This window comes from Neorhodopirellula pilleata (assembly GCF_007859915.1).
GTDB classification, from domain to species: domain Bacteria; phylum Planctomycetota; class Planctomycetia; order Pirellulales; family Pirellulaceae; genus Rhodopirellula; species Rhodopirellula pilleata.
In genome coordinates this window covers 115,343-173,013 of the sequence record NZ_SJPM01000002.1, presented here as the reverse complement: position 1 = coordinate 173,013, position 57,671 = coordinate 115,343, and the positions used below count along the sequence as shown (strand labels likewise).

Here is a 57,671-nt window from a genome sequence, read left to right as displayed (position 1 = left end):
CGTGCTACTTCAGCACAAAACGGTTCGTCGAGCGGTTCCCCGCAAACCGTTTGGTTGGTCAACGCCGCGTTCCTTCAGGAGATCAAGGATTCGAATCCTCATCTCTGGCACGAGTTCCACCGGCTGCGAACGTTAAGCCAATTGGAACAGCCCGATTGCGAAACGCCGCAACAGGCGATCAAAGGTTTGGCCCAGTGCCTTGACGGGATTCGTGATCTGCTCGCCTTGCAGTTCACGCTGGAAGAGTCCTACGGATTGATTGCCACGCCGCTCACTCCGTCGCCCTACGGTCAACCGAGTCCCGAGGCAATGAGACGGCAGGAAGTGATCGACGAACGGCAAATGATGGTCCGCCATGTGATCGACCAACATCGTTGTCTGTATTTGCAAATAGTTGACTTGGTGGAACAGGCCGAGGAATTACAATACAGAGGTTGCGATTCGAATTGTTTGCGGTTGTTTGCGGAAAAGGTCGAACGGTTTTCGTGCGATTTCACCGCCCACGAGCGACTCGAAGGGGAACTGATTCGCCTGCACGGTTCGCATTCCACGCTTCCCGCTTCCGCTGACCATTCCTAAGGAGATTGCCGCCATGCTGGGTGATTCACGAACCAAGCCGATGGAGATCCTGCTCGTCGAAGACGGGTTGGTCGACGCTCGGATCACGATCCACGCGTTGCGACGTAGCGGCGTGCATCATCGCTTGACTTTGGTGCGGACGGTTCACGAAGCGATCTTGTTCATGAAACGCACCGGGATTTTTTCTCGTGCCCCGCGATTGGATCTGCTCCTGCTGGACATGCTCTTGCCCGATGGCACGGGACTCGATGTGCTCGAAGAGATGCGAGAGATTCAACCCGAAGCCGGACGCATCACGACGGTCGTGTTGACGGCCTTGGAAGACGACACGTACCGCAAACGCTGTGACGAACTGGGTGTTTATGATTACATCCAAAAGCCGGTCAGCGAAGAAGAATTCCTGCGAGTCGTCCGCGATCACAAAAAGCTGATGATTCACTTACAACAGGCCGCCGTGGCTTCAGCCCCCGACGGGCACGAAGGGAACTCAGCGATCAACGCGCCGCACTTTAATACGGCGGCCCATCATTCCGCTCAGTCATCGACTTGACGGTTTGTAGCGGCGTTTTGATTTAATTAGCCGTACCGCGTTAGCGGGCTGTTGATTTAATCGTTTAACGGCAAGCCGCAGGCGACAGAGCTTGAGAACGCAGACGCCTGCGTCTTGCCGTTAAACGAAAACGCCCAATCGTGCACTAAATCAACAGCCCGCTACCGGCGGTTCCCGCGACCGTTAACCGGGGCTAACGCCCTTCGGCTAATCGTAGCATTGCTGAATTCGGCTAAATCAACACGCCGGTGGGGGACGGGTTGTCAGGAGACGGTTTGTCGGGCAAGTTGCGGGAAAGTTCGTTCCCGCTTCTCCCACCGTATTCACTTCCATGACGTTCGCCACTCGTCTCAATCAAGCCATCGCCCGCACCGGATCGGTCACCTGCGTCGGGCTCGATCCCCGTCAGGCGTCACTCCCCGCGCCGATCCGCGATGCGGTTTCGAGCAACCATCCTGAGGCTTGGGCTGCCGCCTACACACAATTTTGCTGTGAAATCATCGACGTCGTTCGCGACCTCGTGCCGTGCGTCAAGCCGCAAGCGGCGTTCTTTGAGCAGCTCGGTCCGGCCGGCATGGTTTCGCTCGGACAAGTTATCGCGCACGCGGCCGAGTCGGGATTAATCGTCGTGACCGACGGAAAACGCAATGACATCGGCACCACGGCGACGGCTTACGCGGACGCCTATTTGGGCAGTCCCGAGCATCCGAGTCCCTGGCGGAGCGATTCCTTGACCGTTAGCCCGTATTTGGGGCGAGACAGCATCGAGCCGTTTGTGGACGCTTGTGACGAGCGAGGGGGCGGGATCTTTGTGCTCGTCAAGACGTCCAATCCCGGCGGCGGATTTCTGCAGGATTTAGAAGCGAACGAGAAGACGATTTACGGCCATGTTGCGGACTTGATCACGCAGCTCAATGCGACGCGGCTTGACGGGGATGGCTATGGCCCGATCGGCGCCGTCGTCGGAGCTACCTATCCGGAACAACTCGCCGAACTGCGGGCGGCGATGCCTCACAGCATCCTGCTCGTTCCCGGTTTCGGTGCCCAAGGCGGGACGGCCGAAGATGTCAAAGCTGCAATGGACTCACAGGGCCGCGGCGCGATCGTCAACAGTTCCCGCGGGATCATTTTCGCGCACGCCCGACCTGATTTGGCCCAAAAGTACGGCGATGCGAAATGGCACGACGCCGTTCGGGCCGCGACGATCGAGATGAACGAACAACTCAAGTTCGTTGGCTGAATCCCTCTTTCGGGAAAATGCCAATTTTTGTTAAAGCCGGGTTTGTGAGCGGTTGCGAAAGGGTTTCGTGGCGCTGAGAGCCAACTCGACTGAACGATCGGAAGCTTTCCGAAATGCTGCATCTCCCATCACGATCCGCCCGTTGGACCTTGTTGGCGGCCTCCGCCGTGATCCTACCCGGCTTGGGTTGTCGTCAAGCCGGGACGCCCAATGGGTTTACCGGTGCCGCCCCGTTGACCTCATTACCTGGTCAAACCGCGACGACCGGTCCGTTGCTGCCGGCACTCGGTCCGTTCGGTGCGTCCGCACGTGTTCCACCGCCATCGACAGGCTCCTATGGGGCGACGGCGGCCAACATGGGATTCGGCGGATCGAATTCGGCGGCGGGCAGCTATGCGCCCGCCGGCTATGCCCCTGGCGCCGTCCAGCCGATGAGTTTCGAGCAGCCGATCGGCTCGGGAGTTCCCAACCCGGTCGCCAATCCCGTCGGTGGAGTCGGCCCCACCAATTGGTCGGATAGTTCAGGAAACCCGAATACTTCAGGAAACCCGACGGGCAGTACAGGCTCTTCGTTGAATCAAATTCGTTCCGGCGGGATGCAGGTCATTGATCTGACGAGTGCGGCCACTCCACCAAGTAACCAAGCCGCTTGGGGACCGACGCAGTCATCGCCCGCACCTGTTCCATCGGCAACTGTTCCTTCCACAACGACCCCGCCGATCTCCGGTGGTGGGTTTGCCAATTCCGCTCCGGCGGCCAACCAACCCGCATTCTCGACGGCCGATCGACCGTTGCAATGGCAGACGCCGAGACGATAAGCTCGATCGCGACGATTACCGTGACGGCGCGAAGCCGTTCGTCGTCCGGACGACTTCCGCTACGGTAGGCAACGGGTGATAATGAACTATCAAGAGTTCCTCACACGTCCCCGTTGCTAACGATTGCCATGTCTTCCATTGAACTGAACACCATTCCCGAAGCCGTCGAGGCGATCGCGCGAGGGGAGGTGGTGATCGTGATCGATGCCGAAGACCGCGAAAACGAAGGCGACTTCATTTGTGCGGGTGAAAAGGCGACCGCCGAAAAAATCAATTTTATCTTGAGCGGTCGTGGCCAGTTGTGTGTGTCCGTCTTGCCGGAAGTGTGCAAACGGCTGGAGCTTAATCCGGTCGTTGCCCACAACAACGCGCCATTGCAAACCGCATTCATGACGCCGATCGACATCGCGTCGGCGAAGACCGGCATCACGGCGGCCGAACGCAGCGAAACGATCCGCAAGTTGACCGAGTCGGACATGAAGATGGAAGACTTCATTCGTCCAGGTCATGTTTACCCGCTACTCGCCATGGAAGGTGGCGTGCTGCGGCGAGCCGGCCATACCGAAGCGGCGATGGACTTGGCCCGCATGGCGGGCTTGGCACCGGTCGGCGTGCTGTGCGAAATCCTTAATGATTCTGGCGATCGGGCATCTCGGGACGACTTGGCGAAGATCGCTCAAACGCACAACTTAAAGATCATTAGCATCGAGCACCTGATTGCTCATCGACGGGTCAGCGAAAAACTGATTTCCCGCGCGGCCATATCGACCTTGCCGACGAACTACGGCGATTTTCAAATCATTGTTTACGGAGTGAATTACGAATCGCAAGAACCGATCGCATTGGTCTTCGGCGATCTCTCGGCACCCGGCCCGGCTCCGCTGGTACGGATGCACAGCAGTTGTTTTACGGGCGACCTGATCAATTCCCTGCGATGTGATTGCGGCGATCAATTGCACATGGCGCTGGAGATGATCAGCCGCGAAGGCCGCGGCGCGCTGGTGTACTTACCCCAAGAAGGACGCGGTATCGGACTGGCTCAAAAGATCAAAGCCTACGCGTTGCAAGACGATGGCCTCGACACCGTCGAAGCCAATCACGCGCTCGGGTTTAAAGCCGACATGCGGGATTACGGCGTCGGCTTGCAAATCCTTAAAGACCTTGGCCTGACCGAGGTTCGTTTGTTGACGAACAATCCAAAGAAAACCAAAGCCTTCAACCTACGAGGGTTTGATTTGCGGGTCGTCGATCAGGTGCCGATTGTGCCGACGATGAACAAGCACAATCAACGCTATCTGGAAACCAAACGAGCGAAGATGGGTCACCAACTGCCGCCCATGTCATGAGATGGACGGTCTCGCTCCACCGAGTCGGCGAGGGTTTTCGGCGTGACAGCGAAGATCATCTGGATTGGTTTTTCGAGCACAATTCTGAGCAAAACGACGACGAGACATCCGGTGCATTGATCACGTTTGCCAGTGACCTTTCCCCAACGGTTCGGCCTTCGAAGTCGGGAATCATCATCGTGCCAGTGGACCGCTTGCCCGACCATCGCCACATCTACCTGGATTACCAAGGTGAATTATCGGGCAACCGAGGCCAAATCACACCAATCTTGTCAGGTCAGTTCCGGTGGGGTTCGTCGGGGACCGAGGACAAATCGAGCGTCGCGATCGAATTGGTCACCATCGAAATCCGCGATCACAGTTTAGCCGCGATGGTCCGATTGGCGGACTCTTGGAGAGCGATGCTGTGCTCAGCCCCATGCGTTCCACTTCGGTTGGGCCCCCTTTAGGCGTCTCGTAGGCTGGGTGGAGGAGGCTCTGCGACGAACACCCGGCAGTTTCCCTGAACAACCCAAGATCGGACCGATCGATCTGATCAGGCCAATCCGACTGATCTTCTTGACTTTCCAGGGCTGGAATGCCGGGTCTCCGCTATCGCTGCGACCCAGCCTACGGGAATTGCCAGCGTACGGGCACTTCCGCAGGGCCTTGGGATTCGGACTTTCGGCGTGGCGATCATTTTCGCTATCGTGCGGCTCACTGGACGAACCGGCCCCTCCATTCCACCTAAAGTGAGCGTCAAGGATGATGCGTCTGAGCCCGTCAAATCCCCACAATCATGCATTCATTCGTCTCACCGTGACGATCGTTTTGGTCGTGGTGACCAGTATCGCGGCACCCATCGACGCGTTCGCACAGACCAATGAGGTGACTCAGGGAAATGCTGCCAACGAGCCTGCGGTGAACCCCAACGCGGCGCCGTTCCCGCCGCTGAGCATGGCCGAGCAACAAAAGCTCGATACGGTGCTCGGTCAATGGGAAACGCAATCCAAAGGAACCAAGACCCTCGAGTGTCAGTTTCAACGTTGGCACTACGACTTGTTCGCCGCCCCAGCGGGCGTTTTCGCGGAGAAATCTTTTGGGGTGATTAAATACGCCGCCCCCGATCGCGGCTTGTTCAAGGTCGAACGAAAGTTGATCTTTAACGGGATGGGTGCCGACGGTAAACCGATGCACGATGAGAAGCCCGGACAATTTGGCGAACATTGGGTCTGCAATGGCGAAGAGCTTCTCGAATTCGATCATGCCAAGAAAGAATGCAAAATTCAGCAACTTCCTCCGGAAATGCGAGGACAACGAATTCTTGAAAGCCCACTGCCGTTCGTCTTCAATCTCGATGCCAAACAAATCCAAGAACGCTATTGGGTGCGACAGGTACAAGCACCCAAACCCGGCATGCTGCTGATCGAGGCGTACCCGAAGCGTCAAGAAGATCGGGCTCAGTACAAATTGGTTCAGATCGCGTTGAACGAAACAACGTTCTTGCCGGAAGCTTTGTTAATGTACGCCCCCAACTTCAACATCAAGACCGCCCCGAAATGGGACCACTATGAATTCACCGACGTCAAACGCAACTCGATTACGCAGGGATTGACCCGGTTCATGAATTCGTTCATCGAGGAAAAGCCGCCCGTCGATTGGAAAGTATACCGCAATTCTTTCCGCCCGCAAATTACCGAACGACCGATGGCGCGGCCGCTATCGGAACAGCGTTAGCCCAAATTAATCGTAACCCGACGCGTGAGCGAGGGATTCCTGTCCATCCCTCGCTGACGCATCGGGTTACGATTCAATCAACACGCCGCTAGTGTCGCCCCTGCTGGGCCACCCCTTTTCGGAATGGCTTCGAACGACGACGATTGGGACTAAAATTTTTGGTTCCGATCGTTTTTCTTTTTAGCCCGCCAACAGGCTTCAGACGCATGAGTGTTGCCAGTTCCCCCGAACCTTCCGTCGCCGCCGATCCGAGATTTTCGCCACCGGGATATTTTGATGCTCTGGCGACGCGAGTTTTAGACGGCTCCCCGATCACTCGCGCCGAGGCGTTGTCGATTCTGCAGGCATCGGATCTCGACGTGCCCGCGATTTTGGCGGCCGGTTACCGGATTCGCCACCATTACTTCGGCAATTCGGTCCAACTGTATTTCTTGATGAACGCCAAGAGTGGGCTGTGTCCGGAAGACTGTCACTACTGCAGTCAGTCGAAAATCTCCGAAGCCCCGGTTCCGAAGTACAACATTCTCAAACGCGACGAACTTCTTGATGCGGCTCGGGTGGCTTCCGAACGGGGTGCGAAAACGTACTGCCTCGTGATCAGCGCACGCGGTCCAAATGAGCGTGAAATGAACGCGGTCGAAACGATCGTGCCGGAGATCAAACAGAAGTACGGATTGGATATCTGCGCCTGCTTGGGGTTGTTAACCGACGAACAGGCCAAGCGATTGAAGGCATGTGGTGTCGATCGCGTGAACCACAACTTGAACTCGAGCGAATCGCACTACGAAAAGATTTGCACCACCCACACCTACGCCGACCGCGTTCAAACTCTGCGAAATGTTCGCGATGCCGGCATGGAAATGTGTAGCGGCGGGATCATCGGCATGGGTGAATCGAAAGCGGACATCGTTTCGATGGCGTTCGATCTGGCAGAACTCGGCGTTCAATCGATCCCAGTCAACATCCTCAATGCGATCGACGGCACGCCGCTCGAAGGCACCGACGCGATGTCGCCACAGGATGCGTTGAAGGCGCTAGCCATGTTCCGCTTCGTCAACCCGAGTCGAGAACTACGCATCGCGGGCGGACGTGAATTGCATCTTCGCATGTTGCAACCGATGGGACTGTACGTGGCCAACAGCGTTTTCGTGGGCGACTATTTGACGACGAAAGGGCAAGCCCCCCAGGCCGACTACGACATGATCAACGACCTCGGTTTCGAGGTCACCGGATCGTGTGAAGAATTTAGCCTGGACTCTCCGAGCGTGAGCCGTTGAGCCTGCAAGAGACGTTCGGCACGGACCAACCGGTAGCGCTGGTGACCGGATCGGGATCGCCACGCGTCGGCCGGGTGATCGCCGAGGAGTTGTCTCGCCGTGGTTGCCATGTCGCTTTGCACGCCAACACAAGCGGTGACGAAGCGAACGCTGCGGCGGCGTCTTGGCAACGTCGGTTTGGTCGCGAGGCGATCGTGTTGATCGGTTCGCTTGAAGACGACGATGTTTGCGATTCTTTGATCGATCAGGCGCACTCGCATTTCGGCCGTTTGGACATTCTTGTCAACAGTGCCGCGATTTGGTCACCCACGTCGCTCGACAAAATCACCGGTGATGAAGTTCGCCGTTACTTTCAAATCAACTCGGTCGCCGCGTTGTTATGCGCCCGCGCGGCCGGTCGGATCATGACTCAACAGGATCGCGGCGGGGCGATCGTGAACATCGGCGATTGGGCCACGGTGCGACCGTATGCCGATCATGCCGCGTATTTCCCGAGCAAGGGAGCGATCGAGGCGATGACGCGATCGTTGGCCGTTGAGCTGGGTAGCCGTCATTCCGGTGTGCGAGTCAATTGCGTTCAGCCCGGGCCTGTCTTGCTGGGCGATGACGTGTCCGAAGAGACCATCTCGCAGCTCGTCCATAGCACGTTGGCCAAGCGAATTGGCACGCCTGAAGACGTGGCCGCCGCCGTGGCGTTTTTGTGTGAAAACACGTTTGTGACGGGCGTTTGTTTGCCCGTCGATGGCGGACGTGGGATTTTCGCCCCCGATGGGCTGCAGGTCGGGCGGAACACCGGATAGTTTGGTATTTTAGCAACTCCAAGTTGCCCTCCACGTGCCGCCTTATCTCCCGAGCGATCTCTTGAGTGATTCATCCTTGCCGCCGATCCTGCCGGTTGACTTGCCCGCCGCGAACGGCGAAGGCGGTGTTGCCGGCTCACCCCAAGTCGACCCTGCGTTTATCCAAATCGGCCAACTGTTCAAAACAATCCAAGCCGAAATCGCGAAACTGTATGTCGGCCAAGACGAGCTCGTCCTCGGCACGCTGACGGCGCTGTTCGCCGGCGGACACGTGTTGATCGAATCGGTGCCGGGACTCGGCAAGACGTTGTTTGTCCGAACGCTCGGGCGGATCCTCGGTTGTCAGTTCGGACGCATTCAGTTCACCGCCGACCTGATGCCGTCGGACATCACCGGTGCCCCCGTGTTTGACATGCAGAAAAGTGAATTTCGGTTCCGAGCCGGCCCGGTGTTCACGCAACTATTGCTCGCCGACGAGATCAACCGTTCGCCCGCCAAGACGCATGCGGCGTTGCTGGAGATCATGCAAGAGTACAGCGTCACGATCGACGGGACGACACATCCGGTGCCGCGTCCTTTCTTGGTCCTTGCGACGCAGAATCCGCTCGAGAGCGAGGGCACTTACAATTTGCCCGAAGCCCAGCTCGACCGGTTCATGTTCAAGCTACGCGTCGACTATCCGTCAGCGGTGGAGGAAAGCGAAATTTTAAAATTGCATTCGATGCAGGTTGATTTTGCCAAGCGTTTGGAAGCGGAGATTCGCCCGATCACGACTCCGGAAGTGGTGTCGAAAGTGATTGCGACGTGCGCCCGCGTGCGGGTCGAGGAAAGCTTGGTCCAGTACATCACTTCGCTCGTGCGTGCGACTCGGTCTTGGCCAGCGTTTCATATCGGCGCGTCGCCGCGAGCCGGCATTTCGTTGATGCAATCCGCTCGCACCCTCGCCGCATTCTCCGGCCGTGACTACGCGATCCCCGATGACGTGATTGAAATCGCACTACCGGTTCTGCGTCACCGCGTCGCGATGACCGCGGAGGCCGAGATCGAAGGCAAGAACATTGACGAAGAATTGCGATCGATGATGCGAGGGATCGAGGTGCCGAGGTCGTAATGTCATGAACTTGGGAATTGATCCAAAAGTTGATTTCGCCTGCAAGCGATTGCTCGGCAACCCTGATCATCCCGATCTGACGATCCATTTTCTTAATTCGGTTCTGCGTCCAGAATCACCGATTACGGATGTGCAGATTCTCAATCCTTCGATCGAGAAGGAATATGAGGGCGACAAATGGTCTCTCTTAGATATTCATGCCACCGATGAACTGGGCCGTCTTTACGACATCGAAGTTCAAAACACCAAGCCGTTAGGACTATCGAAACGACTCGCCTACTACACGGCCAGCCTATTAGTGGGCCAACTTGGTGAGGGCGAGGAATACTTCGAACTACGACCCGCGATCAATATTTGTCTTTTGGATGCCAAACAATTCCCGAGCGTTCAACCATTACCTGCACTTTAGGCGATTGCCTATCACTTCAAAATTGATCTTGCCACGAAAAAGGCCCTCAGAGAAATTGGAGGTTCTCACACCAAACCAATACTCAAAGGGCCAAGGATGGCTAAGAATATACGCAGGTTACGTTGTACTTCACCCATCGCGTGATCCTGCTTTGCGTTTGAGTTGGTTGTAGTGAACCGATAAACGTAGCGTTTCACGCGATGGTTTCTACCCTAAAGGCGCGCTTGGTGAATAAGGCGGGCTCAATAGTCCCCGCTCGCACCGCCTTGGCATTGTCTTTGCAACTCTTCTCCTGTGCGTTCATCCATTGAATCGCCCGTCGGATCTCCGATGGCCCAGCGAACAACGTGGATGATGAATGACCGATACCGAACACAGGAGACACGAAATGAAACGCTATATCCCCGCGACCCGTAAACGACTCGTCCTCGCGATCACCGCTGGTTTGATCACGCCGATGGCCGTTGGTCTCGCCTCCGTCCGCGCTGATGAGGAATGGGAGGAAAACACACTGTTGTATGAAGACGATGCATGGTACGACGTCAGCGAATGGTTCGACGGCAATGACTACAACCCGACCGACGAAGCCATCGGGCGTATCGACAATGAAACCTATGATACCGCCGAAGCGTTGACCAGCACGGATCAAGACAACGATAACATGTGGAACTGGGACAACGACTACGGCTACTATGCCGACAACGATGACGACTGGTTCTACGATTACTACGACTACGGATACTACGATTACGCCGATTACGACTACGACGATGACTTCGATTACACGTCGCAGTACTACGACTATGATAACGACGGAGTCTACGACGCGTTCGCTAGTTACAGCGACACCGATGGCGACGGCTATTTCGAAGACATGGACTACTATTCGTTCAGCGACGATGATTCGACGAAGGATCAACAGTCGCAAAGCATGAGCGATGCGAAGAAGAAGCAAAAGTCGCAGCAGGCAACCATGACCGTCATGGGCGGTACGATCACCCAGGCCAAAAAGGTCAAGACGCCAAGCGGACACAACCTTGTCGTGCAACTCAACGATGATAGCCAGAACGAATCAATGATCGTTGATCTCGGCCCGGCAAGTGAGTACGGTACGATGCCGCGAATCGGCCAAGACCTAAGCGTCAAAGGAACGAAGTTCCAAGCCGGCGACAAAACGATCTTGCTTGCGCAGAAACTGATGCGGGACGACGAAACGGTGACCGTCAATCGCAGCGGTCGTGAGTTCACCGGAACGATCGATAGCGTCAAGACCGCCGACGTTCGCGGCCAAAAACATCAACTGGCCAAGATCAGCACCGATGCGGGTAAGAAACTCTTGGTTGACATGGGGCCTGCGGAAAACCTCAACACCGATCTGAATCAAGGCACCAAAGTGACCGTTCAAGGACCGGCCGTGAAGGTCAACGACCGCTTGATGTTGATCGCGACCGAATTTGAAGTCGACGGCGACACGATCAATATTCAACGAACTGCGATGAAGTAATCGCTCAAATTGAGTTGAATTGAACGATCGTTCAATGTGATCTCGGCTACGCGACGCACCTTCATGCGTCGCGTTTTTTTATCGAGTCATCGAACGTTTTCGATAGTTTCCCGGCGTTGTTCCGACCACGAAAAGGGGAAGGGGGCAATAGTGTTCGGTACACCTTCACGCCAAGACCCGCCAGATTACGAACAGAAACTCGATATGAGGCCGATAACTCCAGGCGAGCAGGCTGCTGACCGCGAAGCCGAACCGGAAGACGGGACAGAGGTAGATCGAGAGCTTGGGCGGGGACAGATCACGTGTCTCGGTGCGATCACATCAATCCGCGACGTCCCTTATTTGGGGAGATCTCGATGCGTACCCGTGAGTAGGGCTTGCCCGAAAGGCGGGACGAGTGCGGCAACGCACCTCGTGCAAAGAGAAGTCAGCAGAGGGCATAGTATTCGACCCACGCGGTCGTCGAAGGCCCAAAGGGAACGAGCAAGTACGTGTCCGTTGTCATTCGCGACAGAATCATCGCCGTACGGCGTTTTCTAAGCGGCGTGACAACAGTCCCAACGGCTTGAGCCGTCATGGCAACATGGCGATTTAAAACTCGTGCTCAACCGCCGTATGCGGACCCGCATGTACGGTGGTGTGGGAGGGGTCCCGGGCAACCGGGCCCCTATCCCGATACCGATGGTTCGCCGATTCTACCGTGCATCTGATCCGACCGATTCTATCGAATCCAGCGGCATCGCTCGACTCGAATGGTCAGAATGGTACAATATCCACAGTCCAAAAAGGAGATCGAAAAATGATACGAATCGTTGTTCAAGCCGAAATTGCCGACCAAATTTGCCATTCCGACGGTCGGATCGAGTTGGTCGATGACCAAGGCAACCGTGTCGGCTTCGTACGGCGTCCGCCAACGGACGATGAAGTCAAGTTCGCAAAGTCTCGGGTCGGTAGCTCTGGACCTAAGTTCACAGTGGATGAACTCATCGCAAAAGTCGAGGCATTGTGATTTACGAAGTTGTGTTGTCGTTTGAGGCGGTAGAGGACGTGCTGCGCATCACCTTGGCGAGCGGCGCGAAATAGAGCGTCATTAACGCGTCAAAAGAGTTGCAAGACGCTTTGCGATCAGATCCGGCAGCCGCAGGGGAACACTTGAGCGAAGGTTTGTATTTCATCGACCGCGAGCCTTTACGCGGTTTCTATACGATCGACACGAATGAGATGCTAGTCGAGATTGTCAACGTGAAGCAGGTGTGACTTCAGTGACAGAACGTCTGCGGTAACCCAGCCGCCGCGATTGATGTTGATGTAAGTAACGACGCTATCGGCGGCTTGGGTTCACCGCTTGGTTCTGTCGCGATCCTCATTTTCGCGGTCTAGATCGATCGCCTCAGGGTAAGCAGTTTGAAAGGCCGCCGCAATGGACTCGTCGGCTCCAATGAGCAGTGTGGCGCTCCCATCCCAGCAAACGATCTCAAATTCTGCGAATGGGTGCTGGGGTCTCGGCGATCCAGTCCAGAATGTTGGATTTCCATCAGCGTAAGGAACACATAGAGCATTAATCTCGTCGCCGGAACAGTGTTTAGCCAAGGCAGAGACTACAGCCCAAGTGAATTGTGGGTGGTCCTCCACAAGGTCCGCAAACGCATTGCCCGACAGTATCCAAAAGTCATCATCTTCTTGGCCTTGAGGCGGAAAAGCACCCTCCACAGCGTCGAATCGCCAAACAAATTCGTCCAATCGAGAAGCCAGCGCTGTGACGAATGGTTTCAAATCACTGTACCAGCGAACATGGGGTGCCTTTTCGAAAATGAGATTCACTCGTCGAAGTCCGGTTAGCGAGTCAGCGACAGAACGGTGGTGATCAGCGGGGACGGGCGAACGACTTGCAAGCAAAGGAGAAAACGGACAACCCGTCCTCCGTTGCAGTACGCCCAACATGGGCGTGATCTTGTGGGGTGAAAGTCCCCTGTACTTATTTCCGGTTTCTTTCAACACGAGGCAGTGTACCAAATGTAACTCAGAAGAAAGACAGTACGAGGCGAAGGCAACTGCGGAAGGGTGACCAACCGTGGGGAGGAAGCCTGCGAATGTGCTCGTGAAGCTGGAAAACGCCGAGAACAGTTCTGGTTCAACAATGACCGAATCAGGCGAGTTTTAACGCAAACCGTCCCAGCCACATTCACGCCAAGACCCGCCAGGTGACGAACAGAAACCCGATACGAGGCCGACGACTCGAGGTGAGTGGGCTGCTGACCACGAAACCAAACCGGAAGAACGGGCGCAGGTAGATCGGGCACTTGGGCGGGGACAGATCACGTGTCTCGGTGCGATCGCATCAATCCGCGACGTCCCTTATTTGGGGAGATCTCGATGCGTACCCGTGAGTAGGGCTTGCCCGAAAGGCGGGACGAGTGCGGCAACGCACCTCGTGCAAAGAGAAGTCAGCAGAGGGCATAGTATTCGACCCACGCGGTCGTCGAAGGCCCGAAGGGAACGAGCAAGTACGTGTCCGTTGTCATTCGCGAAAGAATCATCGCCGTACGGCGTTTTCTAAGCGGCATGACAACGGTCCCAATGGCTTGGGTCGTCATGGCAACATGGCGATTTAAAACTCGTGCTCAACCGCCGTATGCGGACCCGCATGTACGGTGGTGTGGGAGGGGTCCCGGGCAACCGGGCCCCTATCCCGATTCACATGGTTATTTGGCATTTTTGTACCAAGCGTCGGTCCAAAATTGAGCTGGTATGTCATCACCGTAAAAGTCAGTATACCCGAGAGCCGTCAGTTCATCGAACCATCGGCTACGCTTTGATTCCGGAAGTTTGACGCCACACCAAGGGCAATACCGAATCGCAACCGCAGATGTACCACCGTCGCGGACAGCAATTGAATATTCGTCGAATCTGGCGAAGTACGAAATTAGGATGTCAGGACAATCGGCTGGGTCAGGATGGTCTGGACACGGTGTCGTTACCTGGTTGCCAATATGGACGCATGCGAAGTCATTTGGATCACATCCACGTGCGGCGATTCTTTGTCCAAGCGTCCAGTCGAAGCAAGATCCGCATTCGTGAAAGTGATTCATCCAGTCAGACCATTCGGACGAATCACTCACTTCACGAGGTAGCGGCAGTTTCGAGAACGCTGCGTAGTGCGATTTGTATTGAGTGCAGTCCATCGGCGATCAGTTAACGAGCATCGAATCCAAATAACGTTACGGTTCAGCGGGCGGCGGCGAAAGATTCAACCACTGCCAAAGCGGCGACCACCGCCGCTCCGTTGCAACCGATGGTTATTTGTCTTCTTGAGAGATTTTCAACAGGAACAATGCTAGAGACTCCATGCGATACACGATCGCCTCGAGCTGAAATGGGGTAAGTTTGGATTCCACCACATGCGTTCCCGCATTCAATGAATCGACAAGAGTTAACGCAGCACGCACATCGTCTTCGACAAACTTAGTCAGCGGGTCGCATGAAAATCTGCGGCAGATATATAGAAGCCTGGCTCGCCGGGTAGGTCGGTTGTTGTGGAAGTGGCTTTTGTCGCTAGTCCAAACCTTGATCTCTTCGTCTGGTGCTAGTCCGTGCAATACCTGAGTAAACAGTTCACGAACGGATGTCGTCACATGTCGTGCCCGGTCAGGATTCTCTGAACTTAGAGCTTGTCTCGCACCATTGATTAATGCAAGCAAACGATCGTCAAACGACACGAGTGCCGCATCAATATCTGGCAATCCTTCGAGATTGTTTTCCTGTGCTTCCTCGTCATCGAGAGAGATGCGTTCAAGGATCTCCAGTTCAAGCGAGTACTCGATTGGCGAGTACTTTGCGATCGTGGGAATGTGAATCTTAGGAAGCGTCGGAATGCTCTCAATGACTTCTCGGTATGACCGAGTAAATTTGCCGAAAGTTGACGTCAACTCATTGGCGAGGGCGGTGTTCGCACCCAGCAATTTCCCAAACGAGTGAGTCTCCAGATCCAATAACCGGTACTGCGACGTGAGCGAAGTGTGGAGCAAACGAGTCGTGTCTAGTGAGGATAGCAAGTCACTAATCGCTGACTTCTGTGATGCAAAACTGGCAAGTGATTCACGCAACACGTTGTGTTCAGCAAACACTTTCGATATCGCAGAGTTGCTTATCGACGCTTGCGATACCAAGTCGGTTAGACCGAGGTTGATATTCGCCAAGTCGCTAAAGTTTGTTGTAACGAGTGCGTTAAGCTTCATCTCAGAGAGTAGCGACGAAGTCGAACGCATAAGACTTTGATCGAAACTGAGTTGTTTCGCGAGAGTTTCTTGTATCGAAGTGAAAGCTGACGACGAGAGCTGGATTTGCCGCACCATGTCAGTGTACGCGGTCATCGAACGAGAGATATCGCGAGTCGCACGTTCAAGTTCGCGGTAAGATTCGTCCATGTTTATTGCAAGCTTTTTAGTCAAATAACGGGAGCGATATGCGGGCGGCGGCGTTTGAAGCGATTGCTAACAAACCGGCGACCATCGCCGCTCGGTCATCATTGCATGGTTACGAGTCAATCATCTTAGCATCGCGTCCACAGGCTTGCCATCAACTTCGACCCGACGGCTTTTGCCGACAGCCGCCACCATTGGTCCGGCGTCGGACAATGCCCCGCCGGGCAGGCGTCGGTTTGTGCCCCGCAGGGCAGTCCTGAACTGTGCCCCGCAGGGCCGGCGTTGAACATGCCCCGCAGGGCGACACTGGACGATGCCCCGCAGGGCAGCCTGGCAGTCCGCGCTACTCAGCGTTGACACATTCCTCGTGCTCGTAACGGTGGCGATATGCGGGCGGCGGCGTTTGAAGTGATTGCTACCAGACCGGTGACCATCGCCGCTCCGTCATCATTGCATGGTTACGAGTCAATCATCTTAGCATCGTGCCCACAGGCTTGCCATCAACTTCGACCCGACGGCTTGAGCCGACAGCCGCCACCATTGGTCAGGCGTCGGACCATGCCCCGCAGGGCAGGCGTCGGCTTGTGCCCCGCAGGGCAGTCCTGAACCGTGCCCCGCAGGGCCGGCGTTGAACATGCCCCGCAGGGCGACACTGGACGATGCCCCGCAGGGCAGCCTGGCAGTCCGCGTTACTCAGCGTTGACACATTCCTCGTGCTCGTAACGTCGGTGATCAGCGGGGACGGGCGAACGACTTGCAGGCAGACGAGAAAACGGACCACCCGTCCTCCGTTGCAGTACGCCCAACATGGGCGTGATCTTGTGGGGTGAAAGTCCCCTGTACTTATTTCCGGTTTCTTTCACGACGAGGCAGTATACCAAATGTAACTCAGAAGAAAGACAGTACGAGGCGAAGGCAACTGCGGAAGGGTGACCAACCGTGGGGAGGAAGCCTGCGAATGTGCTCGTGAAGCTGGAAAACGCCGAGAACAGCTCTGGTTCAACAATGACCGAATCAGGCGAGTTTTAACGCAAACCGTCCCAGCCACATTCACGCCAAGACCCGCCAGGTGACGAACAGAAACCCGATACGAGGCCGACGACTCGAGGTGAGTGGGCTGCTGACCACGAAACCAAACCGGAAGAACGGGCGCAGGTAGATCGGGCACTTGGGCGGGGACAGATCACGTGTCTCGGTGCGATCGCATCAATCCGCGACGTCCCTTATTTGGGGAGATCTCGATGCGTACCCGTGAGTAGGGCTTGCCCGAAAGGCGGGACGAGTGCGGCAACGCACCTCGTGCAAAGAGAAGTCAGCAGAGGGCATAGTATTCGACCCACGCGGTCGTCGAAGGCCCGAAGGGAACGAGCAAGTACGTGTCCGTTGTCATTCGCGAAAGAATCATCGCCGTACGGCGTTTTCTAAGCGGCATGACAACGGTCCCAATGGCTTGGGTCGTCATGGCAACATGGCGATTTAAAACTCGTGCTCAACCGCCGTATGCGGACCCGCATGTACGGTGGTGTGGGAGGGGTCCCGGGCAACCGGGCCCCTATCCCGATACCCATGGTTCGCCGTCGTCCCTGTTGGCAGTATGAAACGCAGCTGCAACATCGTGTTTCGATAGAATAACCGATAGCCATACGCCAAGAGGAATGCCGATCCAAATAGCAGGTGAAACGAATGGGATACAGGCGAGCCCCGCTGCAACCCGGCCATCACGTAGGCCTTGGAGACGCCGAACCCGCCGCATGGATCGAATCATAAAGATCATCGCAAAGAAATGCACCACGGCAAAACAAACACCAAAGAGTGAAGCGTCAACAGGTCTGCCGAGAGCCAACGCACCCAATGCCACAACACCAGCAATCGCGTAGCCGATCGATTGGATCGAAAGCATTAAGATGAGCCCAGTTGTCGAAGGTCGCATTCTCCGGATTGCTTTTGCTTCCGGAGTTTCATACGCGTCGGTTGCTTGTGGAGGGGTGTAGGGATTCGATTCGATCACAGGCTCCTGAATCGGCGAACGAGGTAATTATCCCCGGTTGTTCCGGAGATAAGGGCGTGAGAAGGGTGTTATCACTGGGTGTGCCTTCGGCTTCCTGGGTGACAGGTGGGGTGTTATCGCCGGTTGCATGAGGACTTATCTCCGGGTGGCCGGACTTATCGCCGGTTGGTCGGGAGGCCAGTATGTGGCCTCCCCGATGGTGGGTCAAGGAATTTTTTCGAAAAACATTTTGGTGTTGGGTTGACCTTCTTTAAGGTGGTGCGAAGAATCGACCCCGTAGTGCGGTGATCCGTTGGAAACACGGCAAAAACTTCGTTTCCTAGAGCCTTTCACATGGAAGTCTCTGGAAGTGTGCTTGATAGTGTGTTCGACGCGGTGAGGCGGGTCGCTGGAGAGGGACGTGGTTGTCGTTGATGATCACGGATGACGGGATGGAGTCGATTGTGTACGGACGGTTCATCCACACGAAGCTAGAAGCGTTGGCGAGGGCGGAAAAGATCAAGCAGATGTGCCAAGGCGAGATGGATGAGATTGAGGACGTCGTCGGGCATATTGATCCGAAAGAACCGGACGTGATTCAGAACCTACGTCGGGCCATTCGGGGCCGACACGACAAGCTGGAGACCGAGCGGGCGTATGTCTACAACGTGCGGGCGTTCATGCGAGAGCGAGGACTGAAGTGTCAAGCGGATTTCGACAAGATCACTGCCGCTGATATCGAGGCTCACCTGACGGATAGCTTGCGAACCTTATTCACCCACGAGACGAGCTCGTGGGGGTCAAAAAAGATGTGGGGTACAAAAAGGCTTCCAGCCTGTGGAAACAAAAACACAGGCTGGAAGCCTATGCCACTTTTATAATGCGGCAGTTAGTGTTCACGCGATGTTAATCAACTGAAGCACTTCACCGGACATGCTTGTAAGGCATCGTTACGGTCACTCACAGATTCGTGAGACGGTCGTACTTTTTATCGAATCATCGAACGTTTTCGATAGTTTCCCGGCGTCGTTCCTATCTCCTTTCGAAACACTTCGAGCATGTACTGCGGTGTGTTGAATCCGGTTCGTTCGGAGATCGCTTGAAGACTTAGGTCGGTTTGTCGCAGAAGTTCACAGACTCGTTCGATGCGAACCCGCGTGATCTCGTCGTTCGGCGTTCGCCCTAATGCGTTTCGGAAACGACGTTCCAGCGAACTTCTTGAGATCGGCAACTCGGTCAGTAGTTCGGTAACGTTCATTCCTGAGCAAGCTCGTTCACGAATCAGTCGAATTGCTTGCGATAGAATCGGATCGTCGATCGCGACTGTATCGGAGGACTGACGAATCTCGATGCCGATCGGCTCGATCAACCGGGGCTCGGTTGGTGCCGACTTCCCACGCATCATGGCGTCTAAGATTCTGGCCGCCTCATAGCCGATCTGTTCGCCCGCCAGGCGGACACTCGATAAGGGTGGCGTGCTCATCGTCGAAATGCTTTCGTCGTTTTCAACGCCGACCACGGCGACCTGATCGGGAACCTGGATCCCTGATCGCCAACACGCGTCGAGTAACCAGCACCCCAATTGATCTGTACACGCGAGCACGCCGGCGGGTTTGGGTAGTTGCTCGAGCCATTCGATCAACTCTTGTTGTTGGCGTTCCCACTGTCGCGATCGTTCCGAGACACCAGCTTGACGATGTTCGGCACACGCAAAACCTCGCTCAACAATCGTCTTGATGAACGCATCTCGGCGTTCGATGAAGAACGTTTCCGCTTCAATCGAATAGACTCCAAAGTTTCGGAAGCCACGCTCGATCAGATGTTCGGCCACCATCACCGAAACGGCTTGGTTGTCGACGCCCACAAACGGGAAGTCACTGCCTCGACGCGGCGAACGCAATTCGACTGCGGGAACGCCCGAACGATGAACCGCTTTGGCGATCGCGTCGCTTCCCGTGCGGGTCAAAATTCCGTCCCCGTCCCAACTCGCCAACCATGGTGGCGGCTTGGATTCCAAGTCGCGGACTTCGACGAACAACGACCACGGTCCGTGCGCGACGCTGTACTGTTTGACCCCACGCATCAACGCTCGCCCGTAGCTCCGCGACGTTTCGATCAAAAGGGCGACTCGCTTCATGACGTAAAAGTGTAACACGAATACGGAAATACGGAATAGACTTTGCGCGGCGTGAATCCTTTAATGGGGCCTTAATATGAAGTATGCCCCCATAGCTTCCTCATGGAGTGGATCCAGCGCGATGATATCGACCCCCAATCGTCGGAATTTCTTGGCCGTGACGGCAGCCACCGCTGCTTCGGCTGGCTTTCACTCGGGCACATTTGCTGCCACGGCCGATGCCGAAAAAGCCCGTTCAAAAGTCGAACGGCGTGGCATCGGATCGATCGGAATGCGGTATCAAGGCACCGTCATCGCTGAGAAGGCATCCGCCTACGGAGATATCGTCGCGATCGCTGACGTCGACCGGCACGTCCGCGAGCAATCGCGTGCCGGCTTCGGCAGCACGCCGAAAATCTACGAAGACTATCAAGACCTGCTCGCCAATCCGAAGGTCGATGTCGTCACGATCGGCAGCCCCGACCATTGGCACGTCAAGATGGCCGTCGACGCCTGTCGAGCGGGCAAAGACGTATACGTTGAGAAACCGATCTCGCTCACGATCGACGAAGGCAAACTGATTCGCAAAGTCGCCGCGGAAACCGGTCGCATCGTTCAAGTCGGCTCATGGCAACGCAGCGACCAACGATTCAGGCTGGCCGTTGAGATGGTGCGTGGCGGACGGATCGGTGACTTGCAGCGGGTAGACATTGTGCTGGGCAAGAATCCAGCCGGCGGACCGTTCGAGGTCCGCCGACCGCCCAGCAATTTGAACTGGGAATTGTGGCAGGGGCCAGCAAACGCCAATCCTTACATGGAAGAGCGTTGCCACTACACGTTTCGTTACTGGTACGAATACGCCGGCGGCCTGGTCACCGATTGGGGTGCCCATCACTTGGACATCGCGCAGTGGGCGATCAATGCCGACCCGATCAAGATTCATTCGAGCGGAACGATGCCCTCGACGCCCAACGGATACAACGTCCCGATCGACTATCAGTTGACGTACCAATATCCCGGCGGAATTGAAATGACCGTCGCCGACGAAGGACGCAACGGCATCCTGTTCACAGGCTCGAAGGGACGGATCTTCGTCAATCGCGGCACACTTGAGGGGAAACCGGTCGAAGACTTGAAATCCGATCCGTTGACGCGTGAAAACTTCGCCCTGTACGAGCACGACAATCTGAATCGTCCCGAACAGGTCGGGAAGTTGAATGCGATCATCAATCATATGGGGAACTTCTTCGACAGCGTCGAAAGCCGCAAGCCTCCGGTATCGGACGTTGAAAGCCAACATCGCAGCGCGACGACCTGTCATCTTGGTAACCTTTCACTGCGCCTGGGCCGCGACCTAACCTGGGACCCCGAAACCGAATCGTTCCCGGATGACGACGAAGCCAATGCCATGTTGTCCCGTCCAAATCGCAAAGGATACGAGGTGATTTGATGAGCATAAATTTGAACCGGAGAGACTTCTCCATCGGCGTCGCGACCGCGATGGCGGCAACCGGATTGATCGACCAGGCACATGCCGACGCGAAGTCCGAGGCTCCTTTTCGGCTGAACTACATGCTTGCATCGAGCATGTACGGCTATATCTACTTGGGGGACATCCTTCCGGAGGTCAAAAAATCCGGTGCGACCGCGATCGATCTTTGGCCTCGCAAACACGGCAGCCAGCGGGAGCAACTCGACGCCATCGGAATCGAAAAATACGCCGAGATGCTGGCCGAGCACGGCGTGACGACGGGATGTTTGACGCGGTACGACCTTGGAAGGGCCAACCGAATCCCTGAACTCAACGAGGAGTTAAAACTCGCCGGAAAGTTGGGATGCGACTGCGTCGTTACCTCGGGGTTCGGTCCCTATCAAATTAAAGGATCCGAACTGAAGTCGGCGGTCAAAGCGTTTGTCGAGACGCTCCGACCGACGATCGAGATCGCCGATGAAAACGGCGTGCGTCTTTCGATCGAAAATCACGCCAAGAACCTGATCGATTCACCGGATTCATTGAAGTGGTTGGCTGAGTTCACGCCTTCGTCGGGCTTGGCGATCGCGTTGGCTCCATATCACTTGGAACAAGACACCAAGATGATCAGTGACCTGATCGAAACGCTCGGCCCGGCGATCAGTTTGTTCTACGCTTGGGAACACGGGATGGGATGCATGACCAGGCTTCCCAAAGAACAAGAATTGATGCAGATGCCCGGTCGCGGCGAATTGGACTTCCGCCCTATCCTTGCCGCGTTCCATAAGATCGGATTTGACGGCTGGACCGAAATTTTCATGCACCCGGTACCCCGGGGGATTCCGATTCTCGAAAGCGAAACGCTGGTGACTGAGGAAATCAACCGAGCCCGCGCGTACCTCGATCAAATCGCGACTTCCTTGTAAGCATCGCGTGAACATTAACTGACGCATTATAAAAGTGGCATAGGCTTAGAGCCTTTTTATACCCCACAAGTCCTCATGTATTGCTCCCCTGCCAGCTCGTCTGGCAGGAAGCCGAGGTTGGCAAGCTAGACACGAGCCGCAATTCCCCCAACCTTCCGATTTTCACTTGTGCTCGCCGCTTCAAGCGGCGAGCACAAGTGAAAATCGGAAGGTTGGGAGGGCGTCGTTGTCTAGCTTGCGAACCTTGTTCACCCACGAGACGAGCTCGTGGGGGTCAAAAAGAATTGGAGTATAAAAAGGCGAGATGCCTATGCCACTCATTGCTCACCCCACTTAACCGGGGCTAACGCCCAAACGGCTGATTCAGTCAAACGGTACAGTATCACGAGACGTGCTTCGAAGTTCGTTTTCAGCTCACTCCTCTTCACCAACCAGAGTCATTTCATGAAACCAAAAGTCCTCATCATCATCGGTGATGCGTCGGAAACTCTCGACACCATGTATCCTTTTTACCGCTTGATCGAAGCGGGTTTTCAACCGGTCGTCGCCGCGCCGGAAGTGCATCGTTACCAAATGGTTTTGCATGAGGTCAAACCGGGGTGGACGATCACCAAAGAATGGGAAGGCTACACGCTGCAATCCGACATCGCGTTTCGCGACATCAATCCCGACGAATACTTGGGCATCTTCTTCAGTGGCGGGCGAGCCCCCGAATACATCCGCGAAGACGAAGAATTACTGCGGGTGACGCGGAGCTTCTTTTCCGCTCGCAAACCGATCATGAGCGTTTGTCACGGAGTCGAAATCCCCGCCCGTGCCGGTTGCGTCGAAGGCCGCCGCATGGCGACGGTGGCCAAATGCAAGTTTGACCTGGAGGTCTGCGGCGGCATCTTTGTCAATGAACCTTGCGTGATCGATGACAATTTGGTTTCCGGTAGGACGTTTCATGACAACGGTTACTTCGTCGGACCTTGGATCAAGTTGCTCGAGAAAGCGGCAAGCGAGCAGGCCGCTTCGGAACACGGCGAGGCCATCGTGACATGATGCCCAAGACGCTCATTGCGATCGTCATTGGTTTCGCGATTTCGGGTCAAGGTGCCACGGCCGAAACGATTTCTTTCAGCCGGGACGTTCTGCCGATTCTCTCGGATCGGTGTTTCCAGTGTCACGGTCCCGACGAAGCATCCCGTGAAGCGGGCGTGCGGCTTGATCTGGAGACAACGTTTCGCGAAGTGGACTTTGATTCGATCCTCGATCGAATCGAACACGATGACCCCGATCAGGTCATGCCGCCTCCCGAAACGGGCAAACGACTCAGCGACACCGATAAAACGATCCTCAAACGTTGGCTTGCCCAAGACGCGCCTTGGGAAGGGCACTGGTCGTATCAACCGATTGTTGCACCGGAGAAACGATTCGAATCGTTGAGCCAAGCGATCGACGGATTCGTCTCTGAGAAACTGCATGAAAAGCGCTTGAACCCCAATCCCGCCGGGCCACCCTTGGCATGGCTCCGCCGCGTCACATTTGATTTGACCGGTTTGCCGCCGACGCTCAAGGAAGTCGAATCGTTTCAAAACGATCCCGACTACGAAGCGGTCGTGGATCGATTGCTCGCCAGCGTTCATTTCGGCGAACGGATGGCGTGGGATTGGCTCGAGGCGGCACGTTACGCCGACACGCATGGTTTCCAAAAAGACAACGTGCGGACGATGTGGGCTTGGCGAGATTGGGTCATCGACGCGTTTAACGACAACATGCCTTTTGACCAATTCACGATCAAACAGCTCGCCGGTGATCTGTTGCCCGACGGGACGCTGAACGACCAGATCGCGACGGGATTCAATCGGAACCATCGCATCAACGCGGAGGCCGGGGCGATCGACGAAGAGTACCGCGTCGAGTATGTCATCGATCGTACCGATACCTTCGCGACGGTTTGGATGGGCATGACCGCCGGATGCGCCCGCTGTCACGATCACAAGTTCGATCCACTGACCCAAAAAGAGTACTACCAACTCTTCGCGTTTTTCAACAACATCGACGAACGAGGCAACGACGGCGTCGGTCCCACTGCGGAGCCCGATGTTGCCGTGCCGATCGATGGGTATGCAACCGAATTGGTTACCGCCGTCGAGACGCTCGAACAGGCTCAAGACGCCTTGCAGGCTGCCATATCGGAGAACGAAACGGCATACGCCGAATGGTTGGTACAACAACGCGATCGAATCGCATCCCCGCCGTTCTGGATGGTCGTTCTTCCTGACGACATAATCGGAACCAGTTCGGGATCGCGTTTCGAAACACTCGGGGATGGTTCCGTCTTGTTCAGCGGTGCCAATCCGCTGAACGATGTTCATCGAGTTGAGATTCAAATCCCGTCATCGTTGACGATTGCGTCGCTCCGCTTGGAAGCGTTGCCGGACGCTTCACTCACCGATGGGTCGTTGGCCCGAAGTTTCGACGGTGATTTTTTGTTGTCTGAGTTGACGTTGCACGTTGACGAACAACGTGTCGGATTTGCAACAGCGAATGCAGACGTCGAAACAACAGGCCGATCGGTTTCCCAGGCCATCGACGAGGGTCCGTTGACCGGTTGGTCGGTCGGGCCTGGTCGCCGGATTCCCGCGACTGCCAAGTTCGATTTGACGAAACCGCTAAAAGTCCAAGCCGGCCAGAGGTTAGCAGTTGCACTGCGATATGAGTCGCGTGAAGAACAGTATTTCATCGGTCGATTTCGGCTTTCATTGGGCGTCGATCAGCCAGGGTCGTCGTCCCCGATGGACGATGTTTCGACGGCGATTACCTCGCAACTTTGGGCGGCAATTCAAAGTGACGATGAACCGACGTTACGACGTGCCTTTGCCGATTCGTCACACTTGTTCGCCGACCAACGCGCAGCCCTTGGCCGAGCGACGTCGCGTCTGGAATCGCTGAAGTCTCGATCGCAAACTCGTGTGATGGTGATGCGGGAACGCACCGGTCCCCCGCGTCCATCGCACGTTCTCGCTCGCGGTCTCTATGATCAGCCCGGGGAAATGGTCATACCCGATGTGCCGGAGTTCTTGGGGTTGCCCCTGCCGAATGATCGTCCGCGCAACCGACTCACGCTCGCCGAGTGGTTGGTCGACCCGCGTCATCCGCTGACGTCTCGTGTAGCGGTGAATCGTTTTTGGCAAATCGTTTTCGGTCGGGCCTTAGTCGGGACTCCCGAGGACTTTGGTAAACAGGGCGAACAACCGAGTCATCCGAAACTATTGGACTATCTTGCCGAAGATTTCAAGACAAACGGTTGGAACGTCAAACGATTGATTCGGTCGATGGCGTTATCGGAAACGTACCGCCGCGATGTTCGCGTCAGTCAGGAAGGGATGCAAACCGATCCTGAAAATCGATGGCTGGCTCGGGGAACCCGGCATCGTTTGCCTGCACCGGCGATCCGCGATCAATCGCTCGCGTTGTCCGGATTGCTCGTCAACCGAGTGGGCGGACCCCCGGTTCGACCGTGGCAACCGCCAGGGTTGTGGCAAGCCGTCGCGGGAGTCAACAGCAACACCACGCGATACGAACCCGACGCGGACGAAGGTTTGTTTCGTCGAAGCCTTTACACTTTTTGGAAACGCGGCATGCCGCCCCCGAACATGATGGTCTTGGATTCGGCCAACCGCGAAGTTTGCAACGTTCGAATAACAACCACGAATTCTCCTTTGCAAGCTTTGACGACGCTCAATGACTTAAACTTTGTGATCCCGACGATCGTGTTCGCTGACCGAATGATGCGTCTTGCGGACAAGTCTTCGAGTGACGAAGAACGATTGCAACGAATGTGGCTTGCGGCTCGTGCTGATAACGCCTCCCGTTTTCAACTCGAGGTGCTTTCCAAGGTTTATGGTCAACAGCGGGACTTCTACGCCAGCAACGTCACCGCCGCGAAGGCCCGTGTTTCGCCGGCGCTGCGTTGGCTCGGCGACATCGCCGAACGGAACGACGGATATGTGGTCGGTTTGGCGGCGGCTACTGAAGTCGCCGAGATCATTTTGAACTCCGACGGAGCGTTGTGCATCCCATGAATGCGAACTTCACTAACGAGTTGACCCACACGTGTCGGCGAACATTTCTGCGTCAAACACTCGGCGGATTGGCGTTGGGCGGTATGCTTGATCCCAGCACTACCGATGCGGCATCGCGACCGAACGCCAAAGCTAAACGTATCATTTATTTGTGCCAATCCGGTGCACCGTCGCAGATCGATTTGTTTGACCCCAAACCAGAGTTGTCCAAACGATTCGGTGAGGAATTGCCTGAATCGGTTCGCCGTGGGCAACGTTTGACGACGATGACATCGAGTCAAGAAAGCTTTCCGCTCGCTCCGAGTCTGTTCTCATTCGCCCGTCATGGTGATTGCGGTGCGACCGTTAGTGAATTGTTGCCGCACATCGCATCGATCTCCGACGACGTTTGTTACATCAAGTCAATGCACACCGAGGCGATCAACCACGATCCCGCGATCACGTTCTTGCAAACCGGTTCAGAACAGGCCGGACGCCCCAGTTTCGGGGCATGGATGAGCTATGGGCTCGGTAGCGAGAACAGACAACTTCCCACGTTCGTGGTTTTGCTTTCGCGCGGCAGTGGCCGTCCCAATTGCCAACCGCTGTATGACCGATTGTGGGGCAGCGGATTCTTGCCATCGCGACACCAGGGCGTGAAGTTCATGTCGGCGGGCGACCCGGTATTGTTCCTCAACGATCCACCGGGAACCAATCGCACGTTACGCCGGCGAAATTTGGATGCTTTGGTAAAACTCAATCAAGCCGACTTCGAATCGATCGGCGATCCGGAGATCGAAACTCGCATCACTCAATACGAGATGGCGTTCCAGATGCAAGCGTCAATTCCCGAAGTGGTCGATTTTTCGGACGAGTCCGCCGACACAATCGCCCGTTACGGCCCTCATGTCTTGACGCGAGGGCACTACGCGTACAACTGCCTGCTCGCCCGGCGGTTGATCGAACGCGATGTGCGATTCGTACAACTGTTCCACATGGGTTGGGACCAACACAACGCGCTGCCGAAACAAATTCGTGGTCAATGCGCCGACACCGATCAACCTTCGGCGGCTTTGGTTCAAGACTTGAAAGAACGCGGACTGCTCGACGACACGATCGTCGTGTGGGGAGGTGAATTCGGTCGAACCGCGTACAGCCAAGGCGAATTGACGGCCGACAATTACGGCCGGGATCATCATCCACGTTGTTTCACGATGTGGGTCGCCGGCGGCGGATTCAAGCCCGGTTACTCACACGGACGAACCGATGAGTTTTCTTACAATGTGATCGAAGACGCCGTGCATGTTCACGATCTCAATGCGACGTTGTTGCATCAATTGGGCATCGATCACGAGCGTTTGACCTACCGCTACCAAGGCCGCGACTTCCGCTTGACCGATGTCCACGGACGGGTTGTTGATGATTTGCTAGGATAACAACTAGTACCAGTATCCGTCGTTGACGCTACCGAATGCCAATCGCTTGATCCCGTATAACGAAGTCGTTCGCAGGGCAGCGTTCATATGGACGAAAAGGCAAACAAACGAATATAATCAGGTTGCATAGACAATGACTTTGTTTAATTTGAGACGCTTCGTACTTTCTCAAGCAAGGACAATCGATGATTCAACAGAACCCTATTCCACTTGAGGATCGCGTCACTCAGTTAGAAGAGGAAGTCAGTCGCTTGAAACAACGGCTTCCGAAGAACGACGATCAACTAGGGTGGTTGTCAGACTTTATCGGGACGCTCCCCGACGATGAAATGACCCGTGAAGCTGAGCGATTGGGACGGGAATGGCGAATGGCACAAACCGATCAGCGGATTGAACCATGATGTTTCTTCTGGACACCGATCACCTATCAATACTCCAAAGAGATTCCGGCGGAATCGAACCCTATCGACGATTGGCTGTCTTGGCCAAAAGCTTTCATTCAATCTCCGTTTTGGATTACGATCAGGCGGCCGCAATGGAATTTCAGCGATTAAGGGGGCAGAACGTTCGCATTGGCACGATGGATCTTCGAATTGCATCAATTGCGTTGGCAAATCAAATGTGCGTATTGACTCGCAATCAAGCCGATTTTGAACGTGTCCCAGGTTTGAGTCTAGAAGACTGGACGTGCGTGAGTCTATGAGCTACCCCACCTTAATCGGCCTGCTGACGCTCCTGATGGCTTCGCCTTGCGTTTTTGCATGTGGTGAAGACAAAGTCTCGTTTCGCCAGGACGTTCGGCCGATTCTTTCGGACCATTGCTTTGCTTGTCACGGACCCGATCGTGAACACCGCGAGGCGGGCTTGCGGCTCGATATCGCTGAAGACGCGATCGAAGGCGGCGTGATCGAGCCGGGCGATTTGGAGTCGAGCGAAATGTGGCTCCGTATCACCAGTGATGACCCCGACGCGGTGATGCCGCCGCCCGAATACAACCTACCGCTCGATCCATCCCAACGAGAGACGCTCAAACAGTGGATTCTTGACGGAGCCGAATACCAAGAACACTGGTCATTCGCCCCCGTCGTTAAACCGCCGGTTCCCGTTGGACCGACCGCGCACCCGATCGACGCGTTCTTGGTGCAAAAGATGGCAACTGAAGGTTTGACACTTTCGCCGCCGACCGATCGCCGAACGTTGATTCGACGGGCCACTCTCGATCTGACCGGGTTGCCGCCGACGCCCGAGGAAGTCGATGCGTTTGTCAATGACTCCGATCCGAATGCGTATGAGCGTTTGCTTGAACGATTATTCAATCAAGAAACCTATGGCGAACATTTTGCACGCTATTGGCTCGACTTGGCTCGGTACGCCGACACGCATGGGTTGCACTTGGATAACGAACGGTCGATGTGGCCTTATCGCGATTGGGTAATCGCGGCGTTCAATCAAAACCTCCCGTTTGATGACTTCACACGCTGGCAACTTGCCGGAGACCTGCTCGACAATCCCACTCGCGAACAACGAATCGCGTCTGGGTTCAATCGGTGCAACGTGACGACGAGCGAAGGCGGCAGCATTGCCGAGGAATGGATCTATCGTTACGCACTCGATCGCACCACCACGACCGCCGAAGTTTGGTTGGGACTGACCGCCGGATGCGCGGTCTGTCACGATCACAAGTTTGATCCGATCACGGCCAAAGATTATTACTCGCTCTATGCGTTCTTTCACAGTGCCGCCGATCCGGCCATGGACGGTAACAAGATCGACACGCCGCCGATCATGCGTCTGTATTCCCAAGACGAACAACAACAGATCGAAGACTTGAACCGGTCTTTAGCCACCGTGCGTTCCAAGATTCAACAACGGTTCGACGAGTTTGCCTACCAAGACCCCGCCGAACAAACACCGCCGCCACATCCGGAAATCGTCAAGACGGTTTGGTTCGACGACGGTTTTCCCAGTGGCGCGAAGTTGGCAAGCAGCGGCGGACCGTTAACGCTGATCAGCAAGTCCGATGGGAACGTCTTCTCCGGCGAAGTCGCGTTGCACCGCCGAGCCAAACCATCCACGGTCGAACAGGACTATTACAGTTCGGGCGCGAAGCCGTTCTCGATCCCCGACGGCGGAAAGATTTTTGTGCATTGCTACCTCGACCCCGAGGACGTTCCCGATGCGATCATGGTGCAGTTCCACACCAAAGGCTGGGAACACCGTGCGATGTGGGGCCGCGAAGACGCGATCGAGTGGGGCAAACCGAACACCGCCTCGAAACGTCACCAAGGGGATCTGCCCGAGGCCGGCGAATGGGTGCGTTTGGAAATCGATACCAAGTCACTCGGCCTGAGCCCCAAGACACCGGTCACGGGATTCGCTTTCACCCAGTCCGGCGGCACGGTCACGTGGGATTATCTGGGTGTCGAGACGAAGATCGACAAAGCCAACAACCCCAAGTGGTCATGGACGAAGTGGAAACAGGCCAACGGAGGCAAACGCATCGCCGAACTTCCTTATGATCTGCAAACCTTGGTTCGCGGCAAAAAGCCGGACGAATGGACGGACGAGCAACACACGCAAGTGTTTCAAAATTGGCTCAAGCTTTTTTACGCCGGTCGAGCTGATTTGGTCGGCGATTTGACGGCGGAGGAGACCGCGACCCAAAAGCAAATCGACGAGCTCAATCAAAACGTGCCGCTGACACTCGTGATGGCGGATCTGCCGCAGCCTCGCGTGAGCTTCGTCATGCTGCGTGGCCAGTACGACAACCCTGGCGAGAAGGTCACTCGCGACGTGCCCGGTTTCTTGCCACCGCTGCCGGAACTGAAGGAGGACCGTCCTTACAATCGTTTGGACTTGGCGGATTGGTTGGTCAGTGGCGATCATCCGTTGACTGCCCGCGTGACCGTCAATCGATTTTGGCAACAACTCTTTGGTACCGGCATCGTCGCCACCAGTGGTGACTTCGGCTCCCAAGGCGAACCGCCGAGCCACCCGGAGTTATTGGATTATCTCGCCGCCGAATTCGTCGAGCATGATTGGGATATCCAATGGTTGATCAAAACGATCATGACCAGCGACGCGTATCAACAAAGCAGCGTCGTGACAGAAAAATCACTCGAGGTCGATCCAGGCAACCGATTGCTGTCTCGCTACCCACGCCTGCGACTCGACGGCGAAGTCTTGCGGGACCAAGCCTTGTTCGTAAGCGGATTGTTGGTACAGCAAATCGGGGGCAAGGCGGTCAAGCCGTACCAGCCGCCGAACATTTGGGAGCCCGTCGGGTTCGGCAACAGCAACACGCGTTACTACCAACAGGATCAAGGCGACGCGTTGTATCGACGCAGTCTTTACACATTCTTCAAACGCACCGCCCCGCCGCCTTTTATCTCGACGTTCGACGGTCCCAATCGCGAACAGTCATGCACCGCCCGCGGTCGCAGCAACACGCCGCTGCAAGCCTTGCAATTGATGAACGACATTCAACATATCGAGGCGGCTCGGCATTTCGCGATTCGCATTCTCGCCGAGCATCCCGACTCCCCCGACGATGCGATTCGCTTCGCGTGGTTGAACATCACCGCAAGGATACCCGACGAAGGCGAACTCGCCGTCGCGCGTCAAATGCTCGAATCGTTTCAAGAGCGTTACCAAGCCGATCCGAAGGCGGCCGAAGAGTTGGTCTCGTACGGAGAGAGCGAGCCTACAAGCGATATCAAGGTCGCACGTTTGGCGGCCTACACGATGCTCGCCAACTTACTGATGAACCTCGATGAAGTCGTCAACAAGAACTAACATGAATCCCATCATCGAATATCAAAACCATCTCACCCGACGTCAGTTTTTTGCCGGCGCGGGTCTGGGTATCGGCAGTGTGGCACTTGCCGCGCTATCGCAACAAGAGATTTCCGCCGCCGCGATCGATCGCGTTCATCCGCCGCTACCCGGCTTGCCGCATTTCACGCCCAAGGCGAAACGACTGATCTATCTGCACATGAATGGTGCGCCTTCGCAGCTCGATCTGTTCGACTACAAGCCCGGTTTGGTGGATCAGTTTAAGAAGGAACTTCCCGATTCGGTCCGCAACGGACAACGGATCACGACGATGACCAGCGGCCAATCGAGTTTGCCGGTCGCGCCGAGCATTTTCAAGTTCAAACAGTGTGGCGAAAGCGGCATGTGGATGAGCGACCTCGTTCCGCACATGCATTCGATCGCCGACGAGATCACGATGATCAAGTCCGTCCACACCGAAGCGATCAATCATGACCCGGCATGTACGTTTGTGATGACGGGCAGTGAAGTGCCGGGCAAACCCAGTCTTGGTTCGTGGCTCAGCTACGGGCTCGGCAGCGAAAGCAACGACCTACCCGCGTTCGTCGTCTTCACACCGACGTTCCCCAAAGATAGCCAAGCGCAGGCGCTGTTCACACGGATGTGGAGCAGCGGATTTTTACCAAGCAGTCACGACGGCGTGGCATTGCGCGGTGCCGGTGACCCGGTTTTGTATTTACAGAATCCACCGGGCGTTAACGGATCGGACCGTCGCCGGATGCTCGACGCGCTCGGGCAACTCAATGAGCGAAACTTCGAACGATACGCCGACCCTGAAACGCGAACGCGAATCTCGCAATACGAGATGGCATTCCGAATGCAATCGAGCGTCCCAGAACTCACGGACCTGTCTGGCGAATCGCAAGAAACGCTAGCCATGTACGGCCCCGATGTTCATCGCAAAGGCAGCTACGCGTCGAGCGCGATCCTGGCAAGGCGACTCGTCGAACGGGGCGTTCGTTGTGTTCAAATCTTGCATCGCGGCTGGGATCAACACGCCAACTTGCCCAAGCTCATTCAAGGCCAATGCAATGATGTCGATCAAGCCACTGCGGCATTGATTCGGGATTTGAAACAACGCGGGTTGTTGGAAGACACGCTCGTCGTGTTCGGCGGCGAGTTTGGCCGGACGGTTTACTCGCAGGGCACGCTCACCGACAATAATTATGGCCGGGATCATCATCCTCGAAATTTTTGCATGTGGATGGCCGGCGGCGGAGTGAAGGCCGGAATGACCTACGGGGAAACGGACGACTTCAGCTACAACATCACCGAGAACCCCGTTCACTTGAACGATCTCAACGCCACGATCTTGCATCAAATGGGCATCGACGATCGTCGGCTTAGTTTCAAGTTCCAAGGCCTCCAACAACGCCTCACCGGTGTGGAAGAAACCCATGTCGTTAAAGACATCTTGGGATAACACTGGGCCGCTGAAAATTTGGGGTTGCGGCGACTTTAGGTTGCGCAAGTTTGGTACCACGCCTTTCGGCGAAGCGAGCGTAGGTCAGTGCGGTTTTCGGGCCAACGGTCCATCCGTTTGCCCAGCCCAGTCCGAAGGGCTGGGTGACCTTCTTGTGTTTTAGATCGCAGGGCGAGAACCGATTGTTCACCCACGCTGCGTTCTCAACAATGATCATTACCAACTCCGTTCAAAAGCCTGAGGCCGCCTGGACACGTTGGCGTCGAGACGTTCACTTGGACGACGATCCACCCCGTCGGCTCTGGGATGATCGCGGTCGCCTCAGGTGCATCAACCTCCGGTTAGTTTCATGACACATTCGGACAGGCATGTCGTTGAGTTTTCAGACATCACGTTTCACAGCGCAGCCGCGAAACCTGGGTAAAGACAAGCCATGGGGGTTAATCTTGCCGGCGCACTCCGCCAAAAACACAGGTTGGTTGAATCCGGGCTTTCACGGTACAATGAACGGGCCGCAGTCGAGCGGATGGACCGGGCGATCTTCAAGATTCAGCCTCCAAGATTCCACTTGTCTCAGCGGTCCCGCCCCGCTCCTGCCTTTCCCCGCCTTGAGTTCTCATCATGCTTCCCGATCACTTTCGAACCCTTTTGGCGATTCCGGTCGCCCTGTTTTGCCTCGCTGATCAATTCGCCTGCGCCGCCCCCGAAACGGCTGCCGAGGCCCCGGTCGCTCGGATGCCGCTGGACGAAGAAGGGCGAGTGGTGAGTTTTCAACGGGACATCGTGCCGATTTTTCGTAAGCATTGCCTGGAATGTCACGGCCCCGACGACGCCAAAAATGATTTTAGAATCGACGATCCGGATCTGGTTTTTGATTATGTCGAGGCCGAAGACGCCGAGTCGAGTACTCTGTTTGTCGATTATTTAACCACCGACGACGACGACATGTTGATGCCGCCCCGCAGTCATGGCGGTCCGCTGACGCCGGCCGAATTGGCGTTGGTGCAATTGTGGATCAACGAGGGTGCCGACTGGCCCGAGGACGCGATGCTCGACGGATCGGGGGCTCCGCTGCCCGTCGATGACGTCGCCAGCGCGAGCCAACTCGGTTTGGTCGGACGCGTTTGGGCTTTCCAAGGGTTTCTGCACCCTGCCACGGTTCACTTCCCGATCGCATTGTTGTTGATCGGTGCCTTGTTCGTCGTTTTGGGATGGAAATGGCCGGCTATCGGAACCCAAGTTCCCATGGCGTGTTTGTTGATCGGTGCTGCCACGTCGATCGTAGCCACCTTGATGGGCTGGTCCTTCAGCGTGGAAAAAGGTTACGGCTCTTGGAATCGGTTCGACTTCGATGCGGAGATTTTTTGGCATCGTTGGTCCGCCGTGATCGTCACTGTCCTTTCGACGATTTTCGCGATCATCGCATTGATCTCGGTCAAGAATGAAAGTTCACGCTTAACGTCGGTTTGGAAGATCGGTTTGTTGGTCGTCGCCGGCATGGTCGGCGCGGTCGGCCACCAAGGCGGCGAGATGACCTACGGCAAAGACTTCTATCCCAAAGCCTTCCGGATTCTATTAGGAACCCCTGAGACCGAAGAACCAGCTAACCCGGAAGGCCCAGCCCCCGAGCCGCTCGACGTCGCTGTGAGAGGCACTTAGTGATTCGTCAACAGCCAAAGTTAAGAAGAGACCGCAGCGATAGTCGCCAAGTCTCTCGACGATAAGCAGACCAAGTCGAAATTTTTGGCGAGTTTCGCTACCCCAAGTTCCTCTCTTCACTCTTCACCCTTAACTCTTCACCCTTAACTCTTCCTAAGGCCTTTACTTGCCCGCCAGTCGAACCGCCAAACCGAAAGTCGCTCGCCCCGCCTCGGAGACTCCGTCGCAACCGGTCGATCCTCTACCACGATATCTCAACCGCGAATTGGAGTGGTTGGAGTTCAATTCGCGTGTCTTGGATCAGGCCAGTGACTCGTCGGTGCGGTTGCTCGAACGCGCCAAGTTTCTTGCGATCACCGGCTCGAACTTGGACGAGTTCGTGATGGTCCGCGTGGGGAGTTTAAAACTACAAGGTCAAAGCGGAGCCGGGCGGAGAGATCCGGCTGGCTTGACGGCTTCGGAGCAACTGCAAGCGGTCGCCCGCCGGTGTCATCGACACGTCACTCGACAATACGAGATCTTGCGAAACGAGATCCAGCCGTCGCTTGCCGAACGGCAAGTTACACGTGTCGATTTGAATCAATGCAGTGATCGCACGTTGGCGGCCGCCGAACGTCATTTCCGTGGGGACGTCGTTGCCGTCCTATCGCCCCAAGCCTTGCATGATCGCAGATTCCCGATGCTGCCAGGTCTGGGGATTCATCTGTGCGTGCAACTGCGTGGCGTTGCCGAGTTGGCTCCGCAGAATACGACGAAAGTGGTGACCGGTGATTCGCCGAACACGGATGCCGATCAAGAATTCGAACCACAATTCGCCGTCATTCCGCTCGGTCGCACCTTGCCGCGGATTGTGCCTCTGCCGGCCGACAAATCAGGGCCCACCGGCGCGATGCCCGGCGGTGACAACAGTTATCACTACGTGTTGCTAGAGGACCTCGTGACGCACTTCGTCGATGACTTTTTTCCCGGCCGGGAAGTCATCCAATGCAAACCGTTCCGGATCACCCGCAATGCCGACGTGGAATTGCGAGAAGACGGCGCGGGCGATTTGTTAGGTGGTATGGAAGAGGTGCTCGAGAGCCGACGACTCTCCGACGTCGTCCGTTTGGAAATGGACGCGTCTTCGAGCGACGCGATCCGCAACTACCTGATCGAAAGCTTCTACGTCGATCCCGAATTCGTGTTTCAAATCGATGGACCGCTGGATTTGACGTATCTATTCGGGCTCCATTCACTTGAGGGCTTCTCGTCGCTGCGCGATGAGCCGTGGCCACCCCAGCGATCACCCGCGATCGCGGCCGACGAGACGATGTTCACGTCGATTGCCGAGGGGGACATCATGTTGATGCATCCTTACGAAACGTTCGATCCGGTCGTGCGTTTGGTCGAAGAGGCCGCGATCGATCCCGACGTCTTGGCGGTCAAACAGATTCTGTATCGGACCAGCCGAAACAGTCCGATCGTGGCGGCGCTGATCCGGGCTGCCGAACGAGGCAAATACGTCACCGCCATCGTTGAACTGAAGGCTCGCTTCGACGAAGCCCGCAACATCGAGTGGGCCCGCGAAATGGAACAGGCCGGCGTGCAGGTGATCTACGGCATCCGCGGTTTGAAAACGCACGCAAAAGTCTGCATCATCGTCCGCCGAGAACCTCAAGGTTTGGTTCGTTACGTACATTTCGGCACGGGTAACTACAACGAAGTCACCGCGAATTTATACGGCGACATTTCCTTATTAACCAAAGACGAATCGCTCGGCACCGATGCGACGATGTTCTTCAATGCGGTCACCGGCGCGAGCCAGCCGCAACCGTTTCAACAACTCGCAATCGCGCCCCTGACGCTTCGCCGGACGCTCTTGGAAATGATCCGTGGCGAAACCGAACGATCCAAGCAAGGTCAAAGAGGCGAGATCATCGCGAAACTCAACGCACTCGTCGACACCGAAGTCATTGATGCGTTGTACGAAGCCAGCCAAGCCGGCGTGAAGATCCAATTGAACGTTCGCGGGGTTTGCTGTTTGCGTCCAGGCATCCCAGGTCTGAGCGAAACGATCGAAGTGATCTCGATCGTTGACCGTTTTCTTGAACACGCACGGTTGATGTATTTCCGCCATGGCGGTGACCACAAGATCTTCATCAGCAGTGCCGACTGGATGCCTCGGAACTTGGACCGTCGTGTTGAGTTGCTCGTTCCTGTCAACGGGCCGGAGATCCGGAAGAAACTGCGGGAGACCTTGCAGTTATACTTCCGCGACAATCAAAACGCATGGCGAATGCAACCGGACGGCTCGTACGAACGAATCCGCGTCTCGAAGAAACAAAAACCGGTTCGGGCGCAAGAGACGCTCTACCGCGAAGCCGTCCAGGCGATGAAAGATCTTAAGCAAAGTTCGCAAATGACGTTCGAAACCCATCGCCCAACGAAGTAGCGGTTGTTGGTTGTTGTTGGTTGGTGGTTGGCGGTTGGCTGTTGGCTGCCGGGTCTACGCCGAAGCGGCTTCGACCCAGCCTACTCTTCACTCTTCACTCTTCACTCTTCACTCGCTACCGCCTGCGTTTTAATTCGCTAAGCTGTTAGCCTCGTCTGTTCGTTTCCTTGTCCTGGTGTTTGACATGCCGTCCCACGCCCCTTCTTCGATGGACCCGATTGTCCGCAGTCGTGTGTTGCCTCGGGTTTCGTTCCGCGCCGTCATGCTGGTGACGTTCGTTGCGGCCATCATCGCGGCGGTCGCCCGTTCGGCCGGCGATGGGGCGACGTTCGCCAAAGCCGTCATTGTCGCGTTGCTGCTACTTGCTCTTTTCTTTTTCCTGTCATCGGTTGCGTTTCTGTTGTCATGGGTCACGGCGCGAATGATGATCGGTCGTTTCGACAACACGCGTGAGGGCAACCCGTTCGCCAAAGATCAACTGCCGCCCCAATTGCTCAAACCCCGTGAGCCCGAACTATGAGTGGTGCGAATCGGAGCTTGTGGGGCGTCATGCTGGTCGGCTTTGCCTTTGCCATGCCCGCGTGGGCTCAACAATCCGCGTCGACTCAACAAACCGCGTCGGCTCAGCAAACTGGCGTGGCGACGTTCTTGAATCCAAATCCAACGATGACGGTTCGTCTACCGACGAAACCCAAGAACGCACTCGGTTGGACGATGAAGGTTCAGGCGTCCCCGCATCTGAGTGCCGATACGATGCGGATCGAAATCGATTTTGCGTCAACCGGTGGTCCGACTACGGCCGATCAAGCGTTTTTGGTTCGATTGACCCCTAAACCACAAGGGCACTCTCCTCCGCAAGCCGCCGTCATCGTTTCATTGCCGATCGATATCCCGCAAGGAACTCAGCGGATGCGTTTGTCCCGACACGCGCCAAAGTCTTCCTACGGAAATCTTTACGAGATCCAAGTGTTCCAAGATGGTCGTCGATTGCCCGATTGCGAGGCGACGATCGGCGAAGCCATTTCGTACCTCGAATCGGCCGTGTACCTCAATACGATGGAACAAAGTCGTATTCGTTTGTTATGGGTCAATAGTGACGCCGATCAATCTTCACGTTCGGATTCGATCAAGCATCTCATGGTGCTCGATCAACCCGAAACTCTCTTCGCGACCGAATCACCACAGCAGTGGCTTGACCGAATCGATAACGTCGAATCACTCACCGGTACCCGCCAAGTCAGCGCGGTAGAACCAAACGACTTGCCCGAAAGTTGGCTTGCTTATCTTGCCTACGATACGGTTGTCATTCATCGTCAAGAATACGATCGACTTATTCAAAGTAATTCGCCATCGGCTGACGCCTTGCGATCGTGGAACCAGTGCGGAGGCACCTTGATTATCCGAGGTGGCAGTGTCGCCGATTTTGCTAAACGCGTCGCTTCGTCCCAAGCGTCGGAAATCGGGTCGATTCCATCACCCGAAGCGATTGAGTCGGCCTGGATCGCATTGGACGGCAAGGCGGGCAACTTCCGACAATACCACGAACCGAACGATCGCCAATTTGAATCTCTCATCCAATACGCCAATTTATCAGACGAACAAGTTGGCCAATGGAAAGAATGGTTTCCAGAGGGCGCTCGGATGATTACCGATTCACTCCAGCGATACACACCCACGCAGGTCCTTGCTCCTGACGGCGTTCGTTCGGAAACCAACCTCGCCGGGACCATCATCCATCTGGGCCAGCAGGACGCTGATGCGGCGATCGAGATGCTGCAGTGGAGCGCCGCCGAGTATCTCGCTGGTTGGAAACGTCATCGTTTGACACGCAGTGGTGTCGAACCGATCCTGGGCAGCTCTCGTTTTTTTCAATGGGTGATTCCCGGCGTCGCGCAGCCCCCTGTTTACACGTTCATGGGGCTGCTCGGTGTGTTTGTCATCTTGGTCGGACCGGTCGCCTACCGCAAAACCGCCAAAGCCGGACGCAGCTACCTGATGTTCGCTATCGCGCCAGTCCTCGCGATCGCGACGACCCTGGCGATGTTGGTCTACGGTGTCATTGCCGACGGCTTTGGCACCCAGACTCGGATTCGCCAAGTGACGTGGGTTGACGGCGAGACCGGAAACGCGATCACTCGTACACGCAGCACGTACTTCGCCGGGATTCGCCCCTCGGCAGGATTGATGTTTCCTGGCGACGCCGACGTGACGTTTTATCCCGACAATCAACAACGCAGTTGGGAAGAACGTCTTGAAGACCGTTTTCAACCCCAAGGCGAAGTTGTCGTGACGGACGACGACATCCGATTGAATCAAGACTTCTTGCCCAGTCGCCAACAACGCCAGTTCGTCACCCACCACCCCCGACCGAAGATCGGTCGCGTGGTAGTCGAAGCAGACGAATCCGACCAAGCAAACGATTCGGGGAACACCGATGCCGACCAACTCAAGTCGATCCGCTTACGCAACGAATTCGCTACGTCGATCACCGAGGTCTTGGTATGCGACGATCGGGGCGATTACTATTTTGTCGATGAGATTGCTCCTGGACAAACGACGACCGCGTCCGAACTGACCGACAAGGAAGCTTCCGAACGGCTGGGCGAAATGTACAAGCGGCAATGGCTAGTTAGCTCGATCGTCGACCGCCGACAAAACCAAACCAACTCAGCGCGAAACTACAGCGGAGAATCGTTCGATTTGCTCAGCGACCAAGTCAACCAGCTCGATACGATCGCTAAACCGACCGACGGGATTTTTGAATTCGAACTGCAAATGCGAATGCAACTCGGATCCAAGCTACCTCGCAAGAGCTTCTTTTGCTTAACCGAACTGACCGACGACGCGATCGCGGTCGACGGTGCTGTGGCGACCGAAAGCATCCACTACGTGATGGGGAACTTGCCATGATCGCCGGTGTTCACACTCAGGGCGAAGACTGCATCGAGCTGCGTCGATTGTTTCGTTACTTTGGCAAGACCAAAGCTGTTCACGACATTTCGTTTTCAGTAGCTCGCGGACACGTGTTCGGGTACATCGGCCCCAACGGGGCGGGCAAAACGACGTCCATGCGAATCCTTTCGACGCTCGATTTGCCGAGTTTCGGCGATGCGTTCGTCGACGGCTTTTCGGTCGTCAATGATCCGGAGTTGGTGCGACGTCGGTTGGGATTCATGCCCGACTCGTTTGGAACCTATCGCGATGTCAATTGCGAAGAGTATCTGGACTTTTTCGCGCGAGCTTATGGGCTGGTCGGCCGTGAACGGACCGAGCGACTCCGATGGGTGCTTGATTTTACCGGCACCGTCGGCATGAAGGACAAACCGATTCGTGGGTTGTCCAAAGGCATGAAGCAACGCCTGTGTTTGGGCCGGGCACTCGTACATGATCCCAAGGTCATGATCCTCGACGAACCGGCAGCCGGCTTGGACCCGCGAGCCCGCATTCAATTGCGAAAGATGATCCGCGAGTTGGCCGATCGAGGTAAGACGATCTTGATCAGCAGTCACATCCTGACCGAGCTGGCCGAGATGTGCGACAGCGTCGGCATCATCGAACAAGGGCAGTTGCTCGCAACCGGAAGTGTCGACGACATTCAACGTCAACGCAATCAAACACGCGAACTCATCGTCCGCGTTCTCGACCGAGCCGAAGATGCCGCCGCTGCGTTAAAGATTCACTTGCCCACACGACTCGCCGTTGAGTTAGGTACAACAGCGGACGGGAGTCCCCCAGCCGAACCGGGCAAAATCATCGTCGACGGCGAACTCATTCGATTCGAGTTCGAAGGTGACGTCCGCGATCAAGCCGAACTGGTCGCATGGATGGTCGGACAAGGTTTCGCCATCGCCGAAGTTCAATCTCATAAAAAGAGCTTGGAGGACGTGTTCCTTCAAGTCACCGAAGGACTCGTGCAATAGAGTAGGCTGGGTCGAAGCGATAGCGAAGACCCGGCATTCCCAACTCAATTGCCAGATCACCTCAACGCCCATTGACCAATATCTGACCAACCAACAACCAGATGAATGTGAAGGCGACACCGAATGCGGTGTGAACAGCGTCTACGTTCATGTTTCGAACCTCAGGCAATGAGAGTTTCATCGTCGTCCGCTCGGATGCGAGTCGACAATGAAGGGGGAACGGAAGGTGGGCCGTTTCCCTGGCCTGAAGCGTCATCGAATGAGTTGAAGTCAAACGATAACGGATTTTTTCCATGCGGTGTATCCGACACCGCAAGAGTGTTATCGGCCGATCGCCCGAAGAAAATGCCCAAAAAGTTTTCACCCCGAATAAACTAGGGAGACGTCACAAGTTCTCAATTCACTAGTGATTCGTCAAGATTTAATATGAGAGTTTGCTTAAAACCTGGCACGGTGGTCCCCACCGTGATTCTCGACGGAGGACCGTCGAGCCACGTTGCTGACACCCTAAAGTCAAATGTGGATAAAGCACTAGGTGGCGGTAAAATCTAATCTTTGGGTTGAGAACTTGCGAAAGTCACCAACACTTTCCGTGATTGACGAGTGCTTCCGAAACTCTTGGCGAGTTTCGCTACTTGAAAGTTCGGTGCTTACTCCTGAACGAGCCCGACCTGGGACGTTTCTGTGAGCGCGAGTTCTTTGACGGCTTTCAAATCAAGTTTACCGGTACCCAGCAGCGGGATCGTTTCGACTTCGATGAACCCTTCGGTTCCGGGAATGAACAGGTTCGGCAATCCGGATGCTTTCAATCCATCCCGCAGCTCGTCGACGGTCCGTGCGGTGGCGGTATGCAATACGATGATTCGCTCGCCTTTCTTTTCGTCCGGTACGGCGGTGACACATACCCTCAGTTGATCATCGTCTTCGCCTTCGCACAGCAACTTCGCGAGTTCTTCTTCGATCCGCACGTGCGGGACCATCTCGCCGCCGATCTTGGAGAATCGGCTCAGTCGGCCGGTGATGTGCAAGAAACCATTGGCATCGAGGTGCGCGATATCCCCGGTGCTGTACCATCCGTCGACGATGGCTTTGGCGGTCAATTCGTCTTGTCCGGCGTATCCGCACATCAGGTTGGGGCCGGTCACGAGCAACAGCCCATCTTCGCCGGTGCCCATCTCGATTCCGTCGTCGGGCGATACGATTTTGGTCGAAACGCCCGGCATCGGACGCCCGACACTACCTTCGGTACAGTCAGGTTGATACTTCGCCTGCGATCGTGAGGGCGGAATGTTGACGCTGACCAGAGGACTCATCTCAGTCGTTCCGTAGCCTTCGACCGGACGAACGCCGAACTTCTTTTCGAACGCATCGAACAGATCCGGTGGCATTTTCTCCGCACCGACGACAACGACATCGAGCGACGCGAATTGTTCTTTCGTGACCCGACGCAGGTATCCTCGCAAGAACGTCGGCGTGCCAAGGAAGACCGTTGCTTTGTAACGTTCGGTGAGTTTACCGATCTGCTTGGAATCGAGCGGATTGAAGTGATAAACTCCGGCGCATCCGAGTGTTTGCGCCGCCCACAAGGTCACCGCGTAACCAAAGGAATGGAAGAACGGCAACACGCCGACGACCACGTCTTCCGCGTTCAAACGGATCGCTCGATCGATCGCGTCGACGTTGTGACTAATGTTGGCGTTGGACAACATCACGCCTTTGGGCATTCCGGTCGAGCCGCTCGTGAAAATGACCGTCAACAAGTCGTCGGCGGTGATTTTGTGCAGCCCGAGCATACGGTCGAGCAACCAAGCGGGGACGATCGTCGCTTGCAAAAAGGCGATGACTTTGTCGGCTGTGGAGACCTTGGTTTTGAGTTGGTCGAGCGAAACGATCTCGGCGTCTAGCTTTACGTCGATCTTTTCCAAGAACTTGTCGCTGGTCAGAACATGCTTGACGCCGATGTCGGCGATGCAGTGATTCATCACCTCGCTGGTGACGGTGTAATTCAAGTTCGCACTGATCCGGCGATCGGCGGCCAAAGCGACATTGACGGCCACGGCCCCGACGCTCGGCGGCAACAACACACCCACGTACTTCTCGTCGTCGGCGAACACCTCACGCCGCATGCATCGACGCAGCGCCAACGTGCGAATCAGCAACGTCCGTCCGCCCGCTTCGACACCCGTCGTGTCGGCCGCTTGCAAGCGTTTGCCGCGTCGTCGCCATGCTCGCAGCGCTCGTGAAGCGAGGACCGGAAACTCATTGCGATTGTCCACTTGGGCTTGAGAGCCGAGTGCTTGAACTCGCGTTCGCACCAGGCTGAGCGGCGCGTCGGCTGGCAACGGTTCGCCGATGTACAGCGTGATCGTGCGGCGGAATTTCTCCGGCCATTTCTTGAAGAACTTCCCGCCGCTGAAGCTGAAAATGCTACCCCACATGCCTTCGATGTGAACGGGGACGACTTGAGCGTTTGTCTTTTGCAAGATTTTCGTCATGCCGGGTTTGAAGGCTTGTAATTGTCCGGTGCGGGTGATCGTGCCCTCGGCAAAGATTCCGACGATCTCGCCGTTGTTGAGCCCGTCGCGAGCCGAGCGAATGGCACCGGCGATCGACTTGGGACCGCCCATCATCAGGATCGTATCGAAAGCGGATGCTAGGTAATCGGCAAGCTTTGATTTGAAATTACCGCCGTCGACGACGAAGCGAACGTTGCGGGGCAACAACCACAAAATCAAGATTCCATCGATCCACGAAACGTGATTGCTAACGAGCAAACATCCGCCCTCGGCGGGAAGATTTTCCAGCCCGACGGTGCGACCGCGATAAAACAATTCGAGAAACGGCCGAAAGAGTCCGCGCACGAAGCGTCGGGGAAAACGAATCGCCACAAAAGCCAAAATGGCGACAGTGACGGCGATGATGACCGCGATAGTGATGAATGTATTCAACGAAAGGACTCCAGCACGCCTTTAATATGGGTTCAGCATAGCATCACGAGAATCGTCGGTGGTGGCGACTTTCAGTCGCCAGGTCCTGAAACGGCGACTGAAAGTCGCCGCCACTTGCAGAATGCGTAATGATTGGTCTCGCGTTGCTTCAGTTTGATGATACCTCTGAAGTGCCCCTAGCGGAGAGGGTGATGCGCCCAAAAAATGCTCGAGCATCCAACATTTCCCAGATCGGCCCCAACTTCACGCATCCACCGCCCCAATGCTAAACTCTGAGCATCGCGAAGTGCGGGGTTTCGTCCACTACCCACACTCTCCACTCTCCACTCTCCACTCTCCACTCTCCACTCTCCACTCTCCACTCTCCACTCTCCACTCTCCACTCTTCACTCTTCACTCTTCACTCTTCACTCCCCACTCTTCACTCTTCACTCTTCACTCCCCACCCCGCTCATGACCGACGAAGCTAACCCCGCCGAATCCGATCCCGAGAACACCGTCGCTGCCAAGCCGATCACGGCGGTCGCTCGCCGGGTGCTTGGTGTGTTGATCGAGAAAGCCAAAACGACCCCTGACGGATATCCGCTGTCCTTGGCCGGCATCATTACCGGGTGCAACCAGAAATCCAATCGAGATCCAAAGATGGACGTCGATGAGGGCGATGCACTGCGAGCCCTCGATGAACTTCGGGAAGCCGGCGCAGTTCGCGAAATTCAAGGCAGCGGCCGGGTGACAAAGTACCGTCACGCTGCCTACGAGTGGTTCGACATCGACAGCCCTGGATCGGCGATCATGACCGAGTTGTTGTTGCGAGGTCCACAAACCTTGGGCGAGATTCGCACGCGAGCGAATCGGATGCATCCGTTTGTTGATCTGACCGCGACGCAAGCCGAAGTTGATTCGCTCATCGCAAAAGGACTCGTCGAAGCGATCACGCCGCCGGGACGTGGACAGACGTTTGCCCATTGTCTGTACACGCCGACGGAACGGTTGCACTTGGCCGCCAAGGTCGAAAAGCTAGCCGCCAGCGATCCGACGTCGGCATCAGCCGCCAAGGAAACCACCGCACCAGGTTCGGCCGCCAACGAGGGTCGGATTGACAAGATCCAATCGCGTTTGGACGAGGTGACGGCGCGGCTCGAGGCGTTGGAGAAGAAGCTGGCTGATTGGGAGTCGTAGCTTCGGTGACCATCGTAGCTGGACTCGCAAGAGTTCAGATTCGCTGGTGAATACCGAAGTCTTGCGACTCCGGCTACGAGCGAAATCACAACTCACGCTTCAGACGTGGGTGCGTCCACAACGACCCGGACGACGACGCGGGCTCCTTGCTTGGCGATCACACGTACGGTTTGGCCGGAATCGACGTAGTCACCTTCGGTCACGACGTCGACCATCATCTCGTCGACCTGGATCCGACCGCCCGGCCGCAACGGCGAGACCGTCGTACCGTGTTGTCCGAGTTGAACGCGTTGCCACGAAGGGGTTGTGTCGGTCAACGTGACGCCAGACGAATCCACTTCGGCTTGCAACGTCAACCGGTTCAGCCCCGGAATGCTGCCCATGTAGCTAGCCAGGATCATCGCCGCGACCAAGAACCCCAAAAACGCCCCCACCACGACGGTGACATCGGTTCCCAATGCGTTCCAATCGACGCCCGTGCCGCCGGGCATCGTGAATCGACGCGACGCCATGACGAGTGATCCAAGCGTGAGGGTTAACCCGGCAATGCCGGCGACCCCGAAGCCTGGAATGACAAAGATCTCCGCACCGATGAACAAGATCCCGATCCCGAAACACAGGACCTCCAACCAACCCGACGTGCCACCCAAGAACCGGCTCCAAAAGAACAGGCCGAAACACACCACCGCGACCACGCCTCCGACGCCCAAACCGGGAGCACTCAGTTCGGTCGCCAATCCGATCAGTCCGATCAACAACAGTAAGAATGTCACGAATTTGAAATTCAAGAACATCACCAGCGCGTCGACCCAAGTGCCTTCGACGACGGGAATCGGCGTCGACACGTTGAGCACACGGGCGAGTTCGTCCCGACCGCTGACCGTTTGATCCGCCATGCCCAACTCGACGGCGCGGCGGCCGTTGACGGTGAAGAACATCTCCTTGCCGGCCTCACGAATCGGCCTGCCCAATTCCCATTGGTCGGCGTCTTCCATCGACGCATGTTCTTTGTCGCTCAGAAAACGGGTTTCTCCGGTGTTCGTGTTGGTAGCGCTGTAGACGACCATGTCTTTGTCGGTCATTTTTTCCGCGAGTGCGACCGGACGCCCGGTCGCCGCAGCGGTGTCGCGAACTTTCTGCGCCAGCACGCTGCGGCTTTTGGCTTCGGTGTAACGGAACGCGCCATCTTGGCCCATGACGATTTCGCCGGCGTCGCCCATCCGGGCATCGGGTTTCATCAAGATCGTATCCGTCGAAAGGGCGAGTAGTGCCGCGCCACTGATGGCGTCTTTCTCGATGTAGGCGACCGTTTCGACGTTCTTGGCTTCCAACACCATGTCCATCAATTCGAACGTGACAAAGGTAAACCCGCCGGGCGAGTTGATGTCCAAGATAATCACATCGACCTCGCCCGATTCCACGGCATCCTGGAACCGCCGTTTCAAGAGTGCCCCGCTGATCGGATTGATGTCCGATTCGAAAGGAAGGATGATCGCGGTGCGTTTCCGACCGACCGGCTCGGCCGCCACCTCTGCATTGGAGTCTTGAGACGCGTCTGGGGTCGCTTCCTGAGAGGGGGCTAACGACGGCCAGGCAAACGCCAAGATCAAAAACGCCGACAAGGTCGGGGCGACGCGTTGGTAATGTGTTCGGGACATCTCACACCCTTCGCCAAAACGACGGTACGAATAACAACAAGACACTAAAAATTTCGACGCGTCCGAGCATCATCAACCACACGAAAAGCAACTTCGCACCTTGGCTGAACCCGGCGTAATTGCGAGTCGGCCCGACCACGCCGAGGCCGGGGCCGATGTTGTTGAGCGTCGCGGCGACGGCGCTGGCGCTATCCAACAGTTTGTCATCAAGCGTCCCCTTCAACAACTCTTTACCGACCTCCGAGGTGTTCGCCACGTCACTATCGATCACGCCCCACGTCGAATTGGGCTCGAAGGTGACCAGCGAAAGCCACGAAAACACAAAAATTGCCAGGATCAAACAGAAGTACAACAGGATATTGTGGGCCAATTGCGGATCGTCGACCGGTTGGCCGCTGACCCTTAATGGCCGAATCACTCGGGGTCGGTGGGCGCGCTCCATCTCCAATCGCAGAATTTTGTAGAACAAAACGTGCCGGATCACCTTCATTCCACCACCGGTACTGCCGGCACAACCGCCGACAAACATCAACAGCAACAAAATACCGCGACCGAAATTGTTCCAAGTATCGAAATCGGCGGTGCCGTACCCGGTCGTCGTGATGATCGTGACGACCTGAAACAAGCCGTTGCGGATCGCCGATCCGAAGGTCTCGAATCCGTCGTCACCCGCCCTCATGCCAAAGAACACGACGCCCAATGTGACGACCGCAATGATTCCGCCGTAAACCTTGAACTCCACATCATTGACCAATCGCGGCCAACGCCCGATCAACGTCAGATACAACAGCGTGAAGTTGGTTCCGGCCAACACCATGAAAACGATCGTGGTCGTTTCGATCAGCGGGCTGTCGAATCCGCCGAGCGATCGGTTGTAGGTGCTGAACCCACCCGTGGCCATCGTGCCGAAGGCATGACACAGAGCATCGAACATGCTCATGCCTTCGAATCGGTAGATGATCGTCAATACGACGTTGAGCCCGACGTAGATCGCGGCGAAAGCGAGCGCCGTGTGTTGCATCCGCGGCATCGAACCGTCTTTGGTCGGCCCCGGCATTTCGGCTCGCATCATCGCCTTGCCCGCGGAGCCTTGGCCGAGAATCGCGACAAACAAAACGACGATGCCCAGTCCGCCAAGAAAGTGCGTCCATGAACGCCAAAACAAAATGCAGTGGGGCACCAGATCGGGTGATTCCAAATCGGTCAGGACCGTCGCGCCCGTCGTGCTGAACCCGGACTGCGATTCGAACATCGCTTCGATGAACGTGATCGGGGCCCCGGTCGCCGTTTGGGTGCCGCTGAAGTAATACGGCAATGCGCCCAAAACGGTGGCGCTGACCCACGACAAACCGACGATGGCCATCGCTTCTTTGCGAAACAATTGGCCACCGGGACGGTGCGATCGCCCCAAAAAACGAAAGAACAACCCGACGCTGAAGCACACGATCATGCTCGCCAGCAGCCCATACATCGCATCGGTTTCGACGGCGTCGGCGGGCGGCAGATGGGTCCGCTCGGCCAAGGCTGGAAATGCGAATGGGACGCTGAAGGCCATCGACCCGCCGATCAGCAGGCAGATCGTCCCCAGAAACCGTAGCAACAGAGGGTAGTTCAAGACGGACGCCACCCATACGTCTCGGCCAAGCCGCCGCAGACGATGTCGCGTAATACTTGCAGCCGAATCGGCTTGCGGAGGATCTTGTAGGCCCGCATCCTCGCGGCCTCGCGTTCGATTTCTTCGTCCATCATGGCACTCATTAAAACGTAGGGCATCCGTTCGGCACGTCGGGCCAACACCGCAATGACTTCCAATCCGGTGACGTTGGGCATGTGGACATCGACCAATGCCATGTGGATCGGTTCGCGTTCAATCACCCGCAGGGCTTCGGCCCCGTCGGCGGCTTGGTAACAACGCAATCCCCGGCGAACCAGTGCATCGCACAGCACCTCGCGGTAGGAAGCGTCGTCGTCGGTAATCAAGACTTGCGGGACCATAGTTCCGATTATACGCCAAAAAAACTTCCTTGGGTCGAGATTCTCAAGGTGCCGAATCCGCCTGAAAGCGATTCCGACACAACCCTACAAGATCGAAAACATCGACCAATTACGCAAGCCTGGACCTTCAAAACGCGGCTATTGAAACAGTTTTTCCGGACATTGATTCCCATTTGCGAGTCGGAACGATACCGCTCCCAAGGCGACCGCGGAACTGCGATTCCAAAGCGTGGCTTGTCCCGAGACTGGCGACTTTGATAACTAATCGAGTCGCCGCACCGAGTCAATTTGTGACGATTAGATCAAGAAGTTCGGTATTAACGGTCGATCTAAACCGTGGTGCGTGCCCTCTACTCGACCGGAATCGACATCCAGATGACTCCATCCAGCGAAATCAACATGCCGACGACGCCCCGCGATGCAACCATTGAACCCGCTAGCAAAATCGGCAACCCGCCCGAATCGCGAGACGTGCGAATCTCGGCCGGCGAGATCAGCATCATCCAAAAGCTGACACCGCTCGCGGTCGGTCTGATCGGCACTGGAGTCTTTTATGCGTTCCTTTACGCCGTTAATTGGGCACCGCTAAATCGCTATTTCCTGGGCCACCCGGTCGCCGTCGCCGCGACCACGCTGTTTTGTATCGCCGTGTCGATTCTCGCGTTCAAGGCGATGCAAACGGCCAGCCAACGAACCGCGATGCGGATGCTCCGCGACGACGACTTAATGCCGCCCCCCGAGGACGCCGCCGACCGATCGCCCACTGAAATTTGGCAACGACAAAACAACGCCGGTCTGATCGCCCGGAGCTGGCAAACGGCCTTGGCGGAATTACCCGAAGCGACCCGACACAGCCGCATCGTCAGCCGGCTCGACGAAATCCTGACGCGCCAATCCCACCGCACGACCACCGGAGATCTTCCGGAGGATCTACGCGAACTTTCGATCCGTGACGCCGACGACGCGCACGATTCCTTGGGTCTGATTCGCATCATCGTGTGGGCCATCCCGATGTTGGGGTTCCTCGGTACCGTCATCGGGATCACGCAAACCCTCGGTGGCTTGGATTTCACCGACGGGACGGCCGCCGTCGATCGACTCAAAAGCGGTCTGTACGTGGCGTTCGATACCACGGCGATCGGTTTGGTCCTCTCGGTCGTGGCGATCTTTTTGCAATTCCCGGTTGAACGAGGCCAGCAAAGCTTGCTCGCCGACATCGACGCCCGCGTTCGCAAATTGGTCTCGGCAGGTCTGCCTTCGGACGACCCCGGCGACAGCCAAACGGAATTGGTCACGCATTTGTGCCGGGGCATCGAAGTCGCCATCGCGCAGTCACTGTCGACCCAAGCCAAACTGTGGCAAGAAACAATTGAGGAAGCCCAAGCGGCTTGGCGGACCCAACACCAAGAAGGTGCCGAACAGTTCCGGCGTTTGCTGCAAGCGGCCATGCAGCCGGCCCTGACACATCATGCCGACCGCATCGAACAGACGATCGGCAAACTCGACGGTGCCGCCAGTTCGGTCAACTTGGCATTGCGAGAACAGACCGCCGCGTGGCGCGACGCACTGCAAGAGACCGCGATCGAAGTCCAAACGCATCGCCGAACTTTGCTGACGCACGTCGAAGCAATGACGACACTGGCCACTCGCCAAACGCAAGCGAGCGAGCATGAATTCAAGGCCACTGACATCGATCCGGCTATGGCCAAAGCCATGACCACGCTCGCCCGCGCGGTCGATATCCTGTCGACGCGTTTGCCCGAGAAGAACGCGCCCCGAGTTGTGGACGCCTCCGCCGCGAACGCGAGCGAACCCGTCGAGTCAGCCCGTGACCAACGACTAGGACGTGCGGCATGAGTCGGCGAAAAGCCGGACTATCCCCTTCGCTGTTTCCGTTCCTCGCCGTGCTCGTTTGCACACTAGGAACGCTGATCTTGTTGCTCGCGCTCGTCGCTCAAGAAGCCAAAGACGCCGCCGTCGCGCACGCAAAACAGATCAAACAGTCGAAGATGGTACCAACTTCTGCGCCCGAGCGACCAGACGCCCCGCCCGAGCTTACGCTCGATGCGGCATCACGGTTGATCGAGGAAGAACAATTTCGCGTGCAGCAATTGGTTTCGTTCCGCGACGAACAAACCCAAGACGCTGAAACCAAACGTAACGAAGTGGCAGTTTTAGAAGACGCCATTCGCGATTTGAAGAAGCGACTAGAAAGTCTCAAGGACGAAGTCGAAACGGCCACCGGCGGTCTCGACCCAGACCAAGCGATGAAGGTCGACGATTCCACACTCGTGATGATGCAGGACGAGGTCGCCAAACTGCGAGCCGACATCAAAGAACTCGAATCCAATGAACGCGGCAAGAAACCTCGCGTCGTGATCGTCCCCCACCGGGGTCCCAACGGGACGCAGCGACGACCGATCTATGTTGAATGCACCGCCGACGAAATTCGCATCATGCCCGAAGGCGCACGGATTACCAAAACTCAAGCTCTCGCCGCCGCCGAATCGGAAAACCCGAACGCGAACCCGTTGGGTTCGGCATTGCGGGTCGCCCGTCGTCACGCGATGCAGGCCTATGGCGATCAGGTCGCCCCGTATCCGTTGTTGATCGTTCGTCCCGGCGGGATTCGCATGTTCCATATGGCCAGCGCTTTGATGAAGGATTGGGACGATCAATACGGCTATGAACTTGTTCCCGGCGAAGTCGACTTGGCGTTTCCCGGTGGCGATCAAGTCTTGCGCAAAGACCTCGAATACGCGATCCATGAGGCGTCCTCGCGAAACTTCATGTTCGCCCGCGGTGGCGGGGGAAGCGGCAACGGCAACGGCGATGGAAGCGGCGGTAGCTATGACGGTTTGCCAACGACGCGTCCGTCGGCGTCGGGCAGCAACGGTTTCGGTGGTAACGGTTTCGGCGGTAACGCGACAGCCGGACAAACCACGCCCGCGGGCACTTCCACCGCTCAAATAGAACCGGCCAAACCATTGCCTGTTCTATCGGCCAAAAGTCTGGATCAACAAGCTCTCTCGAACGGTTTCTCGCCCGCCCGAGATCAACGGTTCGCCAACGCGTTCGGGATGACATCGCCTCCGAGTGGCGGCGCGTTCGGTTCGGACGGAAAGCTGAACTCGCAATCAGAAGCCCTCAACGATTTTCTGAAAGGCCGGACCTCGGCGGACCTCGATGGCGGCCCAGAATCTGACGGATCCGAATCTGGTGAATCCGACGGGAGCGGGTCGGGCGGGAAGGGATCCGAAAGCCTCACGCAAGACAGTGCATCCGATCCGAGCGGTCCGGGCGAAAGCGAGCGTTCGGCGGCCGACGGAAGTGTCGCCGGTGGGACTGCGATGGCACCGAGTGGCAACCTGGCGATGCCCCAGCAATTGGCTTCGAACGCACAAATGAACAACCAAGCGAATGCTTCAGCGTCCGCCAACACGGCATCAACAACCAACGCTTCGCCGCCGTCGGGTTCGCCCGGCGGCGAACCATCGTCGCAACCGCCACCTCCGATGGATTCGACCGACCCGGCAAATCCGTCGGTGACGATGAACTCGTCGTCGAACCAAAATCAGGTTCGACGCGAAGGTCGTGATTGGGCGATGCCCGAAGCGTTCCGCGGGATGGGCGGCACCGAAGTCGTTCGGCCGATCTCGATGATCTGTCACCACGATCGTTACGAGTTGCTCGAACAAGGACGCGTCGTGGCAACGTTCCCATTCCATCGCGGAGACGTTTATCAATCAACGATCCAATTGGCCACCGCCGTCCGTGACCGCGTCGCCGGTTGGGGTGCCACGTTACCCGGTGGCCGTTGGCAACCACGACTGGACGTGCAGGTCGGACCGCACGCCGAACAACGCTTCCATGAACTGGAATCGTTGATGAAGGGCAGCGGCGTCGAAATCAATCGGAGGACGCCATGAGCCAACAAGGACGTCGTCGCACCACGATGGACATGGGACACGATGCGTTCCTGGATATCGTTGCCAATTTGGTCGGCATCTTGATCATCTTGGTCGTCGTGTTGGGAACGCAAACTCAACGCGTCACTGATCTGTTGATCGATTCTCCGGAGGACCTCGTCGAAGAACTCGGCCCGACGCCTCCGGGCAAGTACGCATCGCAGACGCAACTCGATCGTCTCGGCGAGATCGCGATCCAAGCCGCCACGGCGCAACGGGATTCGTTGCGGCTCGAAGCCAATCTGAAACAATACGATCGCCAGATCGAACAACTCCGCCAAGCCCGCGGGCAATTGCTCGACTTGGTCACGATCGCCGAAGAGGCGTGGAAAGAAAAGCAAGCCGAATTGGATCAATCCCAAGTCTTGATCGCCAAGCGACAACGAGAAATCCGCGAGACCGAATCACAGATCGCCGAATTAGCCGGTACAAAAGAACGATTGGCCAATCAAGAGGCCCCACTCGTCGCGGTCGAACATCTGCCGACGCCGATGGCTAAGACCGTTTTCGGCGATGAAATCGACTTCCGTTTGAAATCCGGTCGGTTGTCCGTCATTCCGGTCGAGCCGCTACTCAAACAAGTCCGCGAAGATGCCCAACGAATGCTCACGCGGGAAGGGGCCGCGACGTCGTCGGTCGGCCCGCTGCGGGATTACATCGCGAACTTTGTGATCGAACGGCAAATCGGACGAGCCAACCGCAACGGTCAAATCGTGACCACCATGGCCGGTCGCATCGGCGCAATCGCGTTCGAACCGATCAACGAATCGGTCGGCCAGCCGATCGAGCAGGTACTCGGTTCGAGCAGTTTCTTGGACATCGAATTGGCCGGCCGCGACCCCGCGTCGACGACCATCACAGTCTGGGTTTTCGAAGACAGTTTCGCGGAACTGCGACGTTTGAAAGAACATCTCTATGCTCGAGGTTTCGCAACCGCCGCCCGACCGTTGATGGACGGACAAGCGATCATTTTCAGCAGCCGCGGAACGAAATCGAAGGCGCAGTGATTGAAGATTGAAGATTGAAGAGTGAAGAGTGAAGAGTGAAGAGTGAAGAGTGGTTCGCTGACGCAAGGGTAATTGAAGAAGCAAACCTCCGTTCCGCCTAAACCTAAACCTAAACCTAAACCTAAACCTAAACCTAAACCTAAACCTAAACCTAAACCTAAACTTAAACTTAAACTTAAACTTAAACTTAAACTTAAACCGGAATCTGGACTCAGTATGAATCCCAAACTTGGTTACGGTTCGACTCTACCTTCAAACTAACTCCGTTCTTGAATTTGGGCACCTGCTTACTTCCCAAACTCAAGAACACCATCCCAACCTGGTGGCGCGGTTCGGTGATGGGTGAGGATTTTTTGTAGCAAAACATCTTTCGGACGATCCCAGGCGGGAAGCCGGTGCAATTGCTCGTAGGCCGAATCCCAGTCTCCGGCGGTGAACGCGTCCCAGGCCGACTTGGATTGGCGACGTTGGGTTTCATCAAGTGTGGGCTGCCCCTCGATCGGCACGACGAGTTGATGCAATTCGACGGCCGTCTTGATCCCGGCCACGCGGACTCGCCCCAGATAACGCAAGATCACACGCTCGGGCGCATCGTCTGGTAATTCCTTTTGGCAATCGATCAAACGATTCGCCGTGACCTGATCGACCAAGACCTCAACGCCGAACACCTTCGTCAATCCTTCCAACCGGCTGGCCAGATTCACGACCGGGCCGAACGCGGTGACTTTGACTTGATCCACCGTACCGATCCGGCCGGCGACGGCGGGGCCGGATGCGATTCCGATACCGCAACGAAAGACCGAATCGCCTCGCGCGTAATCGCGGCGGATCGCCGACGCGGCGTTGGCCGCGGCCAAGGTCGCCGCGAGTTTGGGGTCGATCGAACCGGACAGCGGTAAGGGCCATCCCCAAAAGCCCATTGCCGCGTCGCCGTGAAAGTCTCCGATCACGCCCTCGGTTTCGAGGATATGCTTGGTCATCACGCCCAACGCCGCACTGACTTGTTCGAGTAGCACGAGCAATTGATCGCTGTGGACTTCCGAGGTTTGCGAGAAACCTCGTAGGTCACAAAACATCACCGACAGGTTGCACTCGCGAGGTTGCAACCATGATTCGGAATCTTTGCCCGCGATGGCGTCGAGCACGACCGGCGCAAAGAACCGTCGCATCGCCGCGTGACGTTGCTGAAAATGATTCGTTTGTCGAATCCCCGAGATCAATGAACCGACGACTTCGGCGAATTTGACGTCGTCGCTGAGTCGGTCGATGATCGACTTGGTATCGTCGGTTCGTTGACCGCTCGCGGCGATCGACGAGCGACTGCCGGTGACATAGAGCACCCAACCGCGACACGCATCGCTGCGCAGCGGCACGCAGAACGCCCAGTCGACGTTGGCCATCGCGGTGTACTGGTTCGCGATCGCGTGATCATTCGCTTCCCATAGATGCAACACACTTTCACGTCGACGCAGCGTCGCGGCGACGAGCTTGGAGCTGACGTCTTGGGACTCGGTTTGGTTGTCGCGGACGTCGTAGTGCAGTATCCGCATCGACTGCGAATTCGATCCGACGTCTTGGGACGTTCCGTGTGATTCGTCGGGTAGGGAGGCTTTGACGATCGCCACGGCCGACGCTGACGGTGTCGCTCGCAAGAGAGCATCGGTAACGCGGGCGAACAATTCTTCGTCACCGACACTGCCGGCGACCAAGTCCGGCAATCGGGCCAATAGGTCGATCCGCGTTTGGGTATCGCGGAAACTTCGCTGCCGCAGTGCCGAGGCGGCAAACGCCATCTCGGTCACATCGCCCATCGGAACCGCCGGAGGATTCATTGGCAAACCGGAAGCGTCACCGGTGTCCGCATCGCCACCAGGGGTGAAACCCTCCGCAGCTTTCGAAGTATCACCCTCCGGTGCGTTTCCACGGCGAACGGACACGGCCTGATCGGCTCCCGTTTGTGCGGGGGACACGCCGGCGGTGAAGCCCGGACGTCGGGCGAGTGTGAAGGTGGTCTCGCCGATGACGAAGTGTTCACCGGGAACGACGACGAAAGTCTCCCGAGGTTGACCACGATAGAAAATCGGATTGCGTCCGCGCGGGTCTTTGGTAACTCGAACTCGGTCGCCCTCAAGTAGAGTCAAGACGGCGTGGTGTCGCGAGATCGTTTTGTCCCATGGAATGGACCACGGGATCGCCGCGACGTGTCGACGCTGCGCCACCTCAAAGGAAGTTCTCGGCTCGCGACCGATCAAAACGTCGCGACCGGCGGCCAACTCAGGTAACCCCCGCCGCCAACGTGAATCACGTTCGGTCCCCTGTGCGATTAGATCAGGCATCGGTTTGGCGTTTAGAGCAGGTCACGGAGGCTGGTCATCGCGAGAGGTTCCTTGGTATCAAACGGTTCACCGTAGTTACGATTGATCAATCGTCCCCAATGAGCGCCTTCGTCACGAATGCGATCGAGGATCGTGGGCGGTTCGGTGGGACGTCCGGTGATCATTTGACTTTCGTAGGCTCGCACCGCTTGCATTTTTCGATCCCATTGCTCCGAAATGTCGACGATCCATCCCGGTTGCACCGCCAACCGCAAGTGGATGCAAAAGTAATAGTACAATCGCTCGGGATGGTGCCGTGGTCCCGGCATGTCGGTCTTGGACAACTTGGCGTGAAAACGAGCGGCCTCGGTCAACAAGGTCGCCGCCAGGTGATCTGGATGTGCGTCGTGATAGTACGGCGCGAACAACCATCGCGGTCGCAGACAACGAACATACGAGGCAATTTGCTGGCGAGCGGCCAGCGTGTTCTCGAGGGCCCGGTTGGCCAACCCGGCGTTGCCTCGCCAGGTCAACTTCATGATCTCGGTCGCCGCTGCGGTTTCTTTGGCGCGGATTTCCATGCTGCCGTGCGGCGTCGGTTCACCACTGGTCAAGTCCAACACGCCGACCCGCATGCCTTGATCGATCATTCGCATGATGGTGCCGCCCATGCCGATTTCGGCGTCGTCGGGATGTGGCGCGATCACAAGGAAATCGAGTGGTTCGATTTGTTCAGGATCAGGAAACGCAGAGGCGGGCAAGATGTTCATGAATCGTTCATTGCTTTTCAACGAGATCGCGTCAAACGCATGATGCGGATCGGATGGCCGGGGTCGTCTTCCAATGCGATTGTTTCTTCATGGTAGTCCCAAGGTTTGTCGGCGATCCACTCGCGGAACTCGTTACCGATGACTCGTTGCGGGTCACTGAGCAGCATTTGCCCGTCGTCGGCCAAATGAGTTTCGGCGGTCGCCAACAGGCCCGGCCAAAGTTCGCGGAGGTAAGTCACGTCACTGCCGAGGATAAACGGAAACGGATCACCCGGAATCGTGTCTTCGCCCAAACGAAACACCCGCACCTCCGCCTTGAGCCCCAATCTCGCCAGACTCAATCGAACCAAATGCAGCGGGTCGTCCACTCCGTCGGTCATCGTCACGTGGGCTCCGCGCAGCGCCGCAGCGATGCCTGCATGTCCGGTACCACAACCGACTTCGAGCACCCGCCGGTTGAAAATATCCACCCGGTCGAGATACCGATCCAACCCCGAAGCGGCCCGCCAAGTCGTCGCCCAAAACGGATCGATCACGCCTTGTTCGCCTTCGTCTTGACGACGACAAGCGTCCAACAGCATCCCATCGGGGTCCGACGCCGCCGCCAAAGGACGCAATTTCCCCGCGATTAGGGTGTCCTCCCAATGCCATGAGAAATGAAGCGAAGTGTTGGACATTAGTGAAGAGTGAAGAGTGAAGAGTGAAGAGTGAAGAGTGAAGAGTGAAGAGTGGAGAGTGGAGAGTGGAGAGTGGAGAGTGGAGAGTGGAGAGTGGAGAGTGGAGAGTGGAGAGTCTGTAGGTTTGGCGA

General features: G+C 56.5%; 45 protein-coding genes (1 of these 45 cut by a window edge). 33 read left to right on the top strand and 12 right to left on the bottom strand.

Annotated elements, in window-relative coordinates; genetic code table 11:
• The 14 genes from Pla100_RS05785 to Pla100_RS30365 all read left to right on the top strand — a co-directional run.
• Positions 1 to 579 carry the 3' portion of a hypothetical protein gene (locus Pla100_RS05785; RefSeq protein ID WP_197167730.1) on the top strand. Its footprint begins 36 nt before the window's first position, so the window shows 579 of its 615 coding nt (coding positions 37–615); its start codon lies beyond the left edge, outside the window; its stop codon occupies positions 577 to 579.
• A 13-nt stretch (positions 580 to 592) separates the two neighbouring features.
• A complete protein-coding gene (locus Pla100_RS05780) occupies positions 593 to 1,129 on the top strand; it encodes a response regulator (protein WP_146576756.1) in 537 nt (178 codons plus the stop codon).
• A gap of 331 nt (positions 1,130 to 1,460) precedes the next feature.
• Complete coding sequence (gene pyrF, locus Pla100_RS05775; protein ID WP_146576755.1) at positions 1,461 to 2,369, top strand: orotidine-5'-phosphate decarboxylase; 909 nt, start codon at positions 1,461 to 1,463, stop codon at positions 2,367 to 2,369.
• Between the two features lie 113 nt (positions 2,370 to 2,482).
• Positions 2,483 to 3,187 (top strand): hnRNP-L/PTB family RNA-binding protein, encoded by a 705-nt coding sequence (locus tag Pla100_RS05770; RefSeq protein WP_146576754.1) that lies wholly within the window; start codon positions 2,483 to 2,485, stop codon positions 3,185 to 3,187.
• 128 nt (positions 3,188 to 3,315) lie between these two features.
• The gene (gene ribA, locus Pla100_RS05765; RefSeq protein ID WP_146576753.1) at positions 3,316 to 4,533 is read left to right on the top strand and encodes a GTP cyclohydrolase II; all 1,218 of its coding nucleotides are present in this window, start codon (positions 3,316 to 3,318) and stop codon (positions 4,531 to 4,533) included.
• On the top strand, positions 4,530 to 4,982 hold the full coding sequence (locus tag Pla100_RS05760; protein WP_146576752.1) for a hypothetical protein: 453 nt from the start codon (positions 4,530 to 4,532) through the stop codon (positions 4,980 to 4,982). The genes ribA and Pla100_RS05760 overlap by 4 nt, the downstream gene beginning before the upstream one ends.
• Positions 4,983 to 5,277: 295 nt before the next feature.
• Positions 5,278 to 6,249, top strand: a complete 972-nt coding sequence (locus Pla100_RS05755) for a TIGR03009 domain-containing protein (RefSeq protein ID WP_146576751.1) — start codon at positions 5,278 to 5,280, stop codon at positions 6,247 to 6,249.
• Between the two features lie 206 nt (positions 6,250 to 6,455).
• Complete coding sequence (bioB, locus tag Pla100_RS05750; protein WP_146576750.1) at positions 6,456 to 7,526, top strand: biotin synthase BioB; 1,071 nt, start codon at positions 6,456 to 6,458, stop codon at positions 7,524 to 7,526.
• Positions 7,523 to 8,326: an SDR family NAD(P)-dependent oxidoreductase gene (locus Pla100_RS05745; RefSeq protein ID WP_231602762.1), complete on the top strand. Its 804-nt coding sequence runs from the start codon at positions 7,523 to 7,525 to the stop codon at positions 8,324 to 8,326. The genes bioB and Pla100_RS05745 overlap by 4 nt, the downstream gene beginning before the upstream one ends.
• 85 nt (positions 8,327 to 8,411) lie before the next feature.
• A complete protein-coding gene (locus tag Pla100_RS05740) occupies positions 8,412 to 9,437 on the top strand; it encodes an AAA family ATPase (RefSeq protein ID WP_390620577.1) in 1,026 nt (341 codons plus the stop codon).
• A gap of 4 nt (positions 9,438 to 9,441) precedes the next feature.
• Positions 9,442 to 9,846, top strand: a complete 405-nt coding sequence (locus Pla100_RS05735; protein ID WP_146576748.1) for an Rpn family recombination-promoting nuclease/putative transposase — start codon at positions 9,442 to 9,444, stop codon at positions 9,844 to 9,846.
• A 388-nt stretch (positions 9,847 to 10,234) separates the two neighbouring features.
• Positions 10,235 to 11,350 (top strand): hypothetical protein, encoded by a 1,116-nt coding sequence (locus Pla100_RS05730; protein WP_146576747.1) that lies wholly within the window; start codon positions 10,235 to 10,237, stop codon positions 11,348 to 11,350.
• Between the two features lie 799 nt (positions 11,351 to 12,149).
• Entirely contained in the window at positions 12,150 to 12,359 is a 210-nt protein-coding gene (locus tag Pla100_RS05720; protein WP_146576745.1) for a hypothetical protein, read from the top strand.
• A 110-nt stretch (positions 12,360 to 12,469) separates the two neighbouring features.
• A complete protein-coding gene (locus tag Pla100_RS30365) occupies positions 12,470 to 12,607 on the top strand; it encodes a hypothetical protein (protein WP_197167729.1) in 138 nt (45 codons plus the stop codon).
• A gap of 81 nt (positions 12,608 to 12,688) precedes the next feature.
• Here the strand turns inward: Pla100_RS30365 and Pla100_RS05715 are convergent, their stop codons facing one another.
• The 4 genes from Pla100_RS05715 to Pla100_RS05700 form a co-directional block, all read right to left on the bottom strand.
• Entirely contained in the window at positions 12,689 to 13,171 is a 483-nt protein-coding gene (locus Pla100_RS05715) for a hypothetical protein (RefSeq protein WP_146576744.1), read from the bottom strand.
• 881 nt (positions 13,172 to 14,052) lie between these two features.
• Complete coding sequence (locus tag Pla100_RS32380; protein WP_390620562.1) at positions 14,053 to 14,439, bottom strand: DUF6980 family protein; 387 nt, start codon at positions 14,437 to 14,439, stop codon at positions 14,053 to 14,055.
• Positions 14,440 to 14,646: 207 nt separating this feature from the next.
• The gene (locus tag Pla100_RS05705; RefSeq protein WP_146576743.1) at positions 14,647 to 15,774 is read right to left on the bottom strand and encodes a pPIWI-associating nuclease domain-containing protein; all 1,128 of its coding nucleotides are present in this window, start codon (positions 15,772 to 15,774) and stop codon (positions 14,647 to 14,649) included.
• A gap of 1,549 nt (positions 15,775 to 17,323) precedes the next feature.
• On the bottom strand, positions 17,324 to 17,671 hold the full coding sequence (locus tag Pla100_RS05700) for a hypothetical protein (protein ID WP_146576742.1): 348 nt from the start codon (positions 17,669 to 17,671) through the stop codon (positions 17,324 to 17,326).
• A 512-nt stretch (positions 17,672 to 18,183) separates the two neighbouring features.
• Here Pla100_RS05700 and Pla100_RS31505 point away from each other — a divergent pair.
• Positions 18,184 to 18,639 carry a hypothetical protein gene (locus tag Pla100_RS31505; protein WP_231602761.1) on the top strand — a complete coding sequence of 152 codons (456 nt, stop codon included), beginning with the start codon at positions 18,184 to 18,186 and terminating at the stop codon, positions 18,637 to 18,639.
• 107 nt (positions 18,640 to 18,746) lie between these two features.
• On the opposite strand, the gene Pla100_RS05690 is transcribed toward Pla100_RS31505, so the two are convergent.
• Complete coding sequence (locus tag Pla100_RS05690; protein WP_231602760.1) at positions 18,747 to 19,895, bottom strand: AraC family transcriptional regulator; 1,149 nt, start codon at positions 19,893 to 19,895, stop codon at positions 18,747 to 18,749.
• Between the two features lie 121 nt (positions 19,896 to 20,016).
• On the opposite strand from Pla100_RS05690, the gene Pla100_RS05685 reads away from it, so the two are divergent.
• The 14 genes from Pla100_RS05685 (at position 20,017) to Pla100_RS05620 (ending at position 41,023) form a co-directional block, all read left to right on the top strand.
• Positions 20,017 to 21,324 (top strand): Gfo/Idh/MocA family protein, encoded by a 1,308-nt coding sequence (locus Pla100_RS05685; RefSeq protein ID WP_146576741.1) that lies wholly within the window; start codon positions 20,017 to 20,019, stop codon positions 21,322 to 21,324.
• The gene (locus Pla100_RS05680) at positions 21,324 to 22,271 is read left to right on the top strand and encodes a sugar phosphate isomerase/epimerase family protein (protein ID WP_146576740.1); all 948 of its coding nucleotides are present in this window, start codon (positions 21,324 to 21,326) and stop codon (positions 22,269 to 22,271) included. Before Pla100_RS05685 ends, Pla100_RS05680 begins: the two co-directional genes overlap by 1 nt.
• 444 nt (positions 22,272 to 22,715) lie before the next feature.
• Positions 22,716 to 23,315, top strand: a complete 600-nt coding sequence (locus Pla100_RS05675) for a DJ-1/PfpI family protein (protein ID WP_146576739.1) — start codon at positions 22,716 to 22,718, stop codon at positions 23,313 to 23,315.
• Positions 23,312 to 26,341, top strand: coding sequence for a PSD1 and planctomycete cytochrome C domain-containing protein (locus Pla100_RS05670; RefSeq protein ID WP_146576738.1), 3,030 nt, complete (start codon positions 23,312 to 23,314; stop codon positions 26,339 to 26,341). Before Pla100_RS05675 ends, Pla100_RS05670 begins: the two co-directional genes overlap by 4 nt.
• Entirely contained in the window at positions 26,338 to 27,756 is a 1,419-nt protein-coding gene (locus Pla100_RS05665) for a DUF1501 domain-containing protein (protein ID WP_146576737.1), read from the top strand. The genes Pla100_RS05670 and Pla100_RS05665 overlap by 4 nt, the downstream gene beginning before the upstream one ends.
• Before the next feature lie 185 nt (positions 27,757 to 27,941).
• Entirely contained in the window at positions 27,942 to 28,157 is a 216-nt protein-coding gene (locus Pla100_RS05660; RefSeq protein WP_146576736.1) for a hypothetical protein, read from the top strand.
• Entirely contained in the window at positions 28,154 to 28,459 is a 306-nt protein-coding gene (locus tag Pla100_RS05655; RefSeq protein ID WP_146576735.1) for a type II toxin-antitoxin system VapC family toxin, read from the top strand. The genes Pla100_RS05660 and Pla100_RS05655 overlap by 4 nt, the downstream gene beginning before the upstream one ends.
• The gene (locus Pla100_RS05650; RefSeq protein WP_146576734.1) at positions 28,456 to 31,551 is read left to right on the top strand and encodes a PSD1 and planctomycete cytochrome C domain-containing protein; all 3,096 of its coding nucleotides are present in this window, start codon (positions 28,456 to 28,458) and stop codon (positions 31,549 to 31,551) included. The genes Pla100_RS05655 and Pla100_RS05650 overlap by 4 nt, the downstream gene beginning before the upstream one ends.
• A gap of 1 nt (position 31,552) precedes the next feature.
• The gene (locus Pla100_RS05645) at positions 31,553 to 33,013 is read left to right on the top strand and encodes a DUF1501 domain-containing protein (protein ID WP_146576733.1); all 1,461 of its coding nucleotides are present in this window, start codon (positions 31,553 to 31,555) and stop codon (positions 33,011 to 33,013) included.
• A 621-nt stretch (positions 33,014 to 33,634) separates the two neighbouring features.
• Positions 33,635 to 34,672: a c-type cytochrome domain-containing protein gene (locus Pla100_RS05640; protein ID WP_146576732.1), complete on the top strand. Its 1,038-nt coding sequence runs from the start codon at positions 33,635 to 33,637 to the stop codon at positions 34,670 to 34,672.
• 166 nt (positions 34,673 to 34,838) lie between these two features.
• Complete coding sequence (gene ppk1 / locus Pla100_RS05635; RefSeq protein ID WP_146576731.1) at positions 34,839 to 37,103, top strand: polyphosphate kinase 1; 2,265 nt, start codon at positions 34,839 to 34,841, stop codon at positions 37,101 to 37,103.
• Positions 37,104 to 37,287: 184 nt separating this feature from the next.
• Positions 37,288 to 37,623: a hypothetical protein gene (locus tag Pla100_RS05630; RefSeq protein ID WP_146576730.1), complete on the top strand. Its 336-nt coding sequence runs from the start codon at positions 37,288 to 37,290 to the stop codon at positions 37,621 to 37,623.
• Positions 37,620 to 40,013, top strand: coding sequence for a hypothetical protein (locus Pla100_RS05625; RefSeq protein ID WP_146576729.1), 2,394 nt, complete (start codon positions 37,620 to 37,622; stop codon positions 40,011 to 40,013). The genes Pla100_RS05630 and Pla100_RS05625 overlap by 4 nt, the downstream gene beginning before the upstream one ends.
• A complete protein-coding gene (locus Pla100_RS05620; protein ID WP_146576728.1) occupies positions 40,010 to 41,023 on the top strand; it encodes an ABC transporter ATP-binding protein in 1,014 nt (337 codons plus the stop codon). Before Pla100_RS05625 ends, Pla100_RS05620 begins: the two co-directional genes overlap by 4 nt.
• Before the next feature lie 650 nt (positions 41,024 to 41,673).
• On the opposite strand, the gene Pla100_RS05615 is transcribed toward Pla100_RS05620, so the two are convergent.
• A complete protein-coding gene (locus Pla100_RS05615; protein WP_146576727.1) occupies positions 41,674 to 43,971 on the bottom strand; it encodes an AMP-binding protein in 2,298 nt (765 codons plus the stop codon).
• Positions 43,972 to 44,424: 453 nt separating this feature from the next.
• Here Pla100_RS05615 and Pla100_RS05610 point away from each other — a divergent pair, with 453 nt between their 5' ends.
• A complete protein-coding gene (locus tag Pla100_RS05610; protein ID WP_146576726.1) occupies positions 44,425 to 45,150 on the top strand; it encodes a YceH family protein in 726 nt (241 codons plus the stop codon).
• A gap of 92 nt (positions 45,151 to 45,242) precedes the next feature.
• Here the strand turns inward: Pla100_RS05610 and Pla100_RS05605 are convergent, their stop codons facing one another.
• The 3 genes from Pla100_RS05605 to Pla100_RS05595 are packed head-to-tail and all read right to left on the bottom strand — an operon-like array spanning position 45,243 to position 48,803.
• Positions 45,243 to 46,808, bottom strand: a complete 1,566-nt coding sequence (locus Pla100_RS05605) for an NfeD family protein (RefSeq protein ID WP_146576725.1) — start codon at positions 46,806 to 46,808, stop codon at positions 45,243 to 45,245.
• A gap of 1 nt (position 46,809) precedes the next feature.
• Positions 46,810 to 48,435: a TrkH family potassium uptake protein gene (locus tag Pla100_RS05600; RefSeq protein WP_146576724.1), complete on the bottom strand. Its 1,626-nt coding sequence runs from the start codon at positions 48,433 to 48,435 to the stop codon at positions 46,810 to 46,812.
• Positions 48,420 to 48,803: a response regulator gene (locus Pla100_RS05595; RefSeq protein WP_146576723.1), complete on the bottom strand. Its 384-nt coding sequence runs from the start codon at positions 48,801 to 48,803 to the stop codon at positions 48,420 to 48,422. Before Pla100_RS05595 ends, Pla100_RS05600 begins: the two co-directional genes overlap by 16 nt.
• A 339-nt stretch (positions 48,804 to 49,142) precedes the next feature.
• On the opposite strand from Pla100_RS05595, the gene Pla100_RS05590 reads away from it, so the two are divergent.
• The 3 genes from Pla100_RS05590 to Pla100_RS05580 are packed head-to-tail and all read left to right on the top strand — an operon-like array spanning position 49,143 to position 53,778.
• Positions 49,143 to 50,660, top strand: coding sequence for a MotA/TolQ/ExbB proton channel family protein (locus Pla100_RS05590; protein ID WP_231602758.1), 1,518 nt, complete (start codon positions 49,143 to 49,145; stop codon positions 50,658 to 50,660).
• Positions 50,657 to 52,732: a hypothetical protein gene (locus Pla100_RS05585; protein ID WP_146576722.1), complete on the top strand. Its 2,076-nt coding sequence runs from the start codon at positions 50,657 to 50,659 to the stop codon at positions 52,730 to 52,732. Before Pla100_RS05590 ends, Pla100_RS05585 begins: the two co-directional genes overlap by 4 nt.
• Positions 52,729 to 53,778 carry a hypothetical protein gene (locus Pla100_RS05580; protein ID WP_146576721.1) on the top strand — a complete coding sequence of 350 codons (1,050 nt, stop codon included), beginning with the start codon at positions 52,729 to 52,731 and terminating at the stop codon, positions 53,776 to 53,778. Before Pla100_RS05585 ends, Pla100_RS05580 begins: the two co-directional genes overlap by 4 nt.
• Before the next feature lie 287 nt (positions 53,779 to 54,065).
• On the opposite strand, the gene Pla100_RS05570 is transcribed toward Pla100_RS05580, so the two are convergent.
• The 3 genes from Pla100_RS05570 to Pla100_RS05560 are packed head-to-tail and all read right to left on the bottom strand — an operon-like array spanning position 54,066 to position 57,540.
• A complete protein-coding gene (locus tag Pla100_RS05570) occupies positions 54,066 to 56,114 on the bottom strand; it encodes an adenylate/guanylate cyclase domain-containing protein (protein WP_146576719.1) in 2,049 nt (682 codons plus the stop codon).
• Positions 56,115 to 56,125: 11 nt separating this feature from the next.
• Positions 56,126 to 56,863 carry a bacillithiol biosynthesis deacetylase BshB1 gene (bshB1, locus tag Pla100_RS05565; protein ID WP_146576718.1) on the bottom strand — a complete coding sequence of 246 codons (738 nt, stop codon included), beginning with the start codon at positions 56,861 to 56,863 and terminating at the stop codon, positions 56,126 to 56,128.
• A gap of 17 nt (positions 56,864 to 56,880) precedes the next feature.
• Positions 56,881 to 57,540, bottom strand: coding sequence for a class I SAM-dependent methyltransferase (locus Pla100_RS05560; protein ID WP_146576717.1), 660 nt, complete (start codon positions 57,538 to 57,540; stop codon positions 56,881 to 56,883).
• Positions 57,541 to 57,671 lie beyond the last annotated feature (131 nt).

Bases quoted from the DNA above. Each gene is read 5' to 3' on its own strand.
- Pla100_RS05585 (WP_146576722.1), top strand. From the start codon at position 50,657: ATGAGTCGGCGAAAAGCCGGACTATCCCCTTCGCTGTTTCCGTTCCTC.
- Pla100_RS32380 (WP_390620562.1), bottom strand. From the start codon at position 14,439: ATGAATCACTTTCACGAATGCGGATCTTGCTTCGACTGGACGCTTGGA.
- Pla100_RS05755 (WP_146576751.1), top strand. From the start codon at position 5,278: ATGATGCGTCTGAGCCCGTCAAATCCCCACAATCATGCATTCATTCGT.
- Pla100_RS05730 (WP_146576747.1), top strand. From the start codon at position 10,235: ATGAAACGCTATATCCCCGCGACCCGTAAACGACTCGTCCTCGCGATC.
- Pla100_RS05630 (WP_146576730.1), top strand. From the start codon at position 37,288: ATGCCGTCCCACGCCCCTTCTTCGATGGACCCGATTGTCCGCAGTCGT.
- Pla100_RS05650 (WP_146576734.1), top strand. From the start codon at position 28,456: ATGAGCTACCCCACCTTAATCGGCCTGCTGACGCTCCTGATGGCTTCG.
- Pla100_RS05570 (WP_146576719.1), bottom strand. From the start codon at position 56,114: ATGCCTGATCTAATCGCACAGGGGACCGAACGTGATTCACGTTGGCGG.
- Pla100_RS05580 (WP_146576721.1), top strand. From the start codon at position 52,729: ATGAGCCAACAAGGACGTCGTCGCACCACGATGGACATGGGACACGAT.
- Pla100_RS05595 (WP_146576723.1), bottom strand. From the start codon at position 48,803: ATGGTCCCGCAAGTCTTGATTACCGACGACGACGCTTCCTACCGCGAG.
- Pla100_RS05690 (WP_231602760.1), bottom strand. From the start codon at position 19,895: ATGAAGCGAGTCGCCCTTTTGATCGAAACGTCGCGGAGCTACGGGCGA.
- Pla100_RS05645 (WP_146576733.1), top strand. From the start codon at position 31,553: ATGAATCCCATCATCGAATATCAAAACCATCTCACCCGACGTCAGTTT.
- Pla100_RS05685 (WP_146576741.1), top strand. From the start codon at position 20,017: ATGATATCGACCCCCAATCGTCGGAATTTCTTGGCCGTGACGGCAGCC.
- Pla100_RS05700 (WP_146576742.1), bottom strand. From the start codon at position 17,671: ATGCTTTCGATCCAATCGATCGGCTACGCGATTGCTGGTGTTGTGGCA.
- Pla100_RS05605 (WP_146576725.1), bottom strand. From the start codon at position 46,808: ATGTCCCGAACACATTACCAACGCGTCGCCCCGACCTTGTCGGCGTTT.
- Pla100_RS05655 (WP_146576735.1), top strand. From the start codon at position 28,154: ATGATGTTTCTTCTGGACACCGATCACCTATCAATACTCCAAAGAGAT.
- Pla100_RS05760 (WP_146576752.1), top strand. From the start codon at position 4,530: ATGAGATGGACGGTCTCGCTCCACCGAGTCGGCGAGGGTTTTCGGCGT.
- Pla100_RS05735 (WP_146576748.1), top strand. From the start codon at position 9,442: ATGAACTTGGGAATTGATCCAAAAGTTGATTTCGCCTGCAAGCGATTG.
- Pla100_RS05620 (WP_146576728.1), top strand. From the start codon at position 40,010: ATGATCGCCGGTGTTCACACTCAGGGCGAAGACTGCATCGAGCTGCGT.
- Pla100_RS05670 (WP_146576738.1), top strand. From the start codon at position 23,312: ATGATGCCCAAGACGCTCATTGCGATCGTCATTGGTTTCGCGATTTCG.
- pyrF (WP_146576755.1), top strand. From the start codon at position 1,461: ATGACGTTCGCCACTCGTCTCAATCAAGCCATCGCCCGCACCGGATCG.
- Pla100_RS05665 (WP_146576737.1), top strand. From the start codon at position 26,338: ATGAATGCGAACTTCACTAACGAGTTGACCCACACGTGTCGGCGAACA.
- bioB (WP_146576750.1), top strand. From the start codon at position 6,456: ATGAGTGTTGCCAGTTCCCCCGAACCTTCCGTCGCCGCCGATCCGAGA.
- bshB1 (WP_146576718.1), bottom strand. From the start codon at position 56,863: ATGAACATCTTGCCCGCCTCTGCGTTTCCTGATCCTGAACAAATCGAA.
- Pla100_RS05720 (WP_146576745.1), top strand. From the start codon at position 12,150: ATGATACGAATCGTTGTTCAAGCCGAAATTGCCGACCAAATTTGCCAT.
- Pla100_RS05660 (WP_146576736.1), top strand. From the start codon at position 27,942: ATGATTCAACAGAACCCTATTCCACTTGAGGATCGCGTCACTCAGTTA.
- Pla100_RS05640 (WP_146576732.1), top strand. From the start codon at position 33,635: ATGCTTCCCGATCACTTTCGAACCCTTTTGGCGATTCCGGTCGCCCTG.
- Pla100_RS05770 (WP_146576754.1), top strand. From the start codon at position 2,483: ATGCTGCATCTCCCATCACGATCCGCCCGTTGGACCTTGTTGGCGGCC.
- Pla100_RS05625 (WP_146576729.1), top strand. From the start codon at position 37,620: ATGAGTGGTGCGAATCGGAGCTTGTGGGGCGTCATGCTGGTCGGCTTT.
- ribA (WP_146576753.1), top strand. From the start codon at position 3,316: ATGTCTTCCATTGAACTGAACACCATTCCCGAAGCCGTCGAGGCGATC.
- Pla100_RS05610 (WP_146576726.1), top strand. From the start codon at position 44,425: ATGACCGACGAAGCTAACCCCGCCGAATCCGATCCCGAGAACACCGTC.
- Pla100_RS05680 (WP_146576740.1), top strand. From the start codon at position 21,324: ATGAGCATAAATTTGAACCGGAGAGACTTCTCCATCGGCGTCGCGACC.
- Pla100_RS05705 (WP_146576743.1), bottom strand. From the start codon at position 15,774: ATGGACGAATCTTACCGCGAACTTGAACGTGCGACTCGCGATATCTCT.
- Pla100_RS05780 (WP_146576756.1), top strand. From the start codon at position 593: ATGCTGGGTGATTCACGAACCAAGCCGATGGAGATCCTGCTCGTCGAA.
- Pla100_RS05675 (WP_146576739.1), top strand. From the start codon at position 22,716: ATGAAACCAAAAGTCCTCATCATCATCGGTGATGCGTCGGAAACTCTC.
- Pla100_RS05560 (WP_146576717.1), bottom strand. From the start codon at position 57,540: ATGTCCAACACTTCGCTTCATTTCTCATGGCATTGGGAGGACACCCTA.